Source organism: Natrialba sp. PRR66 (assembly GCF_034808065.1).
In the GTDB taxonomy this organism is placed as follows: Archaea; Halobacteriota; Halobacteria; order Halobacteriales; family Natrialbaceae; genus Natrialba; species Natrialba aegyptia.
Genome location: NZ_JAXHGN010000004.1, coordinates 518,836 through 575,738, shown reverse-complemented (window position 1 = coordinate 575,738; position 56,903 = coordinate 518,836). Strand labels below are relative to the sequence as shown.

General features: G+C 54.2%; 51 protein-coding genes, 10 pseudogenes and 1 CRISPR repeat array (1 of these 62 running past the window's edge). Of the genes and pseudogenes, 26 read left to right on the top strand and 35 right to left on the bottom strand.

Features of this window, described 5'->3' with window-relative positions; genetic code table 11:
• Positions 1 to 1,432, bottom strand: the 5' portion of a protein-coding gene (locus SM755_RS16705; protein WP_323173657.1) for a hypothetical protein. 1,031 nt of this gene lie to the left of the window's left edge; the window shows 1,432 of its 2,463 coding nt (coding positions 1-1,432); the start codon lies at positions 1,430 to 1,432; its stop codon lies beyond the left edge, outside the window.
• A complete protein-coding gene (cas6, locus tag SM755_RS16700; RefSeq protein WP_323173656.1) occupies positions 1,429 to 2,277 on the bottom strand; it encodes a CRISPR system precrRNA processing endoribonuclease RAMP protein Cas6 in 849 nt (282 codons plus the stop codon). The genes SM755_RS16705 and cas6 overlap by 4 nt, the downstream gene beginning before the upstream one ends.
• A 174-nt stretch (positions 2,278 to 2,451) precedes the next feature.
• Between cas6 and csa3 the strand changes: the two genes are divergently transcribed.
• Entirely contained in the window at positions 2,452 to 3,084 is a 633-nt protein-coding gene (csa3, locus tag SM755_RS16695; protein ID WP_323173655.1) for a CRISPR-associated CARF protein Csa3, read from the top strand.
• 117 nt (positions 3,085 to 3,201) lie between these two features.
• Positions 3,202 to 3,529: a CRISPR direct-repeat array (repeat unit 37 nt; unit sequence GTCGCGACGCGGTAGAAACCCACACCGGGATTGAAAC).
• Positions 3,530 to 3,930: 401 nt separating this feature from the next.
• On the opposite strand, the gene SM755_RS16690 is transcribed toward csa3, so the two are convergent.
• From SM755_RS16690 to SM755_RS16660, 7 genes are all read right to left on the bottom strand, one after another.
• Positions 3,931 to 4,638 (bottom strand): AAA family ATPase, encoded by a 708-nt coding sequence (locus SM755_RS16690; RefSeq protein WP_323173654.1) that lies wholly within the window; start codon positions 4,636 to 4,638, stop codon positions 3,931 to 3,933.
• 485 nt (positions 4,639 to 5,123) lie between these two features.
• Positions 5,124 to 5,504, bottom strand: coding sequence for a PIN domain-containing protein (locus tag SM755_RS16685; protein WP_323173653.1), 381 nt, complete (start codon positions 5,502 to 5,504; stop codon positions 5,124 to 5,126).
• Positions 5,501 to 5,752 (bottom strand): antitoxin VapB family protein, encoded by a 252-nt coding sequence (locus SM755_RS16680; protein WP_323173652.1) that lies wholly within the window; start codon positions 5,750 to 5,752, stop codon positions 5,501 to 5,503. Before SM755_RS16680 ends, SM755_RS16685 begins: the two co-directional genes overlap by 4 nt.
• 551 nt (positions 5,753 to 6,303) lie before the next feature.
• A complete protein-coding gene (locus tag SM755_RS16675) occupies positions 6,304 to 6,822 on the bottom strand; it encodes a hypothetical protein (RefSeq protein WP_323173651.1) in 519 nt (172 codons plus the stop codon).
• A gap of 109 nt (positions 6,823 to 6,931) precedes the next feature.
• A complete protein-coding gene (locus SM755_RS16670) occupies positions 6,932 to 7,429 on the bottom strand; it encodes a hypothetical protein (protein ID WP_323173650.1) in 498 nt (165 codons plus the stop codon).
• Complete coding sequence (locus SM755_RS16665; RefSeq protein WP_323173649.1) at positions 7,426 to 8,025, bottom strand: hypothetical protein; 600 nt, start codon at positions 8,023 to 8,025, stop codon at positions 7,426 to 7,428. Before SM755_RS16665 ends, SM755_RS16670 begins: the two co-directional genes overlap by 4 nt.
• 168 nt (positions 8,026 to 8,193) lie before the next feature.
• On the bottom strand, positions 8,194 to 8,682 hold the full coding sequence (locus tag SM755_RS16660) for an AAA family ATPase (RefSeq protein WP_323173699.1): 489 nt from the start codon (positions 8,680 to 8,682) through the stop codon (positions 8,194 to 8,196).
• A 78-nt stretch (positions 8,683 to 8,760) separates the two neighbouring features.
• Here SM755_RS16660 and SM755_RS16655 point away from each other — a divergent pair, with 78 nt between their 5' ends.
• Both SM755_RS16655 and SM755_RS16650 read left to right on the top strand, forming a co-directional pair.
• Positions 8,761 to 9,042, top strand: coding sequence for an AbrB/MazE/SpoVT family DNA-binding domain-containing protein (locus SM755_RS16655; RefSeq protein WP_006111354.1), 282 nt, complete (start codon positions 8,761 to 8,763; stop codon positions 9,040 to 9,042).
• Complete coding sequence (locus SM755_RS16650) at positions 9,039 to 9,515, top strand: PIN domain-containing protein (protein WP_323173648.1); 477 nt, start codon at positions 9,039 to 9,041, stop codon at positions 9,513 to 9,515. The genes SM755_RS16655 and SM755_RS16650 overlap by 4 nt, the downstream gene beginning before the upstream one ends.
• A gap of 184 nt (positions 9,516 to 9,699) precedes the next feature.
• Here the strand turns inward: SM755_RS16650 and SM755_RS16645 are convergent, their stop codons facing one another.
• Both SM755_RS16645 and SM755_RS16640 read right to left on the bottom strand, forming a co-directional pair.
• The gene (locus SM755_RS16645; RefSeq protein WP_323173647.1) at positions 9,700 to 10,374 is read right to left on the bottom strand and encodes a DNA methyltransferase; all 675 of its coding nucleotides are present in this window, start codon (positions 10,372 to 10,374) and stop codon (positions 9,700 to 9,702) included.
• A 305-nt stretch (positions 10,375 to 10,679) separates the two neighbouring features.
• Positions 10,680 to 10,919, bottom strand: a pseudogene (locus SM755_RS16640) (RNA-guided endonuclease TnpB family protein); the annotation flags it as partial.
• A gap of 485 nt (positions 10,920 to 11,404) precedes the next feature.
• Here SM755_RS16640 and SM755_RS16635 point away from each other — a divergent pair.
• The gene (locus SM755_RS16635; protein WP_323173646.1) at positions 11,405 to 12,445 is read left to right on the top strand and encodes a lysylphosphatidylglycerol synthase transmembrane domain-containing protein; all 1,041 of its coding nucleotides are present in this window, start codon (positions 11,405 to 11,407) and stop codon (positions 12,443 to 12,445) included.
• A 177-nt stretch (positions 12,446 to 12,622) separates the two neighbouring features.
• Positions 12,623 to 13,915, top strand: a complete 1,293-nt coding sequence (locus tag SM755_RS16630) for a glycosyltransferase family 2 protein (protein WP_323173645.1) — start codon at positions 12,623 to 12,625, stop codon at positions 13,913 to 13,915.
• 561 nt (positions 13,916 to 14,476) lie between these two features.
• Here SM755_RS16630 and SM755_RS16625 read toward each other — a convergent pair.
• The 4 genes from SM755_RS16625 to SM755_RS16610 all read right to left on the bottom strand — a co-directional run bounded on the left by SM755_RS16625 (position 14,477) and on the right by SM755_RS16610 (position 17,172).
• Positions 14,477 to 15,373, bottom strand: coding sequence for a hypothetical protein (locus tag SM755_RS16625; protein ID WP_323173644.1), 897 nt, complete (start codon positions 15,371 to 15,373; stop codon positions 14,477 to 14,479).
• 161 nt (positions 15,374 to 15,534) lie between these two features.
• Positions 15,535 to 16,227 carry a zinc ribbon domain-containing protein gene (locus SM755_RS16620; RefSeq protein WP_323173643.1) on the bottom strand — a complete coding sequence of 231 codons (693 nt, stop codon included), beginning with the start codon at positions 16,225 to 16,227 and terminating at the stop codon, positions 15,535 to 15,537.
• Complete coding sequence (locus SM755_RS16615; RefSeq protein WP_323173642.1) at positions 16,220 to 16,762, bottom strand: hypothetical protein; 543 nt, start codon at positions 16,760 to 16,762, stop codon at positions 16,220 to 16,222. The genes SM755_RS16620 and SM755_RS16615 overlap by 8 nt, the downstream gene beginning before the upstream one ends.
• Before the next feature lie 2 nt (positions 16,763 to 16,764).
• Positions 16,765 to 17,172 carry a helix-turn-helix transcriptional regulator gene (locus SM755_RS16610; protein WP_323173641.1) on the bottom strand — a complete coding sequence of 136 codons (408 nt, stop codon included), beginning with the start codon at positions 17,170 to 17,172 and terminating at the stop codon, positions 16,765 to 16,767.
• Positions 17,173 to 17,405: 233 nt separating this feature from the next.
• Here SM755_RS16610 and SM755_RS16605 point away from each other — a divergent pair, with 233 nt between their 5' ends.
• Complete coding sequence (locus tag SM755_RS16605) at positions 17,406 to 17,675, top strand: winged helix-turn-helix domain-containing protein (protein WP_323173698.1); 270 nt, start codon at positions 17,406 to 17,408, stop codon at positions 17,673 to 17,675.
• Between the two features lie 306 nt (positions 17,676 to 17,981).
• The gene (locus tag SM755_RS16600; RefSeq protein ID WP_323173640.1) at positions 17,982 to 18,797 is read left to right on the top strand and encodes a hypothetical protein; all 816 of its coding nucleotides are present in this window, start codon (positions 17,982 to 17,984) and stop codon (positions 18,795 to 18,797) included.
• 623 nt (positions 18,798 to 19,420) lie between these two features.
• Here SM755_RS16600 and SM755_RS16595 read toward each other — a convergent pair.
• Positions 19,421 to 20,644 (bottom strand): hypothetical protein, encoded by a 1,224-nt coding sequence (locus SM755_RS16595; protein WP_323173639.1) that lies wholly within the window; start codon positions 20,642 to 20,644, stop codon positions 19,421 to 19,423.
• A gap of 1,157 nt (positions 20,645 to 21,801) precedes the next feature.
• On the opposite strand from SM755_RS16595, the gene SM755_RS16590 reads away from it, so the two are divergent.
• Positions 21,802 to 22,350, top strand: coding sequence for an Lrp/AsnC family transcriptional regulator (locus SM755_RS16590; RefSeq protein WP_323173638.1), 549 nt, complete (start codon positions 21,802 to 21,804; stop codon positions 22,348 to 22,350).
• A 224-nt stretch (positions 22,351 to 22,574) separates the two neighbouring features.
• Here SM755_RS16590 and SM755_RS16585 read toward each other — a convergent pair whose 3' ends face one another.
• Entirely contained in the window at positions 22,575 to 22,907 is a 333-nt protein-coding gene (locus SM755_RS16585; RefSeq protein ID WP_323173637.1) for a cupin domain-containing protein, read from the bottom strand.
• A 184-nt stretch (positions 22,908 to 23,091) separates the two neighbouring features.
• Between SM755_RS16585 and SM755_RS16580 the strand changes: the two genes are divergently transcribed.
• From SM755_RS16580 to SM755_RS16565, 4 genes and pseudogenes are all read left to right on the top strand, one after another.
• Positions 23,092 to 25,125 carry a hydantoinase/oxoprolinase family protein gene (locus SM755_RS16580; protein WP_323173636.1) on the top strand — a complete coding sequence of 678 codons (2,034 nt, stop codon included), beginning with the start codon at positions 23,092 to 23,094 and terminating at the stop codon, positions 25,123 to 25,125.
• The gene (locus tag SM755_RS16575; protein WP_323173635.1) at positions 25,126 to 26,928 is read left to right on the top strand and encodes a hydantoinase B/oxoprolinase family protein; all 1,803 of its coding nucleotides are present in this window, start codon (positions 25,126 to 25,128) and stop codon (positions 26,926 to 26,928) included. It abuts the gene before it with no gap.
• Positions 26,929 to 27,180: 252 nt separating this feature from the next.
• Positions 27,181 to 27,462: pseudogene (locus tag SM755_RS16570) on the top strand (IS5/IS1182 family transposase); the annotation flags it as partial.
• A gap of 382 nt (positions 27,463 to 27,844) precedes the next feature.
• Positions 27,845 to 28,906, top strand: a complete 1,062-nt coding sequence (locus tag SM755_RS16565; RefSeq protein ID WP_323173634.1) for a zinc-dependent alcohol dehydrogenase family protein — start codon at positions 27,845 to 27,847, stop codon at positions 28,904 to 28,906.
• Between the two features lie 114 nt (positions 28,907 to 29,020).
• Here SM755_RS16565 and SM755_RS16560 read toward each other — a convergent pair.
• A pseudogene (locus tag SM755_RS16560) lies at positions 29,021 to 29,163 on the bottom strand (IS5/IS1182 family transposase); the annotation flags it as partial.
• Between the two features lie 262 nt (positions 29,164 to 29,425).
• Here SM755_RS16560 and SM755_RS16555 point away from each other — a divergent pair.
• Positions 29,426 to 30,055: a hypothetical protein gene (locus SM755_RS16555; RefSeq protein WP_323173633.1), complete on the top strand. Its 630-nt coding sequence runs from the start codon at positions 29,426 to 29,428 to the stop codon at positions 30,053 to 30,055.
• Between the two features lie 174 nt (positions 30,056 to 30,229).
• Here the strand turns inward: SM755_RS16555 and SM755_RS16550 are convergent, their stop codons facing one another.
• Entirely contained in the window at positions 30,230 to 31,177 is a 948-nt protein-coding gene (locus SM755_RS16550) for an NAD(P)-dependent oxidoreductase (RefSeq protein WP_323173632.1), read from the bottom strand.
• 144 nt (positions 31,178 to 31,321) lie between these two features.
• On the opposite strand from SM755_RS16550, the gene SM755_RS16545 reads away from it, so the two are divergent.
• Positions 31,322 to 31,918, top strand: coding sequence for a helix-turn-helix domain-containing protein (locus SM755_RS16545; protein WP_323173631.1), 597 nt, complete (start codon positions 31,322 to 31,324; stop codon positions 31,916 to 31,918).
• A gap of 143 nt (positions 31,919 to 32,061) precedes the next feature.
• Here the strand turns inward: SM755_RS16545 and SM755_RS16540 are convergent, their stop codons facing one another.
• Both SM755_RS16540 and SM755_RS16535 read right to left on the bottom strand, forming a co-directional pair.
• A complete protein-coding gene (locus SM755_RS16540; RefSeq protein ID WP_323173630.1) occupies positions 32,062 to 32,421 on the bottom strand; it encodes a hypothetical protein in 360 nt (119 codons plus the stop codon).
• A 100-nt stretch (positions 32,422 to 32,521) separates the two neighbouring features.
• Positions 32,522 to 33,325, bottom strand: a complete 804-nt coding sequence (locus SM755_RS16535) for an SDR family oxidoreductase (protein ID WP_323173629.1) — start codon at positions 33,323 to 33,325, stop codon at positions 32,522 to 32,524.
• 102 nt (positions 33,326 to 33,427) lie between these two features.
• Here SM755_RS16535 and SM755_RS16530 point away from each other — a divergent pair, with 102 nt between their 5' ends.
• Positions 33,428 to 34,084 (top strand): helix-turn-helix domain-containing protein, encoded by a 657-nt coding sequence (locus SM755_RS16530; RefSeq protein ID WP_323173628.1) that lies wholly within the window; start codon positions 33,428 to 33,430, stop codon positions 34,082 to 34,084.
• 156 nt (positions 34,085 to 34,240) lie between these two features.
• On the opposite strand, the gene SM755_RS16525 is transcribed toward SM755_RS16530, so the two are convergent.
• Positions 34,241 to 35,467, bottom strand: a complete 1,227-nt coding sequence (locus SM755_RS16525) for an MFS transporter (protein ID WP_323173627.1) — start codon at positions 35,465 to 35,467, stop codon at positions 34,241 to 34,243.
• Between the two features lie 179 nt (positions 35,468 to 35,646).
• Between SM755_RS16525 and SM755_RS16520 the strand changes: the two genes are divergently transcribed.
• A complete protein-coding gene (locus SM755_RS16520; RefSeq protein WP_323173626.1) occupies positions 35,647 to 36,297 on the top strand; it encodes a helix-turn-helix domain-containing protein in 651 nt (216 codons plus the stop codon).
• A 95-nt stretch (positions 36,298 to 36,392) separates the two neighbouring features.
• Here SM755_RS16520 and SM755_RS16515 read toward each other — a convergent pair whose 3' ends face one another.
• The 3 genes from SM755_RS16515 to SM755_RS16505 form a co-directional block, all read right to left on the bottom strand.
• Positions 36,393 to 36,737: an AzlD domain-containing protein gene (locus SM755_RS16515; RefSeq protein WP_323173625.1), complete on the bottom strand. Its 345-nt coding sequence runs from the start codon at positions 36,735 to 36,737 to the stop codon at positions 36,393 to 36,395.
• Complete coding sequence (locus tag SM755_RS16510) at positions 36,734 to 37,504, bottom strand: AzlC family ABC transporter permease (protein ID WP_323173624.1); 771 nt, start codon at positions 37,502 to 37,504, stop codon at positions 36,734 to 36,736. The genes SM755_RS16515 and SM755_RS16510 overlap by 4 nt, the downstream gene beginning before the upstream one ends.
• Before the next feature lie 112 nt (positions 37,505 to 37,616).
• Positions 37,617 to 38,348: a helix-turn-helix domain-containing protein gene (locus SM755_RS16505; RefSeq protein ID WP_323173623.1), complete on the bottom strand. Its 732-nt coding sequence runs from the start codon at positions 38,346 to 38,348 to the stop codon at positions 37,617 to 37,619.
• Between the two features lie 52 nt (positions 38,349 to 38,400).
• On the opposite strand from SM755_RS16505, the pseudogene SM755_RS16500 reads away from it, so the two are divergent.
• Positions 38,401 to 38,789, top strand: a pseudogene (locus tag SM755_RS16500) (hypothetical protein); the annotation flags it as partial.
• A 24-nt stretch (positions 38,790 to 38,813) separates the two neighbouring features.
• On the opposite strand, the pseudogene SM755_RS16495 reads toward SM755_RS16500, so the two are convergent.
• Positions 38,814 to 39,631, bottom strand: a pseudogene (locus SM755_RS16495) (IS5 family transposase).
• A gap of 296 nt (positions 39,632 to 39,927) precedes the next feature.
• Between SM755_RS16495 and SM755_RS16490 the strand changes: the two are divergent.
• Positions 39,928 to 40,122, top strand: a pseudogene (locus tag SM755_RS16490) (hypothetical protein); the annotation flags it as partial.
• 137 nt (positions 40,123 to 40,259) lie between these two features.
• On the opposite strand, the gene SM755_RS16485 reads toward SM755_RS16490, so the two are convergent.
• Together SM755_RS16485 and SM755_RS16480 are read right to left on the bottom strand one after the other, a co-directional pair.
• Positions 40,260 to 40,562, bottom strand: coding sequence for a hypothetical protein (locus tag SM755_RS16485; protein WP_323173622.1), 303 nt, complete (start codon positions 40,560 to 40,562; stop codon positions 40,260 to 40,262).
• Positions 40,563 to 40,654: 92 nt separating this feature from the next.
• Positions 40,655 to 40,930, bottom strand: coding sequence for a helix-turn-helix transcriptional regulator (locus SM755_RS16480; protein ID WP_323173621.1), 276 nt, complete (start codon positions 40,928 to 40,930; stop codon positions 40,655 to 40,657).
• A gap of 258 nt (positions 40,931 to 41,188) precedes the next feature.
• On the opposite strand from SM755_RS16480, the gene SM755_RS16475 reads away from it, so the two are divergent.
• The gene (locus SM755_RS16475) at positions 41,189 to 41,410 is read left to right on the top strand and encodes a hypothetical protein (protein ID WP_323173620.1); all 222 of its coding nucleotides are present in this window, start codon (positions 41,189 to 41,191) and stop codon (positions 41,408 to 41,410) included.
• 170 nt (positions 41,411 to 41,580) lie between these two features.
• Here the strand turns inward: SM755_RS16475 and SM755_RS24500 are convergent.
• Together SM755_RS24500 and SM755_RS16465 are read right to left on the bottom strand one after the other, a co-directional pair.
• Positions 41,581 to 41,914: pseudogene (locus tag SM755_RS24500) on the bottom strand (hypothetical protein).
• Positions 41,911 to 42,231, bottom strand: coding sequence for a helix-turn-helix domain-containing protein (locus tag SM755_RS16465; RefSeq protein WP_323173618.1), 321 nt, complete (start codon positions 42,229 to 42,231; stop codon positions 41,911 to 41,913). Before SM755_RS16465 ends, SM755_RS24500 begins: the two are co-directional and overlap by 4 nt.
• Before the next feature lie 889 nt (positions 42,232 to 43,120).
• Between SM755_RS16465 and SM755_RS16460 the strand changes: the two genes are divergently transcribed.
• A complete protein-coding gene (locus SM755_RS16460) occupies positions 43,121 to 44,335 on the top strand; it encodes a cytochrome P450 (protein WP_323173617.1) in 1,215 nt (404 codons plus the stop codon).
• A 54-nt stretch (positions 44,336 to 44,389) separates the two neighbouring features.
• Here the strand turns inward: SM755_RS16460 and SM755_RS16455 are convergent.
• Together SM755_RS16455 and SM755_RS16450 are read right to left on the bottom strand one after the other, a co-directional pair.
• Positions 44,390 to 45,010: pseudogene (locus tag SM755_RS16455) on the bottom strand (DDE-type integrase/transposase/recombinase).
• Positions 45,011 to 45,295: 285 nt separating this feature from the next.
• Positions 45,296 to 45,669 (bottom strand): annotated as a pseudogene (locus tag SM755_RS16450) (hypothetical protein); the annotation flags it as partial.
• Positions 45,670 to 46,247: 578 nt separating this feature from the next.
• On the opposite strand from SM755_RS16450, the gene SM755_RS16445 reads away from it, so the two are divergent.
• Positions 46,248 to 46,613, top strand: coding sequence for a hypothetical protein (locus SM755_RS16445; protein WP_323173616.1), 366 nt, complete (start codon positions 46,248 to 46,250; stop codon positions 46,611 to 46,613).
• 843 nt (positions 46,614 to 47,456) lie between these two features.
• Here the strand turns inward: SM755_RS16445 and SM755_RS16440 are convergent.
• Positions 47,457 to 47,897: a hypothetical protein gene (locus tag SM755_RS16440; protein ID WP_323173615.1), complete on the bottom strand. Its 441-nt coding sequence runs from the start codon at positions 47,895 to 47,897 to the stop codon at positions 47,457 to 47,459.
• A 119-nt stretch (positions 47,898 to 48,016) separates the two neighbouring features.
• On the opposite strand from SM755_RS16440, the pseudogene SM755_RS16435 reads away from it, so the two are divergent.
• Positions 48,017 to 48,691: pseudogene (locus SM755_RS16435) on the top strand (IS6 family transposase).
• Positions 48,692 to 48,744: 53 nt separating this feature from the next.
• Positions 48,745 to 49,653, top strand: coding sequence for a hypothetical protein (locus SM755_RS16430; RefSeq protein WP_323173614.1), 909 nt, complete (start codon positions 48,745 to 48,747; stop codon positions 49,651 to 49,653).
• A gap of 496 nt (positions 49,654 to 50,149) precedes the next feature.
• On the opposite strand, the gene SM755_RS16425 is transcribed toward SM755_RS16430, so the two are convergent.
• Entirely contained in the window at positions 50,150 to 50,359 is a 210-nt protein-coding gene (locus SM755_RS16425) for a hypothetical protein (RefSeq protein ID WP_323173613.1), read from the bottom strand.
• Positions 50,360 to 50,476: 117 nt separating this feature from the next.
• Here SM755_RS16425 and SM755_RS16420 point away from each other — a divergent pair, with 117 nt between their 5' ends.
• From SM755_RS16420 to SM755_RS16410, 3 genes are all read left to right on the top strand, one after another.
• Positions 50,477 to 51,547, top strand: a complete 1,071-nt coding sequence (locus tag SM755_RS16420) for a glucose 1-dehydrogenase (RefSeq protein ID WP_323173612.1) — start codon at positions 50,477 to 50,479, stop codon at positions 51,545 to 51,547.
• Between the two features lie 120 nt (positions 51,548 to 51,667).
• On the top strand, positions 51,668 to 52,168 hold the full coding sequence (locus SM755_RS16415; RefSeq protein ID WP_323173611.1) for a universal stress protein: 501 nt from the start codon (positions 51,668 to 51,670) through the stop codon (positions 52,166 to 52,168).
• Positions 52,169 to 52,519: 351 nt separating this feature from the next.
• Entirely contained in the window at positions 52,520 to 53,971 is a 1,452-nt protein-coding gene (locus tag SM755_RS16410; RefSeq protein ID WP_323173610.1) for a sugar porter family MFS transporter, read from the top strand.
• A gap of 342 nt (positions 53,972 to 54,313) precedes the next feature.
• On the opposite strand, the gene ppsA is transcribed toward SM755_RS16410, so the two are convergent.
• A complete protein-coding gene (ppsA, locus tag SM755_RS16405) occupies positions 54,314 to 56,695 on the bottom strand; it encodes a phosphoenolpyruvate synthase (protein ID WP_323173609.1) in 2,382 nt (793 codons plus the stop codon).
• Between the last annotated feature and the right edge of the window lie 208 nt (positions 56,696 to 56,903).

The window sequence follows — 56,903 nt, the reverse complement described above, 5'->3', positions numbered from 1 at the left end:
CGTACTCGAGGTTACATACCTCGCAGATCTTCTTGTACTTCGCGTGTGGGCGGACACGCCGCGAGAACTCCTGTGTTCGGTAGACCGCTGAGAGCCCCTTCTGGTAGTCGGTCTCCGCCTCGGCTCCGCAGAGGAAGCACATTTCCTCCTTCGAGCCGAGACTCGGGGACATCGTCGCGTCGAAGAACCGGTCCACGACAGAAGTGATCGCGTCCGATTCCGCTTCGAGGTCGTCGTGCAAACGGGGGCGAACGTCCTCTCGAAACTTCTCAAGGAACTCACGGTGTTCCTCGAAGTTCCGGAGGAGGTACGCGACGAAGTGGATCTTGACCTTCTGCGGGCCTTGTTCCTCGTATATCTCGTCGTACGCGGCCTGCACGTCTTCGTCGTCGAACTCCGATTGGCCGTCGATATAGACCGCCTTCGCAAGGACCGGGAAGTACGGATCGAAGTCATCCCGGATGTGTTCAAACCCTTCGACGCCGGCGGTCCCGTTGGCGAGGAGGTTTCGGAACGTTGTCGCGATAATCTTCTCTTTCTTTTCCGGGTCGAGTGCAAACTCGGAGAGGATGTCGTAGTCGAACGAGTTCCAGTTCAGTTTACACGAGAACGAATACCGCTCGGTCTCGACGAGTTGCTGACTCAGGTGGCTCCCGACGCGTTCTCGAAGCACGTCATGGTCGACCTCGTCACCGAGATACAGCACGCGATCGGGCGTGCTCCCAACGACGACGCCGTACTCCTCGCCACCATCCTTACCAGACATGACTTGCTTCGTCGCGGCGAGGAGTTCGTCGTTGAGGATTGGCTGTTCAATCTGTGTCAATTCGAGGAGGTGGACTTCGCCGTCATCGAGTTTCTTGCGGAGTTTGGTGAACCCACCCCTGATACCGTCTCGGAGGACGACTGACGCGACTTGATCGCCGATCCGGCAGTACCGTTCGAGGCCGGCGAACTCTGTCTCCGTTCCGCGAGTCTCACGGCTGTCCTCCCTCACCTCTGTTCGTTGGACGAGGTAGTGGAGGTCCTCCCGGTAGCCCCCACCGAGGAATTCCTCGACGCCGAAGTCGTCGCCGTTCTCGAAGTAGGTGTCGAAGGCCTCGCCCGTATTCCCGTCTGTCTCGACACCGTACGCCTCGCGGACGTACTTGTTCGTGTCATGGAGCGCGAGCGCCGCCGCGAGCACCGAGAGTTCCTCTTCGAGTTCCATGATGTCGCGGCCGCCGTCGACGGCGTTGTACACGAAGGTGTTCACGCCGATCGTCATCGCGTTGATGACGTGGGCCGCCAGCGATGTCGTCTCCTCCGGGTCCGTCTTGGCGTCATACTCGCCGGCGTGCTCAAGGATGTTCCCGACGAGCGGCGTATCCACGATGTACCGGTGTGCGTACCGGGCTGCGGAAGCGGGTGTGTCGTAGGTTTCGGTACTCACGCTGCCACCTCCACAGAGACCGTCCCACACCCTCTGGAGACGAACGCACCGACGCCGGCGTACTCGCTGAAGAGCGCGAGCGCCGTCACTGCGGTCCGGATGGCTTCGCTTGCGCCCTTGAACTTGTACGTGCAGTCAGCGGTGAACCCCTGGCGGAGAATCGGGCCGCCATCTTCGCCGCGGTTGACGAGGACGGTGTGCGTCTCGTAGGTGTCTGCGTCGGGTTTTTCGATGAGGTTTGTCCCGAAGTCCTCGCGGGTCATCGCGATTTTGAACTCGTCTGCCCGCTCATCTGGGATCGTCGTGTTCCACTTGCGTAATGTCGAGGCGAATACGTGTTGCCTCGCGGGAAACATGTTGGTTATGTTGCTACTCTCCTTGATGCACGTCGGCGTCTCGAAGCAGACCTTGATCTCGAAGGTATTGTGCTTCCGGGCAGCGATCTCTGAGGCTTTGGTAAGGAGGTCTTCGTGGGTTGTGTTCGTGCTCGCGAAGTCCCGCACGCGGAAGTTGCCATCCGCGAGTTCGAGCGTGTCGTCGCTGAAGACGAACGCGTCGGCAAGTGCTTGGAAGACCTCTTGGTCGCGGGGATCGGCGACGCCCAGCTTGAGAGTGTACGTCTCGTCGCGGATCACGCGTTTATGGTGGTCGCGATGGCTCCCGTCAAACGTCCCGAGGAGGCCGCTGTTTGTCAGACTCCCGATCGAGGAATCATGGACGCGCGTGCTCACATCCTCGTCGACGCCGTTGAGTGCCGAGAGGATCGCGCCGTAGATCTGGTAACCGTTCGCGGTCGGCACCGGGAACGAGCCCTCTGGCTCAACCGTTAACTCGATTCGACGCATAACACCTCACGACAGTAGACAATCGTGTGTCGATACATGATCACATCTGGATCCGTCACCACCTTGAATCTTTTTGCGATTCCGAAAACGTATTCAGTCATTCGGGATCGTAACCGGACGATTACGCAATTTCGAAGCCAAACCGTTTAATCGAACATGACTGCAATTGGATGTATGCGTACGTACGTCTCCACGATCGGGCACTACAGCCCGCGGGTGATGCGCCCGATACTCGATAACGGCCTCGATGCCGACGACGTTATCGTTCTCCTTCGACCGCGCGGCGACACGAGCGATAGGGCGAAGAGCGCGATCCAGGATGTTAACCAGACCGTCAACGAACTCGGTCCCGGAGCTGATATTGTTGTCGAGGAGGTGAGCTACGAGGCGTTCGAAGCCGCTGTGTTAGAATGCGTCGACGTCCTTGAAGCCGCCGAGGGGACGGTAGTACTCAACTTCGACGGGGGTCCGCGGGAGATCTTTCTCCCGTTGACCGTCGCCGCGATTGCCCGGCCGAACGTCGTCGACCTCGCACTCCAGTTCAGAGATGTCGACGAAAAGATCGAAGAGATCGGCCTGCCGAACCTGATGGGGCGCCCGTCCGACGCGACTCTCGACACGCTCCAATATCTCGTCTCCATCGACGAAAGTACGACCCTTCCTAGAATCTCCGAAGAGACCGGGAAATCGAGAAGTACTGTCGGTCGGCACCTCGACTCGCTCGAATCTGATGGCGCCGTCGAGACGTGGATGGAGGGCAAAACCCGTCACGTCGCACCGACACTTGCCGGCCGACTCCACACGTGAGTTCCAATCTTCGTCGACCTTTTTCAAAGCCGTGTACAGCTGGGGTCCACGAACGACTCCCCCCTTCTCGCAACTTCAGAGAAAACTATAGGTGCTATCCCCGAGAAAACACCCCCTGTCGCGACGCGGTAGAAACCCACACCGGGATTGAAACCTATTAATTCCCGTAATGTTTAGTCTTTACCTTGTCGCGACGCGGTAGAAACCCACACCGGGATTGAAACTCTTCCATGACCCAGATATTTTCGGGATTCTGTGGTCTGTCGCGACGCGGTAGAAACCCACACCGGGATTGAAACTGGAACATGTCGGCGGTGTCGAGGCCACGACAACAAGTCGCGACGCGGTAGAAACCCACACCGGGATTGAAACATCTGCCCTCGATTACGTCCGGCCCATAGTCTCTGCGTCGCGACGCGGTAGAAACCCACTCCGGGATTGAAATTCTCCCTACGCTCTTGTGAAGGAGATTGTTGGTGACCGCGATTAGAACAGCAAATCCCGTATCTGCTGAACTCGAGTTCACCGACTAGGGCTCGATATCTCCATCCAATACCTGCTGGACAATTTCGCGGAGCTCGTAGGCCGGCCCGTTTTGTACGTCATGTTCGCAGATGAGATCCCGCGTTTTGAAGTCACTCAACCAGTCTCGAATCGCCCGTTGACTACGTTCTTCGTCAATCCGCATATCTGAACAGTACCTATCCGTAATTGGACCGCTGGTTTCCGGGCCAATCTTCCCGATCACTTCTAGACAAATGCGTTGTGAGCGCGAGATTGCCGAAAGATGCGATCGGATCACGTCAGACTGAGACATCGGGGAGCCTTTATCGAGTAGATCGGTTGTCACCTCGCCGGCCCTTTCTGATCGAGCATGGAGAACTGTGTTTTTGAGAATCGAAATCGCGCGCCTTGGTCGTTTCTCGAGCGCTCGGCGATAATCTGCAAGTGTTCGCGTTCGACGACACCATGTTCGAGGCCGACATTTGCGCGCGCCTGAAGGATTTTGACCAGCGTACTCTCGTCGTAGGAGCGGAACGGAATCGGTGTGAGTGCGGTCAGCCGTGAGTCCAGACGATCCTCGGCGTCGGCGAACAGCTGATGGCTCTTGGTGACGATCGGGAGCAGGGCTACCCCCGTCATTTCATAGAGTTCTTTGAGCACATCCTTTTCGCCGATCTGGTCGGCCTCGTCAAGTACGACGATCAGGTGCCCGTCAATCGCGTCGAGTATCTGCCGGCGCAATTGGTCGGTCGCAGCGGAGGGTCGCGTCTGGGCTGGCCCCTCGCCGAGCGTCTCGAGTAGGTTCTGATAGACGTCGCGTCGGGACTTGCCATTGTAGCAATCGATGTATGCTGTTTCGATCGGCTCACCGCTAGTCCCGTTTTTAGTGACAGTAGTCGCTGGAATCTCATTGAGAAGCACGTTTGCGGCACAGGTCTTGCCTGAACCCGGCGGTCCATAGATGAACGCACCGCTGGTCTGGCGGCCGTTCGTCACGGATTCGAAAATACTCGACAGCGTGTTGATCTCGCTGTTTCGATGGACGATCAACTCCCGTGGTGGTTACTTTTTCGGCCCGAGAGCGTCCTGATCCACGATCATACCTATCTGAATGTACGACACTCATATAATCAGAGGAGTCTCTCAGCGCTTTCGTCCACCTCCTACATAACCTCTCCATTAAAACAACTGAAAATTGGTGGGGATAGTCTTCGCGCAGCGTCACGCTACTGCTATAGACGATGACGTTCTTGTGTGCGAGCACTGGCTTTTTGACCGTCCATTCTGCTCATAGTCGATGATATCCGCTTTGAACACGATATCGGGGTCGCGACTGACGACACCGACTCCCCGATCTTTGGACACGCCTTTCCGAAAAAATAGCATTCAAAACTCGAGTTCAGTGTTCATAGATTCGTCTGAGCTATGTTGAAACCCAACTCTTGATTTTGTATTCGTTGCGATCGTACAGTTTCGCGATTACTCACACCGGCAGACCTGTTCGAACCTATGCTGGGTTTCTGATTGTCGCGATATCAGTAGTCAATCGTCTCAAGGCCAGTGATAGTTCCGAAATCACCGTCTCGAGTGACCAGCGTCGCACCGTGACGGCGACAGATGCCTGCGATTAGGACATCGCCGATATTGATCGAGCGGCCGTTCTCCATTGCCTCGGCGTTCACGCGCGCTGCTTCTTTCGCGGCCTCATGATCGAACTCGAGCGGCTCGACCCAGTCCAGGCTTTCCTCGGCAGTCGCGATCGCGTCGCCGTCGTGCTGTGCCGCGCCCTGGTAGATCTCGAACATCGCGATAGCTGACGAGTAGTACACTGGCGCGTCCTGCTGGTCGAGAAAGGCCGCTGTGGCATCGACACCGTTGAGATAGTCGATCAGGAACGTCGCATCAAGGGCGATCATTCGTCGCGCCCTCGGCGCTGCTGGAGCCGTTCCTGCCGTTCTCGCATATCAGCGTCGAACTGGTCGTGCACGTCCTCGACGGACTCGCGGAAGCCGTCGACGTCCTCGAACGCACCGAACCCCTTCATAACGTCCCGGTCGGCTTCCGTCAGTCGGATAATCGTGTCTGTGAAGCTTTCTTCCTCGCGTTTGTGTGCTTTTAGCGTCTCATAGGCTTCTTCGGTGATCGTCAGTGTCTTTGTGGCCATGTATACACGTAAACGTATGTTGCAATTCTGTATAAGTGTTGTTCCCTTCTCTTCTCTCTCTTAGTGAGCCGACTTCTGGCGTATACTCACAGGGAAGCAAATTAGTCTTGCAACGCGATTAATCAGGTATGAGTGAATCGGAGACCGAAAAGCGGCAACTGGCTGCAGTTGCAGAGGATGTGTTTATTGATGATGGCAGATCTGTGCGAAGATAGTCAAAAATTCGAAGGGCGGTATTCAGGGCTCCGGATAGTGCTTTCTGTGTTCTTTTCAGGCGTCTCTTAGTTGCTATTCCTGACTATAGGATCTAACGACCAATCGTCACTGAGGTCAGCGTAAGCGGACTCGTGGATGACGACGATGAGTAACGACCCCGACGCCCCGTCCCGACTCACCAACCTCACAAATGAGCTACGCGAAAATCCGAGTTCACAGGCGAGATTCGCGATCTCGAAGAGATGGAGCCGACGCCGATCGACAGCGGCGGTGTCGATGTGGGGTCTGGTCCGTTCGACAGCTTGAGGGAACTGTTAGTCGTATCATGATCGCCGCTACGTCCGATCTTCAGCCAGTTTGACCAGTTCTTCGAGAGAGTGTTCGTTCACGAACTCCAGCAGTGTATCCAAGTGATCGAAGAGCGTTTCAAGTTCGTCGAGACGCTTCTGAGCGTGTTCGGTTTGCTCAGTGTCGGCCGCACTATTGAGATGAGCGTTTGCTGACTCGATCCCGCCTTTCATGATTCGGAGTTCGCGTCGCCCCTCTCGGGTGCTTATCTCCTGCAGCACCGTCCAGAAGTCCGTTTCTGCTGTGAAATACGCGCGCTTTCCCTCGCCTGGAATCGAGTGTCTCGAAACGAGGTAATACCGTTCGAGAACGCTCATCGCGGTGCTAACGGTGGATTTCGCGTAGCCGCTTTCTTCGACTAGGTCGTCGAGCGAACGTGGCTCTGGCGCGAGGTACAGAAAGCCGTATAGCCGGCCGTAACTGCCGTTGATACCGTACACCTCGGCGGCCTGTGCCATCGCATCGACGAGTTCCAACTTCGCTCGCTCGAACTCGTCGTCTTTCATTGAACGACCACCTTCCAGTTTCGATCTGAGGTATCAGCCATAGTCTCTCGTTCGGTCATCACTACCGGTACGTTTTCCTGTTCCGGACGGAGAGAATGTATCGAATCGATCATCTGGTTACTGCCCCGTCGAGTTGACCCTCCGACGCTGATCCGAACGTGGCGTGGATCACCGCAAACTCGTTTACTCTCGCCTGTAGGGCGCTCTCATCGACTCTCTTCCCGCCCGGGACGAATTCGTCGAGCACTCGGAGCGGAGTCGAAATCCACTCGAGACTTTCGAGAACCGTTTTCTCGTCTGTTTTCACTTCACCGATGCCTGAAACCTCTCGTCCACGGTAGCGCATCGACAACGGGTGGCCACCGCGGAAGTTCTTCCACCAGTTAGTCTGTCGCTTGGGGGTCAAGAGAAAAACATTGGTGTTCCGCCTCCAGTAGAGGACTGGCGTCGAAAACTCCCGACCACTTCGGCGTCCCCTGTACGTGAGGACGAGTAACCATCGACTCAGGAGAAAGTGAACCGGCGAGCGTAAGATCCAAATGACCACGGGGTTGACGATGTTCTCTTCGAGATGGTGAACCACCGCGTACCGTCCGCGACTCGTCATCGTTCTCCCCCAACAAGGTGAGAGACGAGCAGCTTGAGGTAGAGGAGAGGCGTGAACCATTCGAGGCCGATAGGGAGGATCTGAATTGAGGACGTAACCAGTAACCAGAGTGCGAACAGCGCGAGGGAACTCGCACGCCTGACGGACACGTCTACCCGAAGGACCGTCGCGGCGGCGACGAGCAAGTACCCGTAGATTACCATTGCTTCCCCCCACGTGACGCCCGCGAATAGCGCCGCCAGAACGAATGGATGAACGTGTACGGCGACGAATAGGAGGTGGTCCCAATTGCTTTTCTCAGGGCGGTGCCACCAGCGGTAGCCGCTCGACGTTGCGTTCGCGGGGATCCCACCCGCGACATCGAGGGTAATCACCCCGACGACAGCGAATTGGAACCACGACCAACCGATGTCTGACGCGATAGCGTAGCCGCAAACGACGCCCGTAGCGAGCACGGCGAATGCGGCCGTGAGCGCTTGTTCCGTGGACGTCGCCGTCGGTCCGACAAGGCGGTCCCAGAATCCTCGAACACCTGTCCGTGGCGTCTCTGACGCGTCGCTCCGCCCCTCTCGTACTCTGTTTTCTATATTCGGCACATATCGAATATAGCGATATAGGGATATAGTGGTTCCGCCACAGCCGCGTTGACCGAACTGGTGTCCGGAGACCACTATCGAATAGGAGTACGCCTAGTCGAATCCGCTTGGACACGTCAGCATCGGTGGAAAACGACCGTCGACTTGTCCCACTGCAGAACTGGGCCGCTAACTGCCATGGAAGGGCAGATAACGAGATCCGCGGCCGCTATCGGTATAGGCTGAGAACGGAATTTCACCGAGTGAGCCGATGCGTGAATCCAGGCGGGGGTGTGATTCGACATCTCGCAGATCGAACTCCCGCCACGGCTCGTTCGAAATAAGCACGAGTGTCAGTTCTGGGATGCCATAGAGTTCGTGCACGACGCGCAACTCATCGAGCTGGTCGGCCTCGTCGAGCACCACGACCGTCGGTGTGTCGATCATCCGCCGAATCCGTGCCGACAGATCATCAGTTGAAACCGACCGCCGTCCAAGAGAGTTTCCCTCACCAAGCCCTTCGAGGACACGGTTCAGCACCGAGCGCCGCGCGTGTGATCCAAAACAGTCGATAAAAATCACGTTCTCAAGTTCGTCGCAGACACATCGTACTGCACAGGTTTTCCCCGCACCGGGCGGGCCGTAGACGAACGCACATCCAGTACAGGTGCGTCGCAGTGCACTCTAGTTCCACTCTCTGAAAGTAGGTATGAAAATACGCGTAATACCTATTAGGCATTACCTCTTAGTAAAGATATGCCGCGCGTTACCACTAAAGGCCAGGTCACTATCCCGAAGGAAATTCGGGATACGCTCGGAATCGAACCCGGTGACGAAATCGCGTTCGAAGAGGCTGAGGCTGGCTACAAGATCCGAAAAAAAGAACCGACTACCGCAGACGGAGAAGACCCCTTCGAAAAATACCGTGGCAGTGCCGAAAGCGATGAGACAATGCCGGATCGAATGCGTCGGCTCCGCAGCGAGTACCCCCGTGATGTCGGTAATGATGAAGACGATGAGTCGGAGGGAGAGGCGTGATCACGGCAGTCGATACAAACGCTCTTCTCGCGCTTTTGTACGAAGACGAACACACCACGAAAAGTGAAGCAGAACTTCGGCGCGTCTACAGAGAGGGACGAGTCGTTATTACACCACTGGTGTACGCTGAACTCGCAGCAGATGGCCACTTCGATACCACATCGGAACTCGATCAGTTTCTTGAGGACTTCAGTATTCAGCTCGTTGAACCATCACGAGAGGCATTGTTCCGAGCAGGTGAGCAATTCCAGCAGTATACTGTTCGGCGGCCAGATGGGCTTCAATGCCCATCTTGTGGGACGAAACAGACCGTCCGTTGCGAGGAGTGTAGTGAGGATCTTGCACCGCGTCAGCATATTGCTGCGGACTTTGTCATTGGTGGACACGCGGCTGTCGACGGAGATGCGTTGGTCAGCTTCGATAACGCCTTCTATGAGACATATTTCCCAGCGTTGACTGTGTATCCTGAGTAGAGGATGTCATAGAACGGTTCGCATACTCATCCTATGACTCCCCGACAAACGGTAAGTACAGACGAAGACGTTACCGAAGTGGCTATCCACCTCTCCGATAGCTGCCAATAACAGCGTGCTGAATACAGAGGATCTATGCAGCAGCGAACGTAGGCTGTGCTACCGGCACCAAGTCAGGCATCCGTCAGTCGGATGGCTTCCTGAAGGTGAGACAGTAAGAGTGGTCGTATCCGTAGCCGAATGCGGGTTCATCCGTGCTTCCATCCGGGTCTTCGGATATCCACGTGACGACTATTTCCCCATCGAAATCAAAAACAGTTGACACTCGGTCGGCAACGTCCCAAGCTAGGGTCGTGACCCGGTCCTGATGTTTCATGTTTGCAATATCAATAATCACGTGGCCGCCGGGGGCAAGGACGGTATCGAGCCGGGAGAACGCAGATTCGATATCGTCAAGATAGTCGTCATACGTGCTCTCGCCGGCGTAATTCTGGAATGGATTTCGGTCGTCTTGCTGTTCCATGAACGGTGGTGAGGTGAAGCAGCAATCGATGGGCGGGAACCACGAAGAATTCAGTTTGAGGACATCACCCTGCCGGACGTTATCAGGTGAGGAGATCTGTTCACGGATACTGCGTACGCGGTCGGCCTCGTACTCGATACCGTGAGGAATCCGGTCGAGCTGTTCAGCGATGAAGAGTGTCGTGCCGAAGCCGGCGAAGATGTCGAGTACCCGGTCCTCGGGTTCGGTGTAGGTCTCTAAGAAGTGCTCGACGAGTGCGTGGGGGGTACGAATGTCTTGGCCCTCGCCCGGGAACTCGTCTCGGTGTGAGAACTCCAGTGAGAGATACGTGTCCATATGCTTCAGATTCCCGCACCCGACAAATTTCTATTTTGATTTCATACGAACTGCCTCTACTCCTCCCGAGCGATACGCGCTGTGTATTCAGCAAGGCTCTGCCAACATCCCTGGTAGGTGATAGAAATGCCAGTGTTAGATTCGCAAGTGTAGTGAACGGTTAGTTTGCTCCAGATTTGGCGAAAAGAACGTCATGAAGATCGTTCTATGACACCCTCTGAGTAACCTATATCCAGCTCCCAGTCATGCGGGAAGCAGACTTGGTTGCGACATGCACAAGTACGCTTACTGACTGTGAACCTTCACATGAACTTTCCGTAGTCGAGTCGTTCTCGGATATACGACAGGTCATCGAGCACGATTATCGGCTCATCGAAGGACTCAGCGTACTCGACGGCCTTGCGAGAGACCTTCTCGACGATATCTGTGAGCGCATTTTGGTAGTGGTCAAATCGCTCGTCAATCCGCCACTCGGCGGCGTCATGTTCCTGTAGGCGCTTCAACGCCGTGAGTATCTCTTTGAGGAGGTGTCGCGCCTGACTCCCACTTCGAGCATCGGTTCCTGTGGTACGTCGCGTTTGAGGGACAGCCCGTGGTCAACGCGCTCTCACCTCCATCGAAACGGCGTCGAATGCGTCGTGGAGCGCGTTTCGGAACTGTCCAAGAGCCGCTGTAGGCGTTGCTCCTTGCCCGTAGTGGGTGTGGTGAGCGTGACCTGCAGCATTTTCGTCACCGTATCGGATACACACTTAGATAAATGTTAGACAAATTTAAGCGTAGCAGAATGAAAGAATGACCTGTGCCAAATATCAATTTCGAGGTCGACGACGACCAGTACGAACAGTTAAAAGAGACAAAGAAGCGCCATGGATTAACTTGGAAGGGAATGATGCTCTACGCGCAAGAGCAGTTGGATTCCGAGAGGGGCGAATGATCGGTGGACAGCGTAGTCAAGTGACGCGATTCCCCACCCAGCCTAAAGGCCGCGGTTCTCTCACTGTTTAACGATGTTTTCTCATGAGGTCCTTTAATGTCAACTAACAAGCTTCTCGATTGGCGATCCATCCTCATCGGGTTCGCCGGTGCCGGACTCGTCCTCTCGTTGATGCTCTGGGTCGTCGGTATCGACGGGATCATTGCACAACTGCACAGAGCCCAGCCCGCCGTCATCGCCGTCTTGCTTGGTTTCATCCCTCTCTGGCTTGTTGCTTGGGGGCTCTGTCTGCACACCGTCTTGCGCGCGTTAGGAACACCAATCTCTCGAGTACAGTCAATCGTTGTGTTTACTGCTGCAACCTTTGCGAATCAAGTCACCCCGTTCGGACAGGCCGGCGGTGAACCCATCAGTGCGTTCTTGATCTCTGAAGCCGCCGACACAGAGTACGAGAACGGACTGGCTGCAATCGCGAGCGTCGATACTTTGCACTTCTTCCCCTCGATCGGTATGGGGATCGTTGGTATTGGACTATTCGTCCTGCGTGGACTCAACTTCGACCGAAACCTACTCCTTGCTAGTTTCACTGTGGTGGCGCTCCTTACTGGGTTCGTTCTCGCACTAACGCTCGGGTGGCGCTTCCGCCATCGGATCGAGGCAATGACCCTCTCCGTGGTCCTACCGATGGCCCGCTGTATTGGTCGGACTGTCCCACGCGTTAGCGCGCCGACGCGAGAAGACATCAAACACCGCGTAGATGGATTTTTCGCCTCTATCGAACGTATCGCCAGCAATCGGCGGCTTCTGATCTTGGCCGGTTTGTTCTCGTGTGCCGGGTGGCTCACGCTAGCGATCTGCCTTTGGATCTCGCTGGTGTCGATCGGAGTTACTGTTCCCTTCGTGGCGATGCTCATCGTGCTCCCAGTCGCCAGTATCGCTGGAATATTCCCACTTCCGGGCGGTATCGGTGGCGTCGAGACGGCGTTTATCGTTCTGGTCGTCTCTACAACCGGAGTTGCGACGACGGCTGCGACGGCCGCCGTCGTCATTTATCGGGGAGCGACCTACTGGCTCCCGATGCTGGTTGGTGGCAGTATCGCCGCTGTGATCGTAGACAATCTGTATCGTCGCCATTGATGCTGGTAAGGGCCACGAAACATCTATCGAGCGTCTGACGGTAGTCTGCTGTCTATATTACAGAAATTCGATAATTAATAAAGACATTACTGATAGCCAGAGACACTCATTATAACTATTTTTTGAACGTAAATTGAAATCTATAATTTTATATTACTGCTATCACAAGTCCGCAGTATGACTTCCCTCCACCGATACCTCCTAGCCCCTGGTATCGTCGTTGCTCTCATGGCGATAGCGTTGATGGGCGATTTTCGTGTAATAGCACATCTGGTTTCGCTCCTTGGGGTTGTGATAGCACATCCGTTTTGGTTCCTCAACACTGTCTTTGACATGCGTGTTTGGTTCATTGTCGCCGTCGCGATCCTCGCGGCCTCGTTGCTGCTGTATCTGCTGTCGCTATTTCGGGAAGATTCCGATGCGCTGGTCCATTCAGGCCGGTCTGTCGAGGCACTGGTCCCTGTCCACAATGAACCTGAAGTAATGCATCGCTCGGTAGAACACCTGGCAGCCTCAACCTACGAGGACCTCACTATCACAATCGTCTGCGAACCGGATGATCAGCCCTCTATCGATCGGGCTACCGATTTGGCCGCCGACCACGAGCAAGTCAAATATATCCTCAGTCGTCGGCCGGGATCGAAGGCAGGCGCACTCAATGATGCCATTGAACGCAGCGATGCTGACGTGATTGCGATGTTTGATGCTGATCAGGAACCTCACCCGAGGCTGATCTCCCATGGGATGGCCGCGTTAGGAGAACATGACATCGCACGGGTCCGGAGCCTCCCACGGCCAACAGGCCTCATCGAATCGATGGCATACTACGAGTATCTACTGCTCTTTTTCTTGCCACAGAAGCTCGCTCGCTCCCTGCTGGGACTCGGAATCGTTGGCACCCGCAGTGTCCTAATCGAGCGCTCGGTCTTCGATGAGGTGGGGCAATTCGACGAAGGAGCACTGACTGAGGATATGGACTTCACTCATAGGTGTAACCAAGCCAATCTTTCTATCCGAGAACTGTTGTACTATCCCTGTTACGAGGAGGCAGCGCACACGCTTCGAGACTGGTGGGGCCAACGGGTTCGCTGGATATCCGGTCACGTCTCCATTTGCCATCGCCACATCCGCGACTGGCGCAATCTGCGTGATCCGGCATTCCTGAGTTCGTTACTGTCACTCGTGGGGACGTTCGCTGTCGGGACACTCCTCTCAGTGACGGTTCCGGCACTCGTGCTAGCTGCTCTCGCTCATCCCAGCCTCGTCGCTATGGGCTTGGCTGGCATCTACGGCATCACACTCACAACCCGTGGAATCGACAACTATACCGCCGGCACTGAAGGGTTTGATCTCGCGTGGCTGCTCATCCCGGTCGCACTGACGCTCTTCGGACTCGTCGTCGTGCAGGTCGTCGTCAGCTATGTCGTCGGGCAGGAAGTTAACTGGTACCAGGTGGAAAAACACGGCTAAACGGACCGTTGAATTGGTTGTGGGACTACTCGATTTCTCGCTTTGTTTCGCATGAGAGTACCATAGTATCGCTGTGATTCGAAAATGTGTCCGGAACGGGGAACCACGAAACTTCCGGGCGTAGCTGTTCAGTCCGATGAACCACGAATAGTGGGTGAAGAATGAACGTCAATTAGGCGTTCGTAAGCGGATTCTGGTTGATACCGGGTGTGTGGATTGCGACTGCGGGGAATGGAACTGCGACTGAATGACCGCGTCAAGATTCTGATGGTGATCGATGATTCAACTGTTTCACCGCCGATTCCATAGGTTACGCCGATCTCCCTCAAACTCTATCGCCTTCTCTTGAGGAGATCGTGCTGGTCTAGTTTGCCAGTTCCCGGTGACACCTGACGTCTTCAGTGAACTCTCTTGAGCTGTCGTTCGTTATAGACCGACGACCGATCGAGCGACAGACAAGCAAGTAGCCAGACAAGCAAACAACCGCTTTCGTGCTGGGTTTCTGTTAGCCGTAGAGTGTGAAAGTCTTCTCAGGGTAGTGTGAGCAAGCCGGCAACAGCTTCACCTATCGACATCAGCTGTCTCCGGATCGCTCTGTTCGGCTGCTCTTGTCCCTTCACCAGGGATCTCTGCATCGGACATCAGGAGAACACGGCGTTCGGTGTATTCGAGGCCGTTTTTACGCTGACGCTTCCGTTTGATTGCGAGCCGATTCTTCGAAAGATCGAGTAGAGCGTCGATCGTCCTCGAGACGAGCTTCTTGGCATAGCCATCACTGACCCCTTTCTCCTGCCGACGGATCCAGTGTTTCATATCGCTAGCCGAGACGTATTCACGGACGCCTGCACCCCCTTTCTCCCACGGGTTATCTCCTACTCCTGGGTCGGTGCGTGCCTTCCAGAGCTTTGCTGCAAGGCGTGAGGGCAGCGAGGACGTGGTTGCATGGAGCATGTCGTCGTCCATCTTCGCAAGTTGCTGAATCGGCAGCAGATCGCTGTGTGCGAGCGCGACATCGCCGCCACGATCAAGTGGATCATCACTCTCAGGCAGACGGAAGTATTGTCTGCCGTCGTCTTTCTTAACCCGCTCAAGGCGACCATCAGCAACGCTGATCTCGCTTTCGTCGACGTTCTCCTCGAGCAAATGGGCGCCCTTCTCGAGTTCACGTGCTTGGAGTTCGCCGACGCGGTCTTTGTTCGCATTGAGTTTCTTCTCGTGAGCATCCAGGCGAGCCTCGCTCGGTGTCCGTGTTGCTTCGAGTTCAACGACGCGTTCCTCAAGGCGATCGTTCTCTGTCTTGGTCTGTTCGAGTTCGATTTCGAGTCGGTCGAGGCGTGTCTCCTTCTGCTCGAGGGCGGATTCAAGGGTCATAATCCGTTCTCGAAGTGACTCGAGTTCATCTGCCAATGCCTGGGTCATCGCTGCGTTCGGTCCGGATTGCTCGGAATTTGTGCTCATGGATGATGTCGGTGGTTGCAGTGTGGTCGAAAAACCGGGGCAACTGGGTGCGCTGTTGCTGTCAGTGGGGGTGGCGGGAGTGGCCGGTCGCAGTCGAGATGTGGGAGATCGATGCCACTTGTGGAACCACCGTAGTCCCGTTCGTTGCGGGCTGTCGGTGGCTAGGTATCGTTCTCGGCGATTCCACCATCAGCGAGCATTGCAGACCGATCGTCTGGGGACGTTGGCCGAGAAGGCCGATAGGCACACTGCTGGCCGGGATAGTATCGCTGTGCAAGAACCTTCGCAGCATTGTGGTCGGCGTAGACGCCGTCGACGTGACAGTCCGGGTTGGTACACTGGAAGGTCTTGTTCAGTGGCCGTTCACCCAGAACACCGCAGACGTGGCACTCCTGGGAAGAGAACTCTTCTGGAACTGTTGTGACCTCGATACTGTACTCGGCAGCGATCGTGCGAAGCCGACGATGGGCTATCGGCAGCAGCCACGAAGTGCCTCGATGAGCGTCAGGGTCGGTGATCCACGCCCAGAGGTCAGGCTTGAAGTGACTATCCTCGGTGACCAGAACCGGATGCTCGTATGCGCTTGCGTACTCACAGAGCTCTCGAGCGGCAGCGTCGATCGCCTCGATGAGGGCAACTCGACGGTCCTTGACGTACGCCACGATTGTATCCCGGTCGAACTCGCTGCCAAGTAGGGCGGCAGTCTGTTCGCGAAGCGCGTCTAACTGAACACAGAGGTCGTCGCCGCTGATCGTGTAGGCTCCTTTCCAGTCCGGCATTTGCACCGGACAGGCGGTGTAGAGATTGTACTCGCCAAGGTCGACACCAATCGCAGTGGGGCTGGCCTTATGCATTGTCGTCACCCCGCTGGATCGTGTGCGGAGTTGGCTCGTGAATAGACACTGATGCACCGCCAGCATCGATCACGGCCGAATCGTCAGTCTGCTCCTTGAGGATGTTTTGAGCGGTGCAAAGTTTCGCTGCCCAGGCGGCAGCTTCAACGGTCGAGATACCCGGGATTGTGCTCCAGCCGATCTGTTCGTGGGCGGTCGCAAGCTTCTCGAGACGAGCCGCCGTTCGGCGACGGTCGATCTGAGACTCGAGATTGTCGGCCGACTGCGTATTAGTGTGACTCTGGCCGCCATCTGGTAGGGCTGGCTGGCCGCTCGTGGATTCATCGTCCAGGTCGGTCGGGTGATTACTCAACTGGACTGTGACGCCCGATATCGGTTCGCGACCGGTTTCCCGCCACTCGCCGTCGCGGTGTTCGTGGGTGATCCGCCACGCCTCACCGCCCGTATCGGGAATGATCGTCATGCGACGGCGACGATTGTCGATCGTGGTATACTCGAAGATGAACTCGAGTGGATAGTCCGCGATACTTTCCATCACTACTCACCCCCATCGGCGACCGGCTGGTGCGGTGTGATATTACAGGCGTCTGCAAGCTGGCGGGTACGCTTCTTGAGGAGTGCGTGTGCGATGCCGGTGAGTGTATACTCGTTCGTGCGACGGTCGAGTTCGGATTTCTCGAGAAGGTTCTGGTCGACGAGGTCGTCGAGGTTCGGGTAGAGTCGGCCGTGGTTGACCTCGCCGTAGCGCGTCTCAAGGTCGGCTTTGATCGCGAGGCCGTAGGACGGGTCAGCACTGTTCTCGAGGCGGGCGATCGCTGCGAGGATATCGCGTTGGAACGCAGTGAGATCGGCCCAAGTCGTGTCGTCGGCGGGTTGGTTGGTGTTCTTGAGCGATGCCTCTTGTCGTTCGGGACCTTCAAGGCCCCGTGGAATGTTGTCGGACATGGCTTCCGTACCGCGTCTACGGGAGCCGTGCGGGTCTGGTGGTACCATCACCAACCCGCGTTTTCCACACGAGTCTGACAGATTGTCAGTCTCATGTGAAACTCCCGTTAACCAACCATTCGAAACCCATCGTAATAAATTCTTCTACGATATCGTTGAGAGAGTTCTTCAATATAGTTGCATTGTTCAGCCATTTCGAACCATGTAAGAAGGTCGGGAGAAAGATCCGAATCATGAGAAAGCCCGGTGATTGGATGCAGAATCCGACCGATGAGCGGATTCTCGAGGTTTTGAATACCGGGCTGGAGTTGGGACCGACGACCATCGCGAGAAATATTGACCGTGATCGAACGGGTGTAAGTCGGCGACTGTCGGTCCTAGTCGACTATGAACTGGTGAACAAAGTAGAGGAAGGCTATTACGAGATCACCGATCTCGGTAAGCACTATCTCGAGGGCGAACTCAACGCGGGCGAACTCGAACCGGTCGGAGATACTGAATAAGGATTTCCGATCTGGTCACCTACTCAAGACGCGGTTAGCCTGTTGGTGAACACAGGCTCTAAATTTCTCACCAGCTCATAATGATCTTCGATACATCATGAGTGAAAAGTATGTTGGAGCAATACTATGGAAGTCTCTGCGGTGCATTCCAATTATACACACGATTGGTCCGCGCTTGTGTGCATATTCGGGAAGCGGAGTTTGGCGACGTGCAACTCGGAGGGGGAACGGTAGTCTGCCTTGAGATAACTAATGGTGGTTGCCTAAGATGAGTAATCTTATTATCACATCATATATATCCCAATCATGGAGACTATTTCGACCATTCTCCAAGCAGTAACTGGATTTTTAACGATGGTTCTAACAGGGCTATTAGTATATTTTTATAAAGAAATGAAGGATTCCCAGGCTGAACAAACAGAAATAATAAGAAAACAAGCAAAAATACAGAATCAACAATCAGAAATACAAAATTTGCAAACAGAGCTTATGAGAGGGCAAAATAGACCATTTATTAATGTTCTCACACATGATATCCAGGGAGATACAGTCTCTATAACTATTAGTAATAAGGGGAACGGGGTTATTAAGAAAGTGGGTTTGAGGTTTCGGATATACGTGAAATGTTCTGCAGTAGATGGAAGCTCAGACAGTTTATCTAGCTCAGATTGGAGGGAAGAAGACACTGTGTCAAACTACAACAATCAGGAGAAATACATTGAACTCGGAAATATAGAATCTGACCAGATACAAAAAAATAGTGACCACTCCCTCATTCGGCCTGAGAGAAACACGAACGAGTACATTTCATTGCATCCAAATGAAGAAAGAGAAGGATATATCTGCCCGAAATATAGCCTTTGGGTGAAGGGAGAATATGGAGAGTATTATACATCTCAGATAATGGAAGTTCTTTCTGATCTAGGGTTAGAACATGTTGACTTCCATTGGGATTTTGTCTATGAGGATCTCTCAGGTATAAAATACTATGACCATTTCAAATCAAGCGAGGTAAATTTGGATAGTGGCGATAACTTGGAGAGGATCATCGAAAGTACGAATAGAAGTGGTATTCTCCTAGATGAAGTGACAACTGTGAATTATTATGAGAAGCCACCCTGAAACATTAATCTTCAACTCACTCATTGGAATGTGTGTTTGTACAAGCCACTATGAGTCTATGTTAATCAGTAATCTTAGCTGCGAGGTGGGATGCGGAGTTGGGGACTTAGTTACAATCTTCGTCCCAGCAGTGTGCTTCTCTTCTCAGTTTGAGTTGCTGGGTTAGATCCATAAGGGCAAGTCCATGTTGATTCACAATTTTGCCTGCCAGATCGCGTGCGTGTTCTTCCATTGGATCTTCGATGTCACAGTTCTTCTCGAGATTATGGGCAAATCTGAGCAGTGTATATGCGATCAGTAGATCATCTTGGGGATGACGCATCGCTCTGTCTGGTTCCGTTATCCAACTTAAAGGTGCGGACCCCGTTCTAAACGGATTTGACAAGGCGAGTTACCGAGGTTCTTGCCCAATAGACCGTGGGTAGCGTCGTTGTACCCCTTGTTTAGACGCCTCTGCTTGGATAAGTCAGGAATTACTTCGGCTTTGATAGTTGGTGGAGGTGTAGTGATAGCTAACTTAGCGTTGGGACTGCTGTACGGGAAGTAAGGTATTTTCCCACTGTAATCCAATATAACATTCTATCTCAGAATAATGTAATTCGTGCCGTTCTAGTCAGTATTCCTCACTCTGTTTCCTTTTCCTTGTCTTCCGATTCCTCACTCTCATTATCGCCATCCTCTCCTGAGTTAGGCACTATAGTCCACTTTCCTGCTGCAGTCTCTGCTTCATGTAATTCCTCGAATGATTCATCCGCTTCCCGATAGTAATCCAATAACCTAAGCTGGTGGTGAATAAATCCGCGCTCATAAAAATCGTTCCGTATTATGACAGATTTGTTTTGGCTGAAAAAGCGGTATGCTGCGTTTCTCACATCTTTCTCATCAAAATCTGTGGACGAGGGTGATTCCAAAATGGGACTATAACGATCAATTTTCTGAGTGAGAGCTTCTTTTTGTGCTTCTTCAGTCCGGTACCAGGTGACCGAGTCCTCAAACCGGATTTTATTCCATCCATGAGACCTTATTTTTCGAAAAAACGGGTCTTCGAAGGCACTTAAATTGAACTCTGCACCATCTTTCGTATTCGGGCTAGCGGTAACGATGAAGTCTCTGAGTTCGTCTTGTAGATCCATATCAGAGATCGTCGTTTCACCCGCAAAGCGGTCCATTAAGTAGTCAAAGAGCCGGTCAGGCTCTATCCATAGACGATCTTTAGATTCTTTTGCTCCAAGTTGTACCCAACCATAATCAAGAAGTCTTGTCTCAATTGCGGCAGTATACGCTACAGTTTCCCTCTCTTCAATTGAACGTTCAACATTAACTTCATCCAGCCTTTGTTTTATATAGTCATAGATGATTGTATGGGAGAGTATGCGGTCGGATCCAATTTTTGTTAAAATTTTATTGAAATCAGGTATAATTGGCTGCATTTCATTCCGCCGGTCTTGTTGATATACGAGTAAATATTCGCAGTTTTCCCACTCTGATCCTTGGAAGCAATAATCTGTGTCGACCTGAAACCATCCATGTTTAGTAAGAACTCTTACTATTCTTTCAGTCTGTGACTCATAGATATGATCTGATGGATTGTCAAAAGGAATATCAACAACAAAATTAATATCTTCTGTTGGAAGTACTAGCTTCTCATTCCATTTTGAAAAAGCATAAACATGTGCGTAACATTGCGCAGTCTTTCTCAGATCCTCATTGGGAGTTCCACCTCGTAGCGTCCTGTATCTTTTTAATATGGCACTATATACACCTTCTCCAAATTCAAAGGAAGAATCAAATTCACCTTTTGAGGGGAAATGGGTTTCATCATACCATGCTTGCTTGTACCAGGACATTAGTCAGTAGTTCTGTAATACAGGAATATAAATATTATCTAAGATGAGTGTAGCCCCCTTTGGGGTGAGGTTCCTCAATTTCGAAGGAATCAATGTCTGGACGGCATTATTCTCCTGAAAATAAGCACGGTGGGAGCCCTTTCTCTCATTCGTTCAGCGAGAAGATCTCGATGCAGAACACAAACGGTGTGGAATTGAGACGGATTTGATTGGTGCTCACTACCTTCTCTGTTACCAGCCACCGCTCGGTCAAATTGGCCAAGGTGGTAACTTTCCATCCGTCTAACTAAAAGGTGCGTTTCGACTGTTTCCCGTGGAACATGAGCTTCGACTGGAGACGCGCGGAGCTGGGGGCGAGGCAGTGTAATTTTTTGGCTCTGTCCCCTTGGGGACACACCGCTCCTCACTTGAATTCTCCCTCCCCATATATTCCGGTACCCCATCTTCAATCAGAGTCATCTATATACAAGATGTCTTGAGCCGACTTACTCTTCCGCAGTCTTTCAGCTGTTAACGCCATATCTACGACAAACCCACTGTCCGCAAGCCACCGATCGGTTGGATTGCTGTGATTCCGAAATATGTCCGGAGCGGCGAACCCCGAAACTTCCGAGCGTCGGTGGCTATCCGACCTGACGAACCACGAATTGAGGCTGATCGATGAGCGCCAATCAAGCGTGCGCGAGTGGGATTCGTGTCGGCCACGGACAGCGCGTGGATTGTGACTGCTGTGGAACGGAACTGCGGCCGAACGATCGTGTCGAGGTCCTGGTGGCGATCGACGGTTCGGCTGTCGATGTGGTATCGACGCGTGGGCGCTGTTGTGCCGTGGTGAGCTGGCTGATGCAACGCAGCGCCCCTGTTAGCTCGTCCATGGGACGCTTGCAGCCTCGATCGACGCCCGAAGCCGCTCGGAAGTGATCGTCTCGGGAACTGAACTCGTGGATCGAACCGAAGACTGAATAGTCGGCTCTGGTGAATCGCTAGACAGCGCCGACTTGATTCGTCGGAACTAGGGGGAGTTGAAGTGGAAAATCAGATTTTCTACATCCAAAATCTCCCGATTCACTTCCCTAGTTCTGACGGTTAAAGTCTCCGCAGTTATGCGATTCACCAGAGTCGGACGGTTTATTACGTGTATGTCACTAGCACGTACTATGGCAGACGCTTCGAACGGGGAAACCGGGACCGAGGAGCCCTTCGATGGCGATACGATCGACGGTCTACTCTCCGATCACCTCGACGATCTCGACTACGAGATTTACCGGATTCTGAACGAAAACGGTCGGATATCGGACACCGAACTCGGGGAGCGGGTCGGACTCTCGCGGACGGCGGTTCGCCGCCGTCGGAAACAGCTCCAAGAGGACGATATCATAAAGGTAATCGGCGTTCTGGTGCTCCAAGAGGCCGATCTAAACTACGCGGATGTGCGAGTAACGATCACATCGAATGCGACCAGAGAAGCGGTCGACGAATTCATCGACTATCTCGTTGATCAGGAACTCGTCTACGAGGTCGACGAGTACCTCGGTACCTACGATATTCTGGTTCGCATCTGGCACGCTTCGCTGCAAGATATCAAAACGTACACCGACCGACTGATGCAACACGAGGCTGTCGAAGATTACGACGTGGCCCCGGTGAGTCAAACGTACAAGGCCTGGCACAGCGTGATCGACGAATCGTCAGAGTTGCCAGAATAAGTCCCAAATTTCGGATTCGTTGATGGCGAATACCGATTTGTCGACGTGACTGGTGTCTTGGGGAACGAGCAAGACACGGAACGAAGACTCCCGATATTCCGGAAACATATCACAGCTTTATGACAGCGCACGGCATTGCCGAAGACGGTCCATTCGGGGGTAGACCCGCGTAGAAACGGGGACCGGCGTCGGACTTGAAACAGATCCACCGAAACGCCGACGCGTTACAACTCCCCGAGAACGGCGTATACGAGTCTCACCGGCTCGTCTCCAGTGTTTTCGCTGTAATGGTCCGTACCTGCCGGAATGACAGTCATCGTTTCCGGACCGATCGTCGTCCGATCACCGGAGACGACGAGATCGATTTCCCCAGACAGTACGATCGAGGTTTCGTCCCCATCATGGCGCGTTGTTCCCGTTTCCGGTACGCGTTCACCCGGATCGATAACGTAACTCCCGACCTCCGCCTGCGGATCAACACTCTCGAACAGCGAAAGCGGACTATCTCGGCTCTCGTCCCATCGGTCCGCGAGCCGGTGCACGGTTACATCGCTCATAGGTCGTCCGACGTTCCGAATCGAGTAAACGTTTCGGGTATAACAAACGACGATAAATTCATACTATTGAGTTTTATTATCCGTTTTGTCGACTATAGTATCCGAAACGTTCAAAATTACCAATGTGTGACATAAACTATATTACGTACGCCACCCTCGGTCTCGTATTGAGAGGAGATACCACGTGACAGAACGACTTGCAGTCGACATTGGCGGCACTTTCGTCGACGCGATTTTCTTCAATCGTGAAATGGGGGAAATCTCTGTCGAGAAGGCATCCACGACGCCGGACGAACCGGAATCGGGCGTCCTTACATCGATCGAGAAAGTCGGGGCGAACCTCCGGAACGCGGAAGCGTTTGTTCACGGCACGACGCTCGGACTGAACGCAGTCCTCGAACGGGACGGCGCGACCACGGGCATCATCACGAACGACGGGTTCAGGGATGTCTACGAGATCGGGCGCACAAATACCGAACGAGAGTCGATGTACGACATCCGGTACCAGAAGCCGGAGTCGCTCGTCGCTCGCCGACGGCGCGTCGGCGTTCCCGGTCGGTTGAACGCTGACGGCGAGGAGGTCGAACCGCTCGACGAGGACGCAGTTAGGGACGCCGCAGCGTATCTCGTCGAGGAGCGGGACGTCGATGGTATCGCCGTCTGTTTTCTGCACTCTTACCGGAACCCCGATCACGAGCGCCAGGCGGCGGAAATCGTCCGCGATGCCTACCCAGACGTCAGCGTCTCCATCTCGAGCGCGATCACCCGCGAGTACCGCGAGTACGAGCGGACGAGCACGGCGGTGATGGACGCGTACATCAAACCGATCTTCGAGACCTACATCAAGAACCTCGACGCTGCGCTCGCTGACCGGGGCTTCGACGCACCGTTTTTCGTCACGCGATCCGGCGGCGGGACGCTGACCGCCGAGAGCGCGACCGACGCGCCGGTACACACCATTCTCTCGGGGCCCGCAGGCGGTCTCATCGGCGCCTCCCACGTCGGTCGCGAGACCGGACGCGAGAACCTGATCACCGTCGACATGGGCGGAACGAGCCTCGATGCCTGCGTCATCGAAGACGGCATGCCCGCCGTCAAGTACGACTCTCGGCTCGAACACCAGCCGCTGATGATCCCGGTCTACGACATACGGACGATCGGCGCGGGCGGCGGATCGATCGCCTGGCTGGATGGCGAGCTGCTCAAGGTCGGTCCGCGGAGCGCGGGAGCAGATCCCGGTCCCGTCGCATACGGCCGCGGCGGAACCGAGCCGACGGTCACCGATGCGGCCGTCGCGCTCGGCTACATCGATCCTGACGATTTCCTCGGTGGGGAGATGGAACTCGACGCGGCCGGCGCTCGGGAGTCGATCGAGGAGGCGCTCGCCGACCCGCTCGACTCGAGCGTTACGGACGTCTCTCGCGGGGTTTTCGACGTCGCTCTCGCGAACACGGTCGGGGCGATCCGCGAGATCACCATCGAGAAGGGACTCGATCCGCGGGAGTTCTCGATGATGGCATTCGGCGGTGCAGGACCGATGTTCGTCCCGCTTTTGGCACGGGAGATGGGCGTCGACGAGGTCGTCGTCCCAGAGGCGCCGTCGGTCTTCTCCGCGATGGGGATGCTGATGGCCGACGTCGTCTACGACTTCGCGCGGACGAACATTGCGGCACTTTCCGATCTCGAGCTGTTGGACGTCGAAACAACCTTTGAGGAGTTGGACGCCGAGGCGATCGAGACGCTCACGGCGGAAGGGTTTGAGGAACGCGAGATCGACCTCGAGCACACCCTCGAGATGCGCTATCTCGGACAAGAGCACACCGTCGAAGTGGACGCGAACAGTATCGCGTCGATCGACGAGGTCAGCGATCGCTTCGAACGCAAGCACGAGGACCGCTACGGCCACGCGATGGACGATCCGCCGGAGGTCGTCCACCAGCGAGTCCGGGCGATCGGTCGCAATGATAAACCCCCGCTCGAGAGGGAAGAGCCAGTCGACGCGTCGTACGAGCCGGTCGAGACCCGCGACGCGTACTGTTTCGCCGTCGGCGAACGAACCGCGTTCGACGTATACGATCGCGGTGACCTCCGTCCGGGCGCATCGATCAACGGGCCAGCAGTCGTCCGCGAACCAACCACGACGATCGTCTTCCACTCGGATCAGACGGCGACCGTCGACGAATACGGTCAACTCGTCATCAGCAGAGGTGAGGCGTAGATGAACGATTCGAACGCAACGAACGGAACCGACGACATCGACGCGGCCACGGTCGAAGTAGTTCGAAACTACCTCACGTCGGCCGCGACGGAGATGCAACGTACACTGATCAGGACCGCCTACAACACGATCATCTACGAGATTCTGGACTTCGGAATCTCGCTGTACGATCGTGACCGCAATCTGATCGCTGACTCGCCGGGCCTAGCGCTGTTCCTCGGCGCGAACGACTACGCCTTAGAAAAGGTCGTCGACCACGTCGGCGAGGAGAACATGAACCCGGGCGACGTCATCCTGATGAACTACCCGTACTGGAGTTCGACCCACACCCTCGACGTGGGCGTGTTCGCGCCGATCTTTCGGGAGGGGCCGGACGTTCCCCCCGAGGAGAACGAACTCATCGGCTACGCCGCAACGAGAGCTCACTGGCTTGATCTCGGCGCGAAGGACGAGGGATACGTCCTCGACTCGACCGACGTCCATCAGGAGGGCATGATCTTCCCCGGAACGAAGGTCCACAAGGAGGGCGAACCAGACGAGGAGATCCTCGATCTGATCCGGTTCAACTCCCGTATTCCGGACAAGGTCCTGGGAGACCTCAACGCACAGATCGCAGCGATCAGAACGGGGAAGCGCCGTCTGCGGGAGCTACACGGGAAATACGGCGGCGAGACCGTCGAGGCTTGTATCGAGCGAGTCCAGAATCACGGCGAACGGACCGCTCGCGAAGCGGTTCGCGAACTCCCGGACGGGACGTGGTCCGCGGTCGATTACGCCGACGGGACGACCGGCGACGGGATCCGGATCGAGGTCGAGGTGACCATCGACGGCGACGAGTTCCACGTCGACTTCTCCGGGTCGTCAGAGCAGGTCGACGAACCGTTGAACATCCCGCGAGGGATGACCGAAACCGTCTGTAAGCTCTGTTTCAAAGCGATTACGACCCCCGAGGAGACGTCGAATGCGGGACAGTACGCGCCGCTGTCGCTGCACGCGCCCGAAGGGAGCCTATTCAACGCGACCTATCCCGCACCGACGTTCACGATCTGGACCGGCATCATCAGCGTCGACGTGGTCTTCAAGGCCCTGGCGAAGGCAATGCCCGAGCGGATTCCTGCCAGTTCCGGCGGGGATATCCCCGACATAATGCTGTTCGGCCAAGACCCCGAAACGGGGCGCCAGTTCGTCGAAGCCAACAACGACGCGGTCGGCTGGGGAGCGACTGACGATCACGACGGCGCGAGCGCGATCATGCACCTCACCGAAACGATGGTCCAAAACATCCCTGTTGAGGTGTTCGAGAACAAAGCCCCGGTCGCGTTCGACGAACTCTCCCTCCGACAGGACTCTGGCGGGCCGGGCGAACACCGCGGCGGGCTGGGTCTCCGGCGCGACTACCGTGTCGAGGGTCCGGTCGGCGCGCTGTCGATCATCCAGAAGACCCGGGAAACCGGCTGGGGGATCGACGGGGGAGATCCCGGTGCGAAAAACGGCGTCGTCCTCGATTTGCACGACAACGCTGACGATCGGGTCCAAGTCCTCGTCGACAATACCGACATCTACGACGACGAGATGTGGGTCGGGATGTTCCGCGGGACGTTCCGCAAAGGCGAAGTGATCTCCAATCGCACCGGGGGCGGCGGCGGATACGGTAATCCCTCCGATCGTGATCCTGAAGCGGTCCGCGAGGACGTGATCGACGGATACGTCTCCCGGGAAGCCGCCCGCGAGGAGTACGATGTCGCGCTCACCGAGGACGACGAAATCGATTGCGAGGAAACCGACCGTCTCAGATCGAACTAAGGGCGGCGCGAGGAAGCAACTCACCATGACCGACGTGACTGCCATCCGGGGCCAGCTCGAACGAACCTGAACGTGCTGTCGAACCGGGATATCGATGCCATCGTCTGCTTCCCAAGTTCGAATATGCACTACCTCGCGGGATTCGCCGCGGCCACCAACAGCACTACGATTCTAGGGCTGTGTTGAATCACTAGACGGCGTCGGGGAAGGTCAGTAAACCGAAGGAGTTGAAGCGGGAAAATTTGGTTGTCCATGACGCAAATATCCCGCTTCACCGAGCGTTGTGTCTCGATTGCTCAAAGAGTTACGGGTGAACGAGGCGAATTCGCCGCCCCGCAGGGTGGCGGCGGATTCGCCGACTATGCCCTTGTTTCGCTGCATTGTCTCCGAATTTACCTCGATACGTCCTATCGAATGACGATCGATCTGCTGAAGGAAATGCCACAAATAACAGGGGAGATCGGCCTCAAAGCAGCCGATCTCCCCGCACCCTCCACGCTGTGTAAGGCGTTTGATCGGATCGAGAGTTCCGTGAAATCGCCGTGATGTGTGTCGTCTACAACATCAAACGCGCTGTCAAACAGTGAATTCCACCGCCTTACAGCGATTCAACAAAGCCGATATATCCACAAGCGGTGAGGCAGAATGAGTGGAATATATGGATCTTTTGAAATCTATATCACCTTGGCGTTTTCCTGTTGAAACAACCGTTCAGAAGATGTGCCTACTGAGCGGTTGACTCAGTTGCACCCCACTGAACTCAGTTCTGGTGTCTACATCGTACGTATTGAGTGAATCAGTCTTACCTCCTGCGACAGGTCCTTTGCTAACTCGTGAGAGGTCTGTGAAAACCAATCTCTATGTACCGAAATTACGGAGCCTAACCGTTAAGCCGTCAGCACGAATCGGGCCTGATATGAACGCACTCGTTCTTGAGGAATACGGTGAGCCACTCGTTCTCGAATCGGTCAACGCTCCGGAGCCTGCCGCTCACGGGGCTGTCGTCGAAGTCGAGGCCTGCGGTATCTGCCGGAGCGACTGGCATGCCTGGCAGGGCCACGGCGAGTGGGCAGACGATCAAGTGTCACGCGGCCAAATTCTCGGCCATGAACCCGCTGGAAAGGTCGTCGACATTGGCGAACAGGTAAATGAGATGTCGGTCGGCGACCGTGTTGCCGTCCCCTTCAACCTTGGCGACGGGACTTGCCCACAGTGTCGCAACGGACATGGGAACGTCTGCGACGACGGTTATGCTCTCGGCTTCGAGGCCGACGCCCCCGGGGCGTTCGCCGAACAGGTCCACGTCCCACACGCCGACTTCAACGCCGTCGTACTCCCCGATAACATCTCGGCCGACGACGTGGCGGCACTGGGCTGTCGCTACACCACTGCCTTTCACGCGCTCGTACACCGAGCGACGGTCGGAGGCGGCGACTGGGTGGCCATCCACGGCTGTGGCGGTCTCGGCCTCGCTGGCGTGCAGATTGCCGGGGCACTCGGAGCCAGCGTCGTCGCCGTCGATGTGCGCGAGGAACCACTCTCGATGGCCAGCAACTTGGGAGCAGACGTGACTGTCAATGCGAGCGTAATCGACGACGTGCCGAGGAGCATCCAAGGCCAGACCAACGGCGGCGCCGACGTGTCGGTCGATGCCCTTGGACGAGCAGAGACTTGCCGGAACAGCATTGAGTGCCTCACAACGAGAGGAAGCCACGTTCAAGTTGGCCTGACGACAGAGGCCGAAAAGGGTGAGGTGTCGCTACCTGTCGACTCGATGACCCGCTGGGACGTTGACTTCCTCGGATCGCGCGGGATGCCCTCCTCACGCTACGACGAACTGTTGACGATGATTGCTGCAGGTCACCTTGACCCCGGTGCACTGGTCACGAACCGCGTCTCGTTGACGGAGGTTTCCGACCGGCTAGCGGCCATGAGTAGCTACGAGACAAGCGGTATCGAGGTCGTGACTGAGTTTTAAACTCCTCATATAGGTAACCGTGGACGCAGTCTGAAAGATATGTATGGATCTGCATGTCATCACTGAACCGAAGTTGGAGCATCGCTGACCATAGAGATCGGTTCCAACTGAGGTTTCGATGAGTTCGTTAAGAAGTGTCTGATAGGTCGTGTTCTTCCGGACTTGAGGCGAAGCAAGACGATGTGCTGGTGACGTATGTAGCGCCATTTCGAGGACTTTGAGGAGTAACGAGCAACGGCTTGCCGGGCCAAGTGTATCGCTTGCTTGACGAACCGGAGTAACCGCGACTTCGAGAGGGTCCGCGTTCGTTCCCACTACTGATTGACCCTGTAACTCTCTGTGGATTTCGATAGACCTGTTCATCTCTACTCATAGAACACACCAAATCTCCTTTTGTCCGTAGTAGACACCACTTTGTCCGCAGTAATTTGCTAACCGTCAGAAATAGCCACTTCCAATTCAGTAAGATTCATAAACAGTAAGTTAGATAAGACAAGTCAAGCAGATTATCTGATTGGGATGGGGGATAGAGATACTGAAACACAGGGCAGCCAGGAGGATCCTGATCTAGCTTATTCTGAAGTCGAACCAGAACAGGAGACGGAACAGCAGCCACATCTCCCAGAAACTGGAGAGTATGAGATCGAATCGCTTCGATTTATTTGTTCTGAGTCTCGGGATGTCATTGACCACCAAATAGATGATCTTGACGATATTGACGATAAAGCGCTGCGGACAGTTCGGATTACCATGGTGGTATTCGGGCTCTTGGTAGCTGCGGCGCAGATTGAAGGTTCAGATCCGATTTTTAATAGAATAACTGTCCTTGGCGGTGGTCTGCTGTTACTATCTATAATTGCCGGTGCTGGAACCTATTCTGCCTCCGATTTACACTTGGGGCCTGGTCCGAACTATCTTATAGATGTGGTTTCGAAAGCAAACACGGAGAAAAAGGAGCGAGTTGAGGCATTGGGAAGTTATGCATATTGGATGTATGAAAACGAGCGCATTGTCCGTCGAAACGGTACATATCTAATCATCACTCAGCTACTTTTGGTTCTTGGGTTACTGTGCTTAGCGTACGGAGCATTTACTGGCGTAACTGATGAGAACCTTTATGAGTTTATGGCAGGAATGATAGTCATATGAGGCAGAAAAATCGTCCACCTCAAACACGTCGTGCGACGATGAGCCAACGGGGATACAAGGGACCAAAATTCCTTGCTAAATTCCTTTCACCGAAACCGGACGACGAATAGCTAGATTATAGCTCTCGTTTTTGCACGGTCTTGTTTAGACGAGGTGAGTCACCCAGATTCATTGTTATTCTGTGTCGAGGAGGAATCCTTCCGATGTCCATGCGTCCACAACCTGAGTAAGCCCTTCTCGGCAGGTTGGATACGTGGGTTCCCAGCCAATCTCAGTCCGAAACTTGTCATTCGATGTTGGCCACGCGTTCGTTAGCAACTCCGCAGTAATGTCACCCATCGCTTCGTAGGCTGTTTCCTTCGAAATTTGTCCTGGGGAGGATGCGTCAAGCCGTTCTGCAAGGATCGAGATATACTCAGCGTCGCTCATCGGTTCATTATCGACCACATGCCACAAACCATTTTGAGGAGCCTCCGCAGTGGCGATGAACGCTCTCGCTGCATCGTCTGCGTGAAGAAACGAGAGTAGAGTGTTCTCTGAGTCTTCGATGATCGGTCGTTCATCACGAATGAGACCTTCTCCGTCAGCCCGCGTAAAATAGGAATCCGGCGCGTAGAAGTTTCCACACCGGAGAACCGATACATCGAAGCCATACTGCTCGCCGGCTTCGACTGCAATCTCTTCAGCGTCGAGCGCAGATTGTGTCCAAGATACTGGATTGGGTTCCGAACTCTCATCATATGCACTTCCATCGGGTTGGCGAGCCACATACACGACGCTTTGTTGGAGATACTGATCAGCACCAACTTCGACTGCAGCTCTCGTAAGCGCCTCGGCTCCTTCCGTCCGAACCCGATCATTGAGTTCCCACGCTTCGGGAGTGGGTGAGTCGGTTGGTATCGCCGTTGCAGCATGGATGATAGTGTCAGCTCCCTCCGCGGCTCGGAGTATCGAATCCTCATCAAACAGGTCACCGCGCCGAGGTTCACCGCCACGCGCTTCGACGATTTCATCACCGGTAGCATCCCGTGTGAGTCCGATAACGGTGTGTCCGCGTTCACCGAATTCGGTGATAAGTCGTCGACCAAGCACGCCCGTCGATCCTGCGATGAATACTCGCATGGCAATTGGTGATTGGCTCCTCGCCGTTGTAGCGCTGCTGCCAGAGTTCAACGGGGGATTTAAAAGGACCAAGGGGACATCTATATTATGAAACATCTACGTCTGACGATCAAAGCGGGCGGTGGCCAAAATGAGAGTACTTCGATGTTCCAAGAGCTCTCTAAGGCTCCATATCTCGACCGAGTAGTCGGTCTCCATTTGAACGCCTCGGATAACCATCTTGGGCTGCTAATCTATATTGAGGGCGATATCGACGCCTTTCGAAACCAGATACAGCAGAAGCCGGAAGTTCTGGACTTTGAGATCATGGTAACCGACGACGGCTGCTTTTACACGTACTTTCAGACCGAGTTAAACGAGGTATCAAAGCAGCTTTTCGCAACCCTCACCCGTGGAAGCCTGCTGATGGTTCCCCCGTACAACTACGGTGATGGCTCTGTAACAATCTCGTTGTTCGGGCCGACTGACGAGGTACAGGAAGCTGTCGCAAAGGTTCCTGCCCCATTCGAGGTGACGATCAATGAAGTGAGTGGTATGGAGGCGACACCAGGCTTGACGGAGCCGTTACTCTCTGACCGACAGCACGACGCTCTTGAGGCTGCAAAAGACATCGGGTACTATGATCTCCCTCGTCAAGGGACCTACGAGGATATCGCAGCACGAATCGGTTGTGCGCCGAGCACGGCAGCCGAGCATTTGCGAAAGGCTGAGTCGAAAATCATACGAGCCAATCGTCGGTAGCGAATTCTAATCCCAAAGAGCCACTATGAATGATATATTAATCTAGCTGATCCCTGACGCATTTGGTATTGTATTATGATATTAAAATATATAAAACACCTTATATTTCTAGTATATAAATGAATTATAGTAATACTCCAGATTTAGTTATGCTGGACATACTCACAAAGCGTCCCGTCAGGGTGTTTCACAAGCATGTTCCATCCGGTTGGAACCGATTTTGGCTCTTCAACGATTGTCGCTCCATGGGATGAGAGGAATTCTCGACAGTTCTCGAGTTCATCAACGAGTATCGTTGCTTGAGTGTCTAGAAACGGTTCCAGTCGTTCCTCTGAACCCGCTATTAATAGGACTGAGCCGATCTGAGCGAGTTCGAGACCCATTTCTTCATAGGCGAATTTGATCTCTGGTTCTTGATTAAATAACTCCTGATAAAACGCAATCGTCGATTCAAATTTGGCTGGCTCCAAATACACACGCGTCAGCACGTTCAGGATTTCCATGTACGTATATCGAAATAGGTGGGGAAAATGGTTTTTGAAAGAGAATAGGTATGCACTGCAATCTATCCGTTTTGGGGTGGTCAGTAGATAATACACCCACTCACTGTGCGGTGTATCCTCCATCAACGAGGAGAGATTGGCCGGTGACGAATGAGGACTGTTCCGAAGACAGCCAGACGATCGCATCTGCGACTTCTTCGGGAGTTCCGACTCGTCCAAGAGGATGGGATGGCCCAAACGTTTCCTGAACTGCTTTCGAACCTCCCAGCCGATCTCGATTCATTGGTGTATCGACCGCACCGGGACTCACCGCATTCACACGGATACCTTGATCGGCGACTTCTAGAGCTGCTGCACGGGTCAATCCCACAACACCGTGTTTGGCGGCGACGTAGAGCGAGAACTCTTCGAAACCAACATGCCCGAAGTCCGATGCAGTATTGACAATCGTGCCCCCACTCTCGTGCAACAGCGGAATTTCGTGCTTCATTGACAGCCACACGCCCTTGAGATTCACTCCCATTGTGTACTCCCAATCATCCTCAGTCCGTTCGGCGAGTGGTCCTGGTACTCCAACATTTCCGGCATTGTTGACTGCATGGTCGAGTCTGCCATATGTGCTGATCGCATGATCAACCATTTGTTTGACATCATCCTCCCGAGTAACATCGGTTTTGACGAACGTTGCTGATCCACCGGAGTCCTCGATGAGTCGGACGGTTTTGTCGCCCTCTGTGGTTGTCCGACCTGCGACAACGACGTTTGCGCCCTGTTGACCAAATGCGACAGCAGTCTTACGTCCGATTCCGGAACTGCCGCCTGTGATGAGAGCAACTGTGTTATCGAACTGGTTAGTACCGGTCATTTCTGAATCTCGATGTTGGGATTCGTTCTGTGAAACCATTACAATGAAAAGTAGACTGCTATGGAGTGTGAATTAATTCGTGCGCATATTCACCCTTTTAAGTGAATAGAACAATATCATAGGTACATGCCTCGTGTGCGGATGAAAATCAATCAGTCAGCCACAGACAGCTGGCTCGCCAAACTATCTGTCAAATTCTCTGACGCAGAATTCAGGGTACAAACAACCAATTGTATAGGCGAAAATTTATATGGGGTTGTCGAAGTAATGACGTCAGAAACTGACGCGATCGTTGGACGCTTCGAGCAAGCATCTGCCGTAAATTCGTACGAGATACTACATGCAGACCAACAACGTCTCCTGATTCAGTATGTGATTCCAGTACCAGAATCATATCATGTGACCCGTGCTTCAGATAATCTCCTCCATTTTCCGATGATCCTCCGAAATGGGTGGATCGCCACGGAGACGATGGCCACCCACCAACAACTATCCAGGTTTCTAGACAAGTTAGCGGCAGCTGACATCCCCTATCAGATTCTATCCTTGGAACAATCATACGATTCGACTCAGTTGCTTACTGAACGTCAGCAGGAGTTTATTAGTGAAGCAATCAAGTATGGATACTACGACAGTCCTCGTGATTGTACGCTTACTGAACTCGCTGAGATATTCGACATCAACTCCTCAGCAGCAAGCGGGATACTCCATCGGGCTGAAAGCAGAATTGTTAAACAATTTATGATGGATACGGGTGTAGAAGTGACTAGAAGGAAATCAGAACAAATATCTACATAAATTATATTGAGGAGCTTCTAGTCAAGCGATTCTGTTGTAAAGCAGTTTTCAGCGCCTCTATTCGGCACATCTAACAAAACAGTCACCGCATTGATGTAAGTGACGTTAGTAAAAAGAGATAATCGAACTACGTTAGTGACAGAGTCTAACTCCTATTCAATCAGACGGAGATCGGTTTGCAGGCTGGCTCGTCACCCAATCCTGCCAAGAAAAGAGTAGGAAAACAGCACCAAGACCGATCATCAATATGCCACCAACTTGGAACGTTAGTCGGAGACCCAGCCACGCGCTCAGCGGTGAACTCACAAACGGAGATAGAAACTGACCAAGGAAGATTGAACTTGTCAAACATCCAACTGCACGCCCGCGTACGTCTTCCGGAATATCTGACGCAATCCACGCGTTCAGGTTCGGCTGCAGAAGACCGATCCCAGCCCCACTTACAAACAACCCACCCATAATACCCCAAATCGTCTGGCCCAGACTAATGATAACGAAGCCAGCACCCATAAGCCCGAACATGAGCGCGACGATCGAACTGACATTGAGTCGCGAGCGAAGACGAGAGTACTGAACCGAGATCAGGCCCGAAAACAACGCTTCTGCAGCGAGTACAAGTGCAACGAGAAGATTTCCCGCTCCCAATACGTGATTGAGGTAGAACGGTATCTCGATTGGCAATGTAAAGAAGACGATCATCCCGATGAGGGCAATCAGATAGATCAGCATAATCTTTCCGAGTGGCAACCGTCGAAGGGGTTGTCGAATCGAGTCATCATCTCCACGATGTCCGGTGTGATGATCTCCCGGGTCGGGTTCGTATAGCACGGCTGCAATCAACGGGACTAGCGCGAGTGCAGTGGAGTACAGTAAAAATGGAGTGCGCCAGTTGATGCTTGCTAGCACACCACCGAACAAAAAGAACAGAGAGCCACCGAAGATGCTGGTTCCGGATTGCCAGCCGAAAACGGTGTCCCGACGGTCTTTATCGGGGAAATAATCAGCAATGAGCGTTGTCGCTGCGACAAACACCCCGGCAGCACCGAGTCCGAGCAATGCACGAGACACAAGCAGTGTCGGAATCGTGTTTAAGATGAACCCAGCACCACCACTGATGCCGTACAGAGTCGTACTCATGCCCAGGACGGGTTTGCGGCCAATTCGGTCGATGAGTGCGCCAAGAATCGGCGCCCCGATCGCAACAAACAATGATGGAAACACGTAGACGAGTCGAATCCAGAAGGCAGCGTTTTCGACGTCGACGAAATGGTCCTGGATCGCTGGCAGTGCTGGCGAAAGGGCTGTATCAACCATAATAGTGAGCGTACTCGCGACGAGCAGCGTCCCGATTACCAGTCGACTATTTGTATTCTTCTTTGACATCACTGTGCTGCTCCTCGTGTATTCTCAATTGTGGGTTCGTTGTGAACGGGGAATCCTCCTCTAACTGTGTTTTCCGAAATAGACCATCTCATCGTGATGTGTGAAAATCGCGATATTACGGTGAATTCTATCGTGAGTATATTCACCCATTTATACACACCCAGCAAGTACTGAGTACAATGCCAACCATTCAATTGCAATTCGATGCGACAGCGTCCGCAGATCCACTGGCGAAGATCTCAAGCAAGTTCCCCGATACCCAGTTTACTGTGCTGGCGAGTCATCTTACGGATGATGGTTTGCTTGGACTAGTGGAAATAGCGACAGCAAATAGAAACGGGATCGTCCAGCAGTTTGATGAGGCACCGAGGATGGTCTCACACGAGGTAGTGTATAACGACGAGCAGATAGTTCTGATTCAGTATCTGTTTCCAGAGGCAGAACCATATCGCGCCCTGCGGAGGACAGGGAACTTGCCACAATTTCCTGTACGAATGGAAGATGGGTGGTTGTTCGCCGAAATGACGGCATCACACGAGCGATTATCAGAATATACCGACAGATTGGCGGCAGCAGAGATCCCAGTCACGATCCAGTCGGTAACACAATCACCCGACCCGAGCGAGGTACTGACGGAGCGCCAGTGGGAGTTTGTCATCGAGGCAGTCGAGCGGGGGTACTATGACAGTCCTCGTCGGTGTACACTCACGGAGTTAGCACAAATATTCGAGATCAACTCCTCGGCTGCAAGTGGAGTGTTACACCGGGCAGAGGGACGGATAATCAAGCGATTCATCACAGAGGCTGGAGGAATTCAGCAAGGAGAATAGAGACCGACCTCTCGATGACTGTCTTAATGGTAAGCACTTCCTCTTGGACAACGTTTTCGAGCGGAGGTGTTAGTCTTACTCGTGGAGCGAGAAACTCAGAATATCGCTTGTAGACCCCAGAGTACTCCCATTCCAACACCAATTGTCGCGAGTACGTTCTCAGTCCGCCATGCGACGAATGCCGCTATCGCCCCTGCAACTAGTTTTGCTCGATCAGCTTCGAAACTGATAGTGGGTTCGGCCGTTAGCACAATGAGTGTAGGAGCGACTAATGCTGCAAGTATTGTTGCAGGGACGAACCGAAGGAGACCACTAAAGTACGGTGGCACCTCTCCCAATCGGCCCAGGAAGAGAATGAACGAGAGTCGAAGCGCATACGTCCCAATTCCGATGACAATGAAGATCAGCCAAAGGGTCGATATCTCGTACTCAGTCATCATGCTGCATCACAACCTTCGGATACGTCTGCCTCCGTAGTTGATACGTGGGTGGTCACTGGAAACATTCCTCGACGGAATTCGTATGATACGCCAACAGCGACACCTATGAGCGCCGCTGTCACGAGACCGAGATTTAACGGGAGGATTGCAGTCAAGACACTTGCACTGCCGGAAACAAGTGCAGCAAATTCCGTCGGTCGGTCATCAAGTGCCGGAAACAAAAGTGCAATAAAGGTTAGTGGCACAGCGAATTCTAGTGAAAATCCTGCCGGAATACTTGAACCCAGTAGTACGCCAGCAGCAGCGCTGATCTGCCACGTTGCCCAAAATGATATGGCCGCACCAAAGTAGAACCATTTTTGACTCTGTCTGTTCCATTCCGTGCCGCGAAATTTGGTAATCGAGACAGCGTACGCTTCATCGGTGAGTAAATACGCGCCGATCCACTTCATTGTTGAATCAAATTGTTGAAAGTATGGAGCCAGAGAGGCACTGTACATCGTGAACCGAAGATTGATGATGACTGCTGTTAGGATGACGACTGCAATGGGAGCTGTTCGGTTGATCAGGTCGATCGCCGCGAGCTGTGCTGCGCCGGTGAAACTAACTATCGTCATCGCGATTGCGTGATGCGGGGGGATACCAGCGTTAACCATGGCTACACCCGCAATTAATCCAAATGGAATGACACCAAGTGCGATCGGTGTGATTGCTTGCGCCCCCGCCAAGAAATCCGTTCGTGACGATAATGGTATTGGATTGTTCACACAGAATCGATTGAGAGGATGGATAATAGATTCTGATTCGGTCCTCACCGAATTTCGAATGGACTGCCTTTTATAGCCCTATCAGTTTCTCACTGACCGCAAGTTCTCGTATCTATGTTTGACGTGCAAGTGGCTGGGTCGCGAAATTCTGGATGATCCACGCTTCGGCTTGTTGGAGTCGATACTGAAGTGTGGACATAGGAAGATCCATTTCTGTCGCCAAATCGGTGAGCGAGATACTACGTGGGGTTTGATAATAGCCATTTTCGAGAGCCGCTTCGATGGCGGCTCGCTGCTCATATGGTAGATCAGCGATCGTCGCTGCTTCATCAGTCCAATAGGTTGGTTGCCCAACTTGCTGAAAACCAAGTTTGAGCCCATCTCGAAGTTCGTCTTGCAGGACTTCGTAGAGATCACCGGCAGGGGCTTCGTCATGCATGAGCAATCGCCACTCATACTGGTTTTCATGCCGTGCTGCATCACAGATTAGCCCCTCACCGAGGTAACAGTTCGCAAGATGCGGAATCGACCAACAATCGCTCGCGGCTGGACTATACGTATAGACCAGTCTGCACGTTGGCTTCTCGATGAGGAGTTCGTGCTCCCAGTTTGTATGGCACTGTCGGTGGCCAATACACTCGTTACAGTGAGTCGAATCCAAGAACACATCATCTAGCTGTGTGAGTGCTTGGGCAGGACCAACAATTCGATCAAGCCGCCATAATCCATTCGCGGATACATGACAGGCGATCGTTTGGGCCTGAACGCTCGAATGCTCGATGAATACATCCATTACCGGATCTGAGCCCCGATTATATTCGATAGTGAAGATGAATTCACGCATTACATAGCCTTGGTGTACAGCGACCAAATTTGCTTCGCGTAGAGCATTCGTTGTCGCCATCGGTAGCAGCACCGACGTCGCCCTTGAGTTCGCTGATGTGATCCTCGTCCAGAACAACCCGACCGATATGGTCCGGCTGATCACGCTCAGTCGGAAGAGCTACCCGAAGATGCGGGGAAATTTCGTCTAGGTGGCAGGATACAATATATTCGCGATTCCGCTGGCAGCGGGCGAACTCACGTCGATTAGCAACTTGCTCTCACCAGCAGCCGGTGCTGTATTGATGTCGTTTTGACGAAAATGGTTGTGATCAACGCGCAGTTCCTTCAGCGAGCCGATCTTGGTCTACCAAGGGTTATCGGCGCTCCTTCTCGTTTTCTGATTAAATCCTATTTTCGCCTATCGGACCAGAACAGCATTAGAAGGAGGGGGTCGTGGTGAATCGCCATACAGCATTGGATTTGCCTAGCTCACAGCACGCTTGATGTTGTAGACGGCACACATCAGGACAAGTTCACGGAACTCTCGATACTAGCTTCGCGCACGCACGGCGTCGCCGAGCGTGCGCTTGATCACGGAGAAGACGGTCTCAGACAGTGCCCTCTGGCCGTAGAGAGTCCCATCAATCCGCGCGTTATGCGCGTGATCGATGGGACGGAACTCTCGATGCTTGATCAACGGTCTCACATCTTTTTCTCGGAGTTTATCACGTAATCGCTGCCAGTCGTAGCCTTTGTCGGCAGCGAGGCTGTGCAACTCACCCGCATTGCGGCGGGCGAGTTGCCAGCCGAGTTGGGTGTCGTGACGTTTCTCGGTTGTACAGTGAACGTCGAGGACAGCCTGTGACTCAGTATCGACGAGGGCGGTAGTTTTGAGCGTCTGAACACGGTAATTCGTGCGGCGGCAATAGTGTTTGCTGGCGTTCTCGCGGTCGAAAAACGTCGCGTCCATCGCTGCATGACCGGATGGCTTGTGCAGCTGCGCCGACAGGCGAAGCAGCACTCGCCAGACCGCTATCTTGATCCTATCAAACGCCTTTACTAGCGTCGAGTGATCAAGGAGATCGGCTTTCTCAAGGCCGATCTCCGCCAGTATTTGTGGCATCTCGCTCAACAAATCGAGCGCTTCACGGTAGGATTTCTCCAAGTAAATCCGCAGGCAATCGAAACAACGGCGTAGTCGGCGAATCCGCCGCCCCGCAGGGTGGCGGATTCACCTCGACCACCAACAGCACTTTTAGCCAACGTCACTACCTTCCCAGTGAAGCGGGAAATTTTGGACATAGAGCATCCGCCGTTTCCCGCTTCAACTCCCTAGTTGTAACGGATCAACTCGACGCCGTCTGTCGATTTGCCAGAGCCAAGGAGGGGGAACAAAAGCCACTAATGACGATAGAGAATCAAGGGTCAAGTGACGATTCTGCGGGCCAACATGCTTCAGGCAGTGGAATCACTCTCCCCAGAATCGGGTAATCCGCTTTTTGTTTACGAATAAAAACGTCCAGCATGCCGTCAACCTAATCTCGGTTGCAATCTTCTTCTACGTGATTTATCGGGCCGCGGGCGGCCCAGCAGATTCGGGAACGAACTTCGCGCTCGTTCACGCAGCCCTTCGCGGCCCTCGTATTGTACCAACACCGCGACTCATCTGTGATTACGCTCGGAACGATCACATGACTACCGAGAAGGCACGAGCACTCATCACAACGATTAGTCCCCATCGAAGTTGGGATACTAGTCCGTACGTTACCCAATTGCTCGCCCAGTTGGAGTGATGAATCCTGCGTTCACTGACTGTCCCATAAATGCATCGAGAATAACATGAGACTTCTGCACTGCCTCTAGCTATCGACCCAATCACTTGCCAGCGCCCGCACAAGGCGGCGCGACCACTGCTACACTTGGCCGAGAATCAGTTATCGGCCAAATCGCCGTAATCAATGTGGACCTCTGGTGTGCTCGGTGAGTCTGGCGCGGCGACACCGTTCCAGTCAACGACGTGCACGTTTGCTGTCTGGCCAGAGAATCGGAACCGCATTACACCGATATCGACTGCACCCTCTGCGGAGTGGTCGGTGACAACGGTTGCTTCCTCGAGTGGGTCGGCTCCCACGAGTTCGAGTTCACCGTCGACAGTGATTTCGTAGTTCGATGGAACGCCTCTGCCAACGATCGTAATGAGATTTGGAAGGACATCGCCAGTCTCAGCCGACATACTCTGATGACGCTATTCTTCCGTAATAAGGCTTCTCTTCGACAAAAACGCAGGAATACGGGAATGTGTTCTGCAGCTGAATTGGGGTCAGTTCACATCTCTACATATTGGCTCTCCCAGTCTCGTCGGTCCTCAATCTCATCTGATCCTGCATCGGTGATAGCGTAGTAGTTCGTGCGGCGATCGAGTTGCCCCTTTTCGACCAACTCCTTGTTGACGAGTGTATCAAGGTTTGGGTAGAGTCGACCATGGTTGATCTCAGCGCTGTAATACCCCTCGATTTCTTCTTTCACGTCCTGACCGGATGGCTGGTCGGCACCTGCAATCACGTACAGCAGATCTCGCTGGAAGCCAGTGAGGTCGTTCATCTCGTATGAGTCATCAACGAACCTGTATTTGACTTATTTCCGTAGCTGAATTATATGTGTATACTGTCTGAAGATCATATTCTTGTTACTATCTAGATGGGTTTGTGAGCCTGATCCTGGCCGGAGAAACGGATAATCCGCTAATTTGGCTTTGTTGAAATCCTTTGGTTTGATACACCCACTACTGAAACAGCCGGGATGTAGGTATGCGAACTGAACAGGAAAGAACTATTGAGATATAGATGAAAACTCTATAACATGGATACCGATAATCTGAACTCAGGAAAGGAACTTGGCTTTTCTTTTCGCCGATTAGCACTTGTCTTATTCATCCTATTAGCCTTTAGGGGCGCTATGGGAGGTATACGTGAGTTTGTTGTTAATGGAAACTGGCTGGCTGGCATCTTCGGTGCCATAGTTGTAAGTGTAATCGCCTATTGGATTTTTAATCTATACGTTGGTTCTCATAGTGAGGAGTAAAATCTTATACGTAACAGACAACTCTAATCCTGTTAGCGACTGCGGATTTCAACAGAGCCGCGAATGCAGGGATTGTAGAACAGTAGTTGGTAGCGCGGTTTCTTTATTCAGTCTGACTTCTGATCGAGATCGGAGGTTCGTAAGGCACTGACCCATGGGAAACAATACTCTTAGCGGACACCGAGATATCCAGCAGCTTCGGTAGCGATTTGTTCTGTCGTCGCCTCGATGAGATGCCCCTCTTCACGCTCCATATCGGCATTCCGAATCGTGACGACTGTCCACGGATTAACGTAGCTCTCCCTCGGTAGACCGCCTGAGACGAAGTCATCGTCAGAGCGGGATAGCAACCGCTCGTCGCGTCGTCGTGGCCGCCGCATAGAGTGCTTCCTCGTCGTGGAAGGGGTGTGTGCGATCACTCAGGCAGACGTACGGCCGGTAGTCGTGGTCTGCGAGAAGATCGGGGCCTTTTACGACCGCGCCGCGCTCGTAGACGTCTGTCATTCCTCGTCGCCGTAGTAGTCGTCAGTCGTCGAAGCGGAACTGGCGTTCGTCTGTGCAGCGTAGGAGGCGAGACGGTCGTCCTCAGCGATAGCCCAGTATCGGCCACGGTGGCGAACGAGACCGCGATCCTCAAGACGGGAAAGTGCAGCGCCAACACTCCCGCGCTTGATGCCGGTCGCTTCGTGGAGTTCTGTCTGCGTGAATGCCTGATTGCTGTGGGCCGCGAGGAATTGCAGCAGCCGATACGGGTGTGTCCCTTCTTGGAGATCGAGTGCGTCCACGGGTTCTTCGCTGAACCGGTCGATGCTGATTGGCATATGTAATAGAACGCAATATAGCGCAATAAGTCTGTGGGTATGTGGCACGAGAAATCCTTTGTCACCGACGGATAGCAGGTGCGATCCCTCCGCATTCATGCGGAAGAGGTGGTCAATAGTCGCTCAACCATCCACCGGACACGGCTGAACGTTTCAGGGAATACTCTGAATAAAGAGCCCGTGCTATTATCTACTGATAAAACTCGCCCAATACACACGACAATCTGCTCGTGAATAGAAGAGCGGCACTCGCGACGAGCGGAGTGATCCTGGTTGGACAGGGGAACGCACTGGGCTTGGTGCTTCCCGCCATCGCGATCGCCGCACCGAACGATGAATCGGATTCTGAATAACGCTGGCCGATGTCACGGTCAGCGACTCTTCCGCTGGTGTAGGCAATAGCCTACAGTTCACCAACTGTGGCAATCCACCAAAAGGATTGCCTCCATTTGACGGCCTGTTCCGTTTCGGACGCCCCTATGGACGACTTCCGAATTGAACGCGCCTATGCGGGGCCTCTTGGCGTGCAACCGGCCAGGCGAGACACCCCACTATCGAACTGTAACAAAACTATCTGTCTTCTGGTAGATCATTCTGAAACCGTAACTACGTGTACTGGTTCTATGATAGTAGTCAACGGGCGATCAGGGTTAGTGGTTTAAAAGGCGCGGTTTCGTTTGCGAGCATGACGTGCAAAACGGACCAGCCTGTAAACTCCGTGAAATCGTCCAGCACGTATTAGACGGCGAGACTGACCCTCTCTAGTGAGTTCGAGTTCATCAAGTGACGAGATTCACCTGAATAGATACTAAATGGATACAATAGATAGATATAGAATTTATCTATTGTTTACGAGAACTCTTATACCTGTGTTCAATGAACACGGTATATGGCAACTTCTGGACAGGCAGGACCAGTGGCCCAGCCGAACGCACTCTCAACGCGGGAAGCACGCCTCAATCCGTTCCCGTGGTATCAAGAGATGCGCGAGGAAACGCCAATTCGCTACGACAAGGACCGCAAGTGCTGGGACGTGTTCCGGTACGACGACGTTTACAACGTTCTCCATGACCCGCAGACGTTTTCCTCGGAACGGCCGCTCACAGCCCAAGCCAACGATGAAGCTGATGGAATGGTTTTCGAAACCATGCTCAATACCGACCCACCGCGCCACGACGAGTTACGAAAGGTTGTCGACGATCCGTTCAAGCCGGGTGCGGTAAAGCACCTCGCCCCTCATATCCGGGATATCACCAACGAATACATCGATGCAGTCGTCGATGACAATGAAATGGACATCGTCGCGGATCTCGCCACGCCGCTTCCAGTCACTGTAATCGCCGAACTCATCGGAGTACCGTCGGAAGATCGTGAGCAGTTCAAACAGTGGTCCGATACCATTGTTGAGGGTCCTGAAGCAGCCACAGTGAGTGCAGAGACCGTCAAAGAGGAACAGCTACAGGCCCAAACCGAAATGGCGACATACTTCACGGAACTGATCGAGCAGCGCCGGGCAGAACCACGCGATGACCTCATCAGTGATGTCATTCACGCTGAAGTCGAAGGCTCTACACTCTCAGAAGGTGAAACACTCGGCTTTCTCGCATTGTTGTTGATTGCTGGCAATATTACAACCACAAACCTCATCACGAACGCAATTCGATGCTTTGCCGATTTGTCCGATGGAATCGAATCGGTGCGTGATGTCGCCTCGCTTGAACTCGCAGTCGAAGAAGTGCTACGGTACCAATCGCCGATTCAGGCGGTTTCACGCGTAGCAACAATTGATACACAACTCGATGGTCACGATATCGAAGCTGGTGACAGAATCGTTGTGTGGAACGGCTCGGCAAACCATGATAGCGACCAGTTCGACGATCCCGATACGTTCGTTCCGGACAGATCACCGAATCAGCATCTCGCCTTTGGAAGTGGCGTTCACTTCTGTCTTGGGGCACATTTGGCACGTCTCGAAGCCAGAGTCGCTCTCTCGACGCTATTCGATCGCTTCGAGACAATGCATGTTTCCGAGACGAAACTCCAACCTGTCGAGAGTACGTTCCTCTATGGTGTCCAGCGGCTGCCGGTACAGTTCAGCACGTGAGAACTTCATCATTGCCGACTTCAAGAAGTCGTATTATGGCCTCAATAGCACTGTCTAGTTTAGTACCTCCGCTGACAGTTGTTTGTTGAGTAACTGGTGTGGTCGTTGTGTGTTATAGTAATGGACAAACTGTTCAATCAATTCTATAGCGATCGCCCGACTGCCGACCCAGGAGTTATAGAAGCGGTCGACCTTCATTTTGGGGGAGTGTGACCACTTTTCAATAAGGCTTCAGACGACATAATCGAGATGACATCTCAATCCTAATCGGGAGGGCAGTCAGGTATCTAGCACCATCGGCGAGAAACTCAGAATCGGAGAGATCGTGTTTCTCGGTGAGTCCATACAGAAACGCAGCAGCTGGATCAGTATCTCGATGCCAAAGAGCGTTATGTAAAGAATGAGGTTGTTTTGAGATCTATTGCGGTATATAGACAAGACCGGACGCCGTTAATCTTGACAGCGGCTTCATTAACCGCGACCCGTGACGGCTGCGCCGTCCGCAGAACGCTCCGCGTTCTGATGGGCCGCACGAGAGCTTTGCTCTCGTGGACGTCGGCAGGTCTGGAACGCTGTCAGACAGCTGACTTACCCAATTCTAGACAGCCCCCCGTGAGAACGTTTAACGTCTAATTCGGCGGTAATCACTTGTGTCTCTCGGAACGAACTATCTATCGGCGGCGCAGACCGAGTACCTTGGAACTTGACCCCGAGGTGAAGGCCGTACGCTCCGCCTGTAGATTAACGGTTGGTCGGAGTGGTCGATTCGGAAGCCGTGGTTTGTGAATCGGTTCAAGTGATCGTCGTCGAGTTCCGAGGAATTGTACGCCCACCGGAGTTTCTCGTTGGTCTCGTTTACCAGTCCCATGACACCTGACGTCTTCAGTGAACTCTCTTGAGCCGTCGTGGTTATAGACCGATGACAACCGATCGAGCGACAGACAGGCAAGTAACGAGATTCTCTGGGGGTCGGAAGTACTGCCTGCTGTCGTCTTTGCTAGTCCGCTCGAGACGGCCATCGGCGATGTCAACCTCACTCTCGTCAATGTTCTCCTCGAGCAGATGGGCTCCTTTCTCGAGTTTACGCGCCAGAAGCTCGCCGACACAATCTTTGTTCGCGTTGAGTTTCTTCTTGTGACCGTCCAGTCGAGCCTCGATCGGCGTCCGTGTCTCCTCGAGTTCTTCGACACGGTTCTCGAGACGATCAAGGCGGTCATCCTTCTGTTCAAGGCTGGCTTCGAGCGTGGTGATTCGCTCGCGAAGCGACTTGAGTTCATTAGCCAGTGCTTGGTCGTCGATACGTTCGGTCCGGGTTGCTCGGAATTTGTACTCATGGTGTCGTTATCGGCGGTTGGGGTAGTTGGCAAGGCGATGCAATTGACGCTCACCGGTCGAACGATAGAAGCACAGGCGGCAGGCGATCGGGTTCGAATCGAATACCAGAGCGGAATCCCGACGCTCGTGCTGAATACAGGGCGCGAATGTGGTACAGACTGGGAACCGGTCTACGAAAGGTAGTGATTACCCAGTACAGGTCAGGTAGCTAACGGAACGGTAGTTGCTCCTATCGATAGCCGTCGATGGTGGACACAGCAGGCGAGGTCAGCACGACATCGCTGTTTCTTTCGCCCGTTTCGATCATCTCCTCTCCGTCTCGGATTTACCGACGTGGTTGTTTCCGGACCTCAGCTGGTTAAACTATATACCTTGACAAATAATTCTAGAAAGACGTTTTAAAGCCAAGCGCGCTCATAGTTTCACCGTGCAATAATTGTAGCCGGTGCAACTAATTCATAATAACCTGATAGGGAAGGTGTCTATCGGAGTTGACAATAGTATGCCAAACTGGCATCGCCGAACGGTACTTGCGACAGGCGCAGCACTTTCGAGCGGACTTGGACTCGCTTCGAGTGTGGCTGGCGAGTCTAACGATGATGACACCGAGGGGGAGCGCGATCTCGAACTCTCAGTGTCGGCACCCGAGTCGATCCCATACGAAGAGGTCGCCGATCCGAGCGAGGACGCTGCCGACTTCCACATAGAGGTGACAAACTGCGGCGACGAATCCGTCTCGGTCGAGGGGAGAATCAAGATTGGTCCTTTCGACGAACCGCTATTGTCCGCTTCGCCAACCGAACTTGCGCCTGGCGAGTCGGATACCGTCCACTTTGGCGTCATGAGCCGGGATCTCGGCCCCGGTGACCACGAGTGGACCGTCACCGCGAACGACGAAACCGAAACCGGGACGCTGACGGTGACTGACGACGAGGAGTGCTGACCAATTTCGGCCTCCGAATAACGGGAAAGGTTCGGGTCGAATAGAGTTCTCGAATTCGCTTTTCTGACGACTTATCGGCAAAAAACTCGATGAAAACGACCATTGTTGTGAGGCTCCCTCTGCGCCGGGGATGAACCACTCACACTGCTCGCAACTACTTGCTTCACGAGGTAACTCCCCTGAAAGAGGGGATTTAGGCGAGTTCTTACCCAAATCGACCCTCCTCGACCGAGACGGGTTCAGGGCCATGCGCTCGCCAGTCCGTGTCTTTGCCTACAATGATTTCGGAAATCAGAATAGCGAGTGAAAGTGGAACGATACCGAGCACGACCTGCTTGAGCATTGAGGAGAACTAACAGCGAACGCATTTGCAGCCCATTCTCCGCCAAAAAGCTGCTGGACGGTTTGGAAGGTGAGATAAAACCCAACACACGCCCAGACGTCTCCAGTTATGGCCCGAATTAATGGGATCGACGCCGACTTCGCGACATGCCGTCTTTAGAACAATTGCACCGAGTTCGAACTCATTTTTCGAGTGAGTCGATAAGGGTTTCGAGCGTCTGGATGTGATCTTCGAATAGATTCTGATCAGTGTCAGTGAGTCGATAGCGATCCAAGTATTGGACAGTTGGCCGATTCTAGTGGAGAAAGCGACGTAGACGATCGGCGGGCGATGTCGGTAGTGAACGGAACTCTCGAGAAGGCAGAAGACGCAGGCTCTGGTGAATCACTAGGTATTACCGACTTCTACCGGCAAATATAGAGCGTTAAAGCAAGAAACAGCGAATTCTTCATATCCACGACAGGCACTACAAATCACATCGTCCAATTCAGGTAGGAAGTCTATCGCAACACACCACGAGCTGCCATTCGTCGGCAATAGAGATAGAATCCGACCGTCATTAAAAGGATTGATATATCGAAAAGTGATAACCACGGTCCAAACACGTCCCAGCGGTTCATAAATCCGAACGTGATAACAGCCAGACAAGCTCGGGTGGTGGCAGAAATAAATGCAAGCCAAACCGTCCAACGAATTCGCAGCAGAAGCAAAATGGGGGCGACCACACCACTTACAATACCGGTCGTCCAGAATATCCGTGGCAGCAGCGGATAATCGGTGAAATAGGCGAGATGAGCATCCCCCCAGTTTTGCGCATTGAAGTATGCTTCGTTGAGCTCAAGTATCATGATGTAATCATATAATCCGACTGCATTCAGCAGAAGAAAAAACACTGCCACAACCCACAGGTGCCACGGTGTCTTTCCACTGTAGTTGGACACGTTTTTTGTCTCTCTGTTTAGCATGAGTACATAATACTTGTCTGAGTATAAAAGAGGAGTGTCACTGTCTAGTTGAGGAAGTTTGAGAAGCGAGCAGGTCGTCAAGTTAATTTGGACTAATGCTCACAGACCTGCTCAGCGAGAGCTACGACGCGGATTTAGAAGAATCTTGGGAGAACAAGCGGACGGCGACGCCCGTCAGGGTGTTCGCCGTTCACCTCCATCAGACCGGTTGTTCGCTTCGAGAGACACAATCAATTCTTCGCTTGATCGGCGTAGATCGCTCTCATCAAACAATCTGGTATTGAGTACATCGGCTGGCTGACAGCGTGCCAGACCCGCCGACGGCGCAGCCGTCGCGGGTCGCTATTGATGAAACCGCTGTCAAGATAAACGGTGACTGGTCTTGGGTATACGCTGCAATAGACCTAGACTCACGGCTGATTCTCGATGTCGCAATGTTCGGACGCCGAGGCACCGATCCAACTGCTGCGTTCCTGCATCGATTGACCGAGAAACACGATCTCTCTGAAACGGTGTTTCTCGTCGATGGCTACGGCTATCTGACTGCCCTCTCTCGGTTAGGACTGAGCGGTCAGCTCGACTACGTTGAGCGAAACCTGATCGAAAAGTGGTTTCACACCTTGAAGATGAGAGTTGACCGCTTCCATAACTCATGGGTTGGCAGTCGGAGGAGCGCCAGAGAGTGGATTGAATAGTTTGTACATTACTATAACACGCAATGGCCGTATCAGTCACTTAACGGACAAACGCCAGCGGAGGTACTAAACTAGACAGTACCTGCTCGGCACACTTTTAGGACTTCTTGAAATACTAGTTAGTGAACGTGTCCAATAACGATGGGTTTTCTGACGGAAATTGGACTGAGCCACAGTCGAAATCCTTCGAGGAAATCTATGGTGATCTCGGCGGCGCTCAGCGTGAGCTTTCGGACTTTACCTACCCAGACCCTGACGAGATACCGGAGCCGTACGTGTCCAAAGTACCCGCGCTCATTCGGCGGTACATCGAATACTTAGACTCACGTCTTGCATCGGGGCAGAACTTTCAGCAGTCGCTCGGGGAGATACCACTACTAGATCACGCGTTCGACGATCAAATCCAACGTGTGCGGTCAAGAACTCTTGATTTTGAGACGGCAATGCGCGTGTGGCTGTTCATCCAAGCGACCGGGATGAGTCACCGCGAGTTCGCTAATAACTCCGAGCGGTCGTGGTTCCGGGAAATGCTCGGGATGGAACACGCAATTGGCCACCCGACACCCGGGAACGCAAAGCGGAACCGGTTCGACTTCGAACTTCGGCGTTTCCTTTCTCAGTTTGGAGATGAGGTAGTGCGGAGTGGTCATGAGTACGAAACACACTGTCGGTACATCACTCATCATCCGGACTGGGAAGCCGACGGCGGCGGCGAGACGTGGATCGATCAAGACGTAATCAAAGAGCACACCTCGAAGCGAGCGTGTGAGCTTGTCTTCCCGTATTGGAAATGTGGGCGAAGTGACTTCGAACACCTTTGTCAGTTGCTCTATATGGGGATGGTAGACGCTTCGGCGGACAAAGGGCAGCGCCGGTACCAACGAAACACCGGCGGAGGGACTGCTTCAAGCCGGTTCAGAGACATTATCAAACGCTACTCGGAAGAAGACATCCTCGAAGCGTTCCACCAGTCCATTGGTTCGACCATTTCCGAGCTGCAAGACGCTGATGAGGACCTATTCCCTGCCGATCTCTGATTAGCACTCGACGAAACTGTTTCAGACTACTATGGTGACCCAGATCCGAACGAGCGAATGGCGGAAGTGGTCCACGGGATGCCCAAGAGTCACCCGTCGCCGTTCGCACTCAAATATGGGACGATCACCACCACGCGCGAGCAATCGCTCCCGATAGTTCTCGGGCTGTACCGTCTCACCGCTATAGTAACGACTGGAAGTCTTTGGTCACAGCAGATCTCAAGAAGAGTAATTTCGGGTGTTTCCTCCCGGCTGCTGACGAAGTGTGAGTAGAACTTCTGCAAACTACTATAGCTGAAGGAGAGTTCATTAACTGGGAACGTGAAACAAATACTATCACACGCGGATCACGCTTCAAGGAAATTCAACCCCTTATCACATTGATGCAAGACCATCAAGATGAGCTACCTGACGGCTGGCCATGACTCCCTCCTTGATCAGTTGGCACTCTGTATTGGGCAGACGTTTCAGGGGAAACTCTGAATAAAGAACCGTGCTACCAACTACTGGTACTCCCGTTATCTTCTGTTTCGGTGTCTGCTTCGGCTTCTTCAATCGGGTTGAGGCTCTCTTCCAAGCGTGTGTCTCGAGCTTCTCTCAGTTCCTCCTCTGATGATTCCTTTGGCGCGATGGAGGCACCCTCTGGTATCTCAGGTGGAAGATCCCGTTGTGGGTCCGAGTCATCCACTATCTTGAGGATCTCCATATCCTGAGTAACCCGTCTGTTCATCTGCTTAAACGTTGTATCCCGTTCGTGGCGAACCCGGCTCTGTCGGCTATCGGGACAATCTATATATGTGATCTCCAGGACATTCGAGTGGAAATGAAAGCTGTCGCATTCTTCCCGGAAAAGCGGGAACTGCGCGTTATTGAGACGGAAAAACCGTCTCCAAAGGACGGAGAAGTACTGGTCCGAACGCTCGCGGTCGGGATCGACGGATCGGACAGGAGAATTGTGGCCGGCGAGATCGGCGGCGACGTTCCAGACAGTGACGACCATCTCGTGATCGGCCACGAAGCGGTCGGCGTCGTTGAAGACGCGAACGGTACCGAACTGGAAGAGGGTGAGATTGTCGCGCCCCTAGTTCGTCGTCCGACCGATCGGGAGTCACGGTTCACCGAGCGTGGCGAACTTGACATGGCACCACCGGGGGCATTTCACGAGCGCGGAATCATGGGCATGCACGGATATATGGCAGAGTACTTCACGACCGATCCGACATATCTCGTCTCCGTTCCCGACTCCCGCGCCGAGTACGGGTTCTTCGTCGAACCGGTGAGCCTCCTTGAGAAATCGCTTGAGCAGGCGTTTACGGCGCGTTCGTCCTTCGATTGGCGACCCGAGAGCGCGTTTGTGCTTGGGAACGGAAACCTCGGCCTGCTCGCGCTTGCCCGCCTCAAGACCGGCGACGAGTTCAGTCGGACGTACTGCCTCGGACGGCGTGATCGCCCGGACCCGACGATCGAGTTTATTGAAGCCGTCGGGAGCACATATGTCGATTCACGGGCAGTGCCCGTCGCCGACTTCGCCGACGAGTACGGTCCTGCCGATTACGTCTTCGAGACCACCGGCTACCCGAGACACGCTGTCGACGCGGTCCACGCGCTGGCGCCGAACGGTGTCGCGACCGTGCAGGGAATCCCGGACAAGTCGGCCACATTCAACGTCGACTGTGGAGAGTTCCACTCGGGGCTCGTCGTCAATAATAAGGCCTTGCTCGGCGTCGTCAATTCGCGCAAACCGCATTTCGAGGCCGCTGCGGAGTGGCTCGACGCAGTATCGGAATCAGTGCTGGACGAACTCGTAACCGGCATCTATGGGCTTGACGAGATCGAGGCGGCGTTTACTGACTCGCCTGGAACGCTGAAATCAGTCGTCTCATTCGATCGATAAACTGATGGCCGACCGTGATCCGCGTCAATTTCCCGAAGAGACGTTCTTCGTGGGCCACAGTGAGATGGTTGGCGGTGCACAGTCAAGTATTTACGTCCCGGTTTGGAGGAATACACCGTGATGAACGGAGACTCAGCGGACAGTGATAGCTTTGACCCAGTCGGACTCGAAACCGTTCTCCTCGCCGTCGGAGGTAGCGATGAAAGTCGTGTTAACAACCTCGTTGGCGCCATCGAGGAGATCGCCCCGCCGGCTGACGCCACGGTTATCGTCGTCTATATGTTTGACTCGGGTTCTCACGAGGAAACCGTCCAAAACATTACGGAAACAGCGGACGAATATATTGATCCCGACGAGTTAGCGTCGCGTATGACCATTGTCAAATCGATCACTGACCGACTTGAGGGAGTATTGATCGACTACGAGGTCCGCGCCACTACCGGGACGAAGGGAAACGGCATTGTAAACATCGCAACAGAGAGGGATAGCGATCGAATCGTCATCGGTGGTCGCCACCGGTCACCGACCGGAAAAGCGATCTTCGGGAGCAGGGCACAGAACGTGCTGCTGAACGCTCCCTGTCCAGTCACGTTCGTTCGTGAGCAGGAGAAGCGTCAGTAATCCAGCACCGAACGCAGAAAGTCACCCTCACCGCTCTTGACGCCCCGTTCAGTTGTACTGGGGGTGTGGACATAGTTCCAAGCAGAGCCTAGCACGGACACAGTATCTCCATCCCGTGTTTGGATGTCTCAAACAGATACTACTGCAGCAGCCGTTCACCACCGTTTTGATCATACTGGTCGGTCGATCGTTTTCGGGTTCACCTGTCTGGATCAACTCAGGGGGAGTACCGAAGAGTTTATTCGAGAGATCCACGTGATCTGCTGATATGAGATCCGTAGTATTCGGTAGTCCTGCATCTATGGTAATTGGTCGCAAGGCAACAGATCTCACTGGTGAATATTTCGTATAATGAATCCGATTCAACGACTCTTACCGACCGAAGACGAGGATATCGGCCTCTTTGTCATCATACTGTCCGCCCTCGCCGCGCTGAACGGGTTACTCTTCGGGTTCGATACCGGCGTTATCTCCGGCGCGTTGCTGTACATGTCCGAGACGTTCCCGCAACTCGAGGCGAACGCATTCCTACAGGGTACCGTCGTCAGTGGTGCGATGGTCGGTGCGATCCTCGGAGCGGCTTTTGGCGGTCGCCTCGCGGACCTCCTCGGACGGCGACGGCTCATCCTGATCGGTGCCGTCCTGTTCTTCGTCGGGTCGTTCATCATGGCGGTCGCGCCCTCGATCGAGGTTTTGGTTCTCGGTCGACTCCTCGACGGAGTCGGAATCGGATTCGCCTCCGTCGTCGGCCCGCTGTACATCTCGGAGATCGCACCGGCGAAGATACGGGGATCGCTCGTGACGCTCAACAACGTGGCTATCACAGGTGGAATACTTGTCTCCTACATTACGAATCAGATCATCGCAAGTATGGCCATCGGTGCCGGGCTCTCGTGGCGTCTGATGCTCGGGCTCGGAATGGTCCCTGCCATGGTCCTGTTCGGTGGAATCGTCTTCATGCCGGAAAGCCCCCGGTGGCTCGTCGAACAGGATCGAGAGCAGCGGGCTCGATCCATCCTGAGCCGCATCAGAAACGGGGCGAACATCGATGCGGAGATGGAAGATATACTACATATGTCGAAGCGCGATGAAGGCGGCTTTCGCGATCTCCTGCAACCGTGGCTCCGACCGGTCCTGATCGTCGGACTCGGTCTTGCAGTCTTGCAACAGATAACGGGAATCAACGCGGTGGTCTACTATGCGCCGACAATACTGGAGTCGGCCGGCTACAGCGATATCGCCTCCCTCTTCGGAACGATCGGGATCGGTTCGATCAACGTGTTGCTGACGCTCGCCGCGGTTTTCCTGGTCGACCGGGTCGGCCGTCGGCCGCTGTTGCTCGTCGGCCTCGTCGGGATGTTCGCCTCGTTGACCGTCCTCGCCGTGGCGTACGTTCTACCCGGAATGGGTGGTGTTATCGGCCCTGTTACGATCGCGAGCCTCATGTTGTTCGTCGCATTCCACGCGGTTAGTCTCGGATCGGTTGTTTGGCTGGTTATCTCCGAGATATTCCCTCTCAACATCCGCGGGGCGGCGATGGGCGTCACGACGTTGGTCCTCTGGTTCTCGAACTTCCTCGTCGCGCAGTTTTTCCCGTCGCTGTTCGAGATCGGCCCCACCGTCGCATTCGCGGTGTTTGCGGGTATCACGGCGGCCGGACTCGCTTTCGTGTACGCGCTCGTCCCGGAGACGAAAGGGCGGACCCTCGAGGAGATCGAGGCTGATATTCGCGAGACCGGTGTCGCCGACGAGGAGTTGGCTCTCAGCGATCAGGCCGACCACGTCGAGTACGTGGATGACTGATCCGACTCCGAACGTTTCGGAACGGTCGATCGGAATCCAAGCACCGATCGCTCGTCGGATTCCTCCGCGGGCTAAAAACGGGCGACCGCGGCAATACGAATCGAAGAACGCCGCTCGTCCGGTACAGTCTCCCGGTTCCGAGCGAGATCGATTCCGGTAACTGTCACTGAGATTTAAAGCGCGTTGCTCGATTCACGGACGAGTATCGGAACCGAGAACAGCGGAGTGGCGATACTACCGTCCGCGAAACACAGCGTGAGATGCGGACCCGAACCGAGAAAAGGGAACGGTAACGGTGATTCCGTTCGCTGCGGCAGCCGCGAGAGGGATACGCCTATCGGGTCAGTCCGTTCTCCGTGACTCGAGCAGGAGCTTCTGTTCGACGCGCTTGACCTCGTGTTGGACGTCGCGGACAGCGTCGATGTTCGCCGAGATCGAGTTGATGCCCTCGTTAACGAGGAACTGCACCATGTCGGGCTTGGAGCCGGCCTGCCCGCAGATGCTCGTGTCGATGCCGTGCCTGCGGTAGGTCTCGATTGCGTCACCGATCAAGCGCAGGACCGAGGGGTGAAGTTCGTCAAACCGGTCGGCGACGCGTTCGTTGTTGCGGTCGACTGCGAGCGTGTACTGGGTGAGATCGTTGGTCCCGAAGGAGGCGAAATCGATGCCGATCTCGGCCAGTTTCTCGGCCGACAGCGCCGCCGCCGGCGTCTCGATCATCACGCCCCACGTGCGCTTGTCGGGGTCGATACCGGCCTCTTTTAGCAGCCCCTTCGCGCGAGAAGCGTCTTCGACATCGTTGACCAGCGGAAGCATGATTTCGACGTTGTCGTAGCCCATCTTGTAGAGTCGCCGGAACGCCTCGAGTTCGTGAGCGAACACGTCGGGGCGATCGAGTGAGCGACGGATGCCCCGGTAGCCGAGCATCGGATTGTGTTCCTCAGGTTCGTCCGCGCCACCCTCGAGTTGGCGGAACTCGTCGGTCGGGGCGTCGAGGGTTCGCACGCGGGCCGGACGCGGATAGAACTCGTCGGCGACGCCGCGGATACCCTCGACGAGTTCGGTAATGTAGTCGTCCTCGCCGTGTTCCTCGATGAACTTCGCGGGCGTCTGGTTCAGCGAGAGGATCATATGCTCCATGCGCAGGAGGCCGACGCCGTCGGCGCCGGTCGCGGCGGCGCGTTCGGCGGCCTCGGAGATGGAGACGTTGACCTTCACTTCGGTCGCGGTCATCGGCTTGACCGGCGATTGCGGGCGAACTGATTCGATCGGCTCGGCCTCCTCTTTGGATTCGACTTTCGTACCTTCAAGCACAGAGCCCTTGTCGCCGTCGAGGGTGACGACCTGGCCGTCCGCTAAGACGGTCGTCGCGTTGGTCGTGCCGACGACGGCGGGGACGCCGAGTTCGCGCGAGACGATGGCAGCGTGGCTGGTCATACCGCCCTCGTCGGTGATAATGCCCGACGCTCGCTTCATCGCGGGGACCATGTCGGGCATGGTCATCTCGGTGACAATAATGTCGCCGTTGCTAACCTTGGCCAGATCGTCGAGTTTCGTGACGATGCGCGCGGCTCCGCTGACGATACCGGGGCTCGAACCGAGTCCGTTAACGAGAACGTCACCGGAGGCGATCGGATTGGCAGTATCGTCGTTGCCGCTCTCGGCAGCTTGTACGCTACCGCTACCGTCGGTAATCCCCGTTGCGGCGTCACCGCCGGACACCTCAGCGTCGTCGCTACCGCCCTCGTCGATGGTCGTGATCGGTCGGGACTGGAGCATGTAAATATCGTCCTCGACGATGGCCCACTCAACGTCCTGGGGCTCGCTGTAGTGGTCCTCAACGCGCTCGCCGAAGTCGATCAGCGCATCGATCTCGTCGTCGATAACCCGTGCGTTTCGTTTCTCTTGCGGGACCGCTCGCTCGACAGTATCACCGATCGCCTCGTCTTTCTCGTGCATCACCTTCTTCTCTGCGACGGTGACGTCCATATCACGGTCCTCACGGTCGATAACGTAATTATCCGGTGAGACGGCACCGGAAACGACGGCCTCGCCGAGCCCCCACGCGGCCTCGATAATCATCGTCGGATCGCCTGTCGAGGGGTGGCTCGTGAACATCACGCCCGATTTCTCGGCGTCGACCATCCGTTGGACGACGACCGCGATGTTGACCGCCGAATGATCGAACCCTTGCTCATGGCGGTAGTAGATCGCTCGCTGCGTAAAGAGGGAGGCCCAGCACTCACGAACGCGATCCAGCAGATTCTCCTCGGTGACGTTCAAGAACGTCTCCTGTTGGCCCGCGAAGGAAGCGTCGGGCAGATCCTCGGCCGTCGCTGACGATCGAACGGCGACGAACGCTTCGCCTGCGCAAGACGATGTCTCGCTATCTGAGGGTTCCGACCCGTCAGTGCCGACCTCGCGATAGGAAGCGAGGATCTCTTCCCGAAGGTCGTCGGGGAAGGGGGTCTCGAGGATGAGGTCCTGTGCGCGCTCGGCAGCCTCGGCCAGCTCCGACGAGTCGTCGACGTCAGCGTCGACGGCTGCAAACAGCTCCTCATCGATTTCGGCCTCCTCGATAAACGACCGGTAGGTCCCAGCAGTCACGACGAACCCCGGTGGAACGGGCAGTCCCGCGCTCGTCAACTCGCCCAGGGAGGCACCTTTACCACCGACTGTCTCGAGGTCACTGCCACTAATCTCGTCTAACCAGAGTGTCACCATCTATGCGGATCAAACTGGTTCTGTAGTAAGGGCTTTTCGGCTTTCGGGCGCAGACTCCCCGAACGGGAGTGGGAGTATTTGCACAACGGCCAGTAGCTCGTTTGCGACGTTCAAACGACACTTCGGAATATACCGGGATAGTATACAGCGGTATGAGTGTAAATGTCCGCTGCGATTTTATACGAGAGTACGAGTGTAAATACCTGGC

Excerpts from the sequence above, each read along its gene's own strand:
- SM755_RS16600 (WP_323173640.1), top strand. The coding sequence starts at position 17,982 with ATGGAGACTATTTCGACCATTCTCCAAGCAGTAACTGGATTTTTAACG.
- SM755_RS16540 (WP_323173630.1), bottom strand. The coding sequence starts at position 32,421 with ATGGAAATCCTGAACGTGCTGACGCGTGTGTATTTGGAGCCAGCCAAA.
- SM755_RS16485 (WP_323173622.1), bottom strand. The coding sequence starts at position 40,562 with ATGTCGGCTGAGACTGGCGATGTCCTTCCAAATCTCATTACGATCGTT.
- SM755_RS16555 (WP_323173633.1), top strand. The coding sequence starts at position 29,426 with ATGGGGGATAGAGATACTGAAACACAGGGCAGCCAGGAGGATCCTGAT.
- SM755_RS16410 (WP_323173610.1), top strand. The coding sequence starts at position 52,520 with ATGAATCCGATTCAACGACTCTTACCGACCGAAGACGAGGATATCGGC.
- SM755_RS16675 (WP_323173651.1), bottom strand. The coding sequence starts at position 6,822 with ATGAAAGACGACGAGTTCGAGCGAGCGAAGTTGGAACTCGTCGATGCG.
- SM755_RS16575 (WP_323173635.1), top strand. The coding sequence starts at position 25,126 with ATGAACGATTCGAACGCAACGAACGGAACCGACGACATCGACGCGGCC.
- ppsA (WP_323173609.1), bottom strand. The coding sequence starts at position 56,695 with ATGGTGACACTCTGGTTAGACGAGATTAGTGGCAGTGACCTCGAGACA.
- SM755_RS16645 (WP_323173647.1), bottom strand. The coding sequence starts at position 10,374 with ATGGACACGTATCTCTCACTGGAGTTCTCACACCGAGACGAGTTCCCG.
- SM755_RS16535 (WP_323173629.1), bottom strand. The coding sequence starts at position 33,325 with ATGGTTTCACAGAACGAATCCCAACATCGAGATTCAGAAATGACCGGT.
- SM755_RS16545 (WP_323173631.1), top strand. The coding sequence starts at position 31,322 with ATGTTCCAAGAGCTCTCTAAGGCTCCATATCTCGACCGAGTAGTCGGT.
- SM755_RS16595 (WP_323173639.1), bottom strand. The coding sequence starts at position 20,644 with ATGTCCTGGTACAAGCAAGCATGGTATGATGAAACCCATTTCCCCTCA.
- SM755_RS16530 (WP_323173628.1), top strand. The coding sequence starts at position 33,428 with ATGAAAATCAATCAGTCAGCCACAGACAGCTGGCTCGCCAAACTATCT.
- SM755_RS16620 (WP_323173643.1), bottom strand. The coding sequence starts at position 16,227 with ATGCATAAGGCCAGCCCCACTGCGATTGGTGTCGACCTTGGCGAGTAC.
- SM755_RS16480 (WP_323173621.1), bottom strand. The coding sequence starts at position 40,930 with ATGAACGACCTCACTGGCTTCCAGCGAGATCTGCTGTACGTGATTGCA.
- SM755_RS16605 (WP_323173698.1), top strand. The coding sequence starts at position 17,406 with ATGAGAAAGCCCGGTGATTGGATGCAGAATCCGACCGATGAGCGGATT.
- SM755_RS16565 (WP_323173634.1), top strand. The coding sequence starts at position 27,845 with ATGAACGCACTCGTTCTTGAGGAATACGGTGAGCCACTCGTTCTCGAA.
- SM755_RS16625 (WP_323173644.1), bottom strand. The coding sequence starts at position 15,373 with ATGAGCACAAATTCCGAGCAATCCGGACCGAACGCAGCGATGACCCAG.
- SM755_RS16655 (WP_006111354.1), top strand. The coding sequence starts at position 8,761 with ATGCCGCGCGTTACCACTAAAGGCCAGGTCACTATCCCGAAGGAAATT.
- SM755_RS16525 (WP_323173627.1), bottom strand. The coding sequence starts at position 35,467 with ATGTCAAAGAAGAATACAAATAGTCGACTGGTAATCGGGACGCTGCTC.
- SM755_RS16420 (WP_323173612.1), top strand. The coding sequence starts at position 50,477 with ATGAAAGCTGTCGCATTCTTCCCGGAAAAGCGGGAACTGCGCGTTATT.
- SM755_RS16590 (WP_323173638.1), top strand. The coding sequence starts at position 21,802 with ATGGCAGACGCTTCGAACGGGGAAACCGGGACCGAGGAGCCCTTCGAT.
- SM755_RS16415 (WP_323173611.1), top strand. The coding sequence starts at position 51,668 with ATGAACGGAGACTCAGCGGACAGTGATAGCTTTGACCCAGTCGGACTC.
- SM755_RS16685 (WP_323173653.1), bottom strand. The coding sequence starts at position 5,504 with ATGATCGCCCTTGATGCGACGTTCCTGATCGACTATCTCAACGGTGTC.
- csa3 (WP_323173655.1), top strand. The coding sequence starts at position 2,452 with ATGCGTACGTACGTCTCCACGATCGGGCACTACAGCCCGCGGGTGATG.
- SM755_RS16475 (WP_323173620.1), top strand. The coding sequence starts at position 41,189 with ATGGATACCGATAATCTGAACTCAGGAAAGGAACTTGGCTTTTCTTTT.
- cas6 (WP_323173656.1), bottom strand. The coding sequence starts at position 2,277 with ATGCGTCGAATCGAGTTAACGGTTGAGCCAGAGGGCTCGTTCCCGGTG.
- SM755_RS16670 (WP_323173650.1), bottom strand. The coding sequence starts at position 7,429 with ATGACGAGTCGCGGACGGTACGCGGTGGTTCACCATCTCGAAGAGAAC.
- SM755_RS16505 (WP_323173623.1), bottom strand. The coding sequence starts at position 38,348 with ATGCGTGAATTCATCTTCACTATCGAATATAATCGGGGCTCAGATCCG.
- SM755_RS16520 (WP_323173626.1), top strand. The coding sequence starts at position 35,647 with ATGCCAACCATTCAATTGCAATTCGATGCGACAGCGTCCGCAGATCCA.
- SM755_RS16425 (WP_323173613.1), bottom strand. The coding sequence starts at position 50,359 with ATGGAGATCCTCAAGATAGTGGATGACTCGGACCCACAACGGGATCTT.
- SM755_RS16680 (WP_323173652.1), bottom strand. The coding sequence starts at position 5,752 with ATGGCCACAAAGACACTGACGATCACCGAAGAAGCCTATGAGACGCTA.
- SM755_RS16460 (WP_323173617.1), top strand. The coding sequence starts at position 43,121 with ATGGCAACTTCTGGACAGGCAGGACCAGTGGCCCAGCCGAACGCACTC.
- SM755_RS16630 (WP_323173645.1), top strand. The coding sequence starts at position 12,623 with ATGACTTCCCTCCACCGATACCTCCTAGCCCCTGGTATCGTCGTTGCT.
- SM755_RS16550 (WP_323173632.1), bottom strand. The coding sequence starts at position 31,177 with ATGCGAGTATTCATCGCAGGATCGACGGGCGTGCTTGGTCGACGACTT.
- SM755_RS16585 (WP_323173637.1), bottom strand. The coding sequence starts at position 22,907 with ATGAGCGATGTAACCGTGCACCGGCTCGCGGACCGATGGGACGAGAGC.
- SM755_RS16515 (WP_323173625.1), bottom strand. The coding sequence starts at position 36,737 with ATGATGACTGAGTACGAGATATCGACCCTTTGGCTGATCTTCATTGTC.
- SM755_RS16635 (WP_323173646.1), top strand. The coding sequence starts at position 11,405 with ATGTCAACTAACAAGCTTCTCGATTGGCGATCCATCCTCATCGGGTTC.
- SM755_RS16465 (WP_323173618.1), bottom strand. The coding sequence starts at position 42,231 with ATGCCAATCAGCATCGACCGGTTCAGCGAAGAACCCGTGGACGCACTC.
- SM755_RS16610 (WP_323173641.1), bottom strand. The coding sequence starts at position 17,172 with ATGTCCGACAACATTCCACGGGGCCTTGAAGGTCCCGAACGACAAGAG.
- SM755_RS16615 (WP_323173642.1), bottom strand. The coding sequence starts at position 16,762 with ATGGAAAGTATCGCGGACTATCCACTCGAGTTCATCTTCGAGTATACC.